The sequence below is a fragment of the Paenibacillus sp. sgz302164 genome (assembly GCF_056120505.1).
Genome location: NZ_JBVYOL010000021.1, coordinates 57,672 through 115,342 on the forward strand (window position 1 = coordinate 57,672; position 57,671 = coordinate 115,342).

A 57,671-nucleotide genomic window follows, 5' to 3' on the forward strand; every position below is an offset into this window, starting at 1 on the left:
AGTCTGGAGAAAATGTTCACATCCGGATATTTATGGGGGTTATTTTAATATTGTACACAGGCAGAGTACTCAAATTTTCACTATTTTTATGCATGTTGATCCTAATTGCCGCCTGTTCGGACACTTCAAACTCCGCAGGCAAACAAACCGGTTCGCAAGTGAAGCAATTGACATTCCTCTTCAACTTTTCAAGCCAGACCATCGATCCGCACCTCGATTACACGCCGCTGCGGGCAGGAGTCGCCGAAACGCTCGTCAAGCTGGGCGAAGACTTGAACATTCAGCCTTGGCTGGCCAAAGAGTGGAGCAGTCCTGACGGGCAGCATTGGACATTCGCGATCAGGGACGGCGTTACGTTCCAAAACGGCAGCAAATTGGATGCCGAAGCAGTCAAAAAATCGATTCAACGGGCGATGGAGCTTAATCCCGGAGTCAAACAAGTTTTGAAAATCCAATCCATGGAAGCCAAAGGGCAAACTTTGCAAGTCATTACCGAAAAGCCGTTTCCGCAATTTCCGTCCGAGCTCGTTCATCCCAACACGGCGATTGTTGACGTATCCGCGCAAGAGCCGGATAAAAAGCCTATAGGTACGGGGCCTTTTCAAGCGGCTTCGTTCGTTGCCGGAAGCTCGCTCCAATTGGAGCGATACGACGGATACTGGGATGGGGCGGCCAAGCTCGACCGCGCCAGTTTTAATTTTAATGAAGACGCGAACGCCCGATTGTCTGCGTTGATGACCGGGGATGCCGATATTGTATATCGTCCGCCGGTAGAAAGCATGGACAAGATGAAGCAGAACCCGGCGCTCCATATGGATTCCGTCGAAAGCTTGCGAACGCATGAGCTTATTTTCAATACGAACCGCACCGATTTTCAAAACAGCAGCGTCCGGAAGGCGTTCGATGCGCTAGTTAATCGGGAGGAGTTGAAGAACGTCATTATGGGCGGGCAAGCGACCGTTGCGCAGGGGCCTTTTTTGCCGCAATTCCCGTTCGTCCCTTCGTATGAGTCGAAGAATACGGGCCTGGATGCAGCCAGAAAATGGTTCAAGGATGCCGGTTATCAGGTCGAACAAGGCAAAGTCAGCGGCAAGGACGGCAAGCCTTTGACCTTGAAGCTTGTAACCTACGCCTCCCGGGCGGAATTTCCGCTGCTTGCCCAAGTGCTCCAATCGCAAGCCAAAGAGCTTGGCATCACGATAACTATCGATCAGGTCGATAAATACGAGAACTATTTGCTGACCGGCAACAACTGGGATTTGGGCACGTATAGCCCCTTGATTGCCCCGCGCGGCGATGCCAGTTACTTTTTAAATGTAGCTTTTAAGCCCGGCGGCTCGCTGAACTTCGGTAAAATCAACGATAAAGAGCTGAACGCCACGATCGAAGAGCTGGATCAAACGGTAGATGCCGCGAAGCGCAACGAGCTGATCAGACAGGCGCTGGCGAGAATCGATAAGGAAACGTACTATTCTTACCTCGTTCATCCGAATACGATCGTTGTTTATAACGATAAGGTGAAAAATTGGGTGACGAGCAAAAGCGAGTACTACATGCTGACGAATCAGCTGGATGTGGAAACGAAATGAAAGTTGTATGGAAAAGAAGCATAGAACTTGTCCTGTTTATTTTTCTGCTCTCGTTAATCAGCTTCGCCTTTATCAAGCTGGCGCCCGGAGACGCGGTCAGGGAAATGCTCAGATCGGACGACGTAGCACTGACGGCTGTGGAAATTGAACGGCAAAAAGAGATGATGGGCTTGGACCGTTCTGTTCTTGTTCAATACGGCAGCTGGCTCTCCCATTTTGTCCGATTGGATTTGGGCGTCTCGTATATGACGAACCGACCGGTAAGTGAAGAGCTGCTGAGCAAAATGCCCGCAACATTGCTGTTGACCTGCACCTCTTTGGCCATCCTGTTGATCATTGCATTGCCGCTCGGAACTTTGTCGGCCTTATATCCCGGCCGGTTTATAGATCGCGCAAGCCGTTTTATCGCCGTGATCGGCACCTCCATCCCTAGCTTTTGGCTAGGGCTTCTTTTTATAGAGGGGCTGTCGGTGCGGGCCAAGCTGCTGCCTTCCATGGGAGCCGGGAGCGCGGCACATCTGGTTTTGCCTTCGCTGACGCTGGGTTTGACCATGGCGGCGGTCTACGTTCGGCTCATTCGTTCGAGCCTTATCGAAAGTCTGGGCCAAGACTTTATCCGGGGAGCGCGGGCCAGAGGCATTGCCAAGGGCAAAATTTTGCTTTATCACGCTTTTCGGTACGCCCTTGCGCCCGTTGTCACGATGTTCGGGGTGAGTGTGAGCAGCTTGCTTGGCGGTACGGTTGTCATTGAAACGCTGTTCGCTTATCCGGGCATGGGCAAATTCATCGTGGATGCGATCCGCAGCAGAGATTACCCGGTTATACAGGGATATATGGTCTGTATGGGCGTGGTCGTGACGTTCATGCACATCCTCGTCGATTTGGCCAACCATTGTCTGAACCCGGAAATTCGCTTGAAAGGGGAGAGACGATGAGAAAATTAGGCGAACATCCCCCTACGCGGGCGGGCAAGCTCGGCTTTGCCGCTTTATTCGCGGCTGCAGCGGTTCTGTTCTGCTCGTATTTCTTCATTCCGCACGATCCGTACTCGGTCAATCTTCCCGCACGGCTGCTGCCGCCGAGTTTGGAGCATTGGCTCGGAACGGACGGTCTTGGCAGGGACGTATTCTCGCGACTGCTCGTCGGAGGGCGGAATACGGTCGGCACAAGCCTGATCGTTCTCGCTGCGGCGCTTGCCGTCGGCATTCCTGCCGGATTGGTGTCCGGGTATGCGGGCGGCCTGACGGACCGTTTATTTATGCGCGTGTCCGATTCGTTTCTAGCGTTTCCCGATTATATGATCGCCATTGTCTTAAGCGGACTGCTGGGTCCGGGTATTCTGAAGCTTATGTTCGCCATCGCCGCAGTCAAATGGATTGCCTACGCCCGAATCGTTCGAAACAGCGTTATTTCCGAAAAGCATAAGGATTATGTCGCCGCCGCCCGGTTAAACGGCTTGAGCCCGTTTCGGATTGCTGTGAAGCATTTGCTTCCCCATGCGGTCATTCATGTCATTGTCATTGCATCGCTGGATATCGGCAAAATCATTCTCATGATCGCATCGCTTTCCTATATCGGGCTCGGCGTTCAGCCGCCTGCACCGGAATGGGGGGCGATGCTGAACGAAGGACGCGCGTATTTTCATAACGCTCCGCACTTGATGCTCGTGCCGGGGCTGGCTATCATGCTGTTTGTTCTGCTCTCCAATGCTGGCGGGGACTGGATTCGCGGCAGGTTCGATATCAGACGCAGAGGGGAATGAAGGCGAATGACGGTTTTGAACATAAGCGGCTTGAATTTGCGCGCGGGGCGGAGGCCAATTGTCCGCGATCTGGACCTGTCTGTCGGAGCACAGGAGTGGGTTGCTTTAATCGGTGAAAGCGGCAGCGGTAAAACGTTGACCGGTTTATGCGCGGGGGGCCTGCTTCCGGACGCCGTCACGGTGGAATCCGGCAGCATTTGGATCGGCGGACAAGCTTTGGCGGAGCTTTCGGAGAAGCAGGCAAGCCGACTGCGCGGGAAGGAAATCGCGTATATTTTTCAGGACTATACGGGCATGTTCAGCCCTTTTATCCCATTAGGCAAACAGCTGGATGAAACGCTGCAAACACACTTTTCGCTGGGGCGCAAGGAGCGCAGGGAACGAATTTTGCGCATCCTGGACGAAGTTCATTTGCCTGCAAAACAAGTATACGACAGCTATCCGTTCCAATTAAGCGGCGGCCAACTGCAGCGGGTATCTATTTCGGCGGCGATGATGCTTCAGCCCAAACTGCTTATAGCCGATGAACCGACCACTGCGCTGGATAGAGTCACCGGAGAGGAAATACTCGGCTTGATGGCCGGATTAAAAGAGAGGACAGGCTGCTCCATTCTGTTCATTACCCATGATCTGAGGCATGTTAGGCGTTATGCGGATAAAATAGTCGTGGTGAAAAGCGGCTGCATGGTGGAGTCGGGCGATGCCGCGGCTGTGCTGCAGGAACCTTCGCATCCATACACGAAACAGCTTTTTGCCGCTGCACCCGTCTTGCAGCAAACGGCCTGTTCGGCTGTGGAGCGGGAAAGCGGCGCTGTTGCTGTTGCGGACACCGGCGATCTTCTTGCCGTGCGCGACATTACCAAAACGTATCCCAAAGGAGTTAGGGCGCTGCAGGGAGTGTCGCTTACGGTCAGACCCGGCGAGTGCTTGGGGCTTGTGGGGGAAAGCGGCAGCGGCAAAACTACGTTAGCCCGGTGTTTATTGCTGATGGAAAAACCGGATGCCGGGGAAATATGGTTTCAGCATATGCGGCTTGACAAGCGGAGCGGCGGCGGGCATAAAGCTATCGGCGGCCGTGTTCAAGCCGTGTTTCAAAATCCTTCCTCCGCTTTGAACCCGCGGCTGACCGTGCTGGATTCGCTTATGGAGCCGCTGGATGTATTCAAGGACAAAATGCCCGCGTTTCTTGGGGATTTAAGAAACAACCGCAGCCAAGCGGCAAAATTGCTGCTGGAACTGGTGGGGCTTCCGGCCGATGCGCTGCACCGGTATCCTCATGAGCTGAGCGGCGGCCAGAAGCAGCGGGTTTCCATCGCCAGAGCAATCAGCATCGAGCCCTCTTTCATTATTCTCGATGAGCCGACGTCTAGCCTGGATACGCTCGCTCAAGCGCAGATTCTCAAGCTGTTAAAGGGGCTGCAGGAGCAGCTAGGTTTTTCCTGTTTGTTCATCTCGCACGATTTGGCCGCCGTACATTTCATGTCCAGTCGGATCATGGTCATGCAAAACGGACGGGTGATCGATGAGTGCGGCAGAGACAGCTTAGTTGCTCCGGATCGACATGAATATACGAAACGTCTGTTAAGACTGTGAGATTTCGTAGATGTCTAAGCGGACGAGGGAATTAGCGGCACGGGAACCAAACATCGGACTGATTTTAACCGAATGATTCAAGATGCGAGGGATGGCAAGATCGACCTCATATTGGTCAAATCGATATCGAGATTTTCGAGAAACACATTAGATTTGCTCAAGTATGTTCGCGAACTGAAGAGTTTAGGCGTAGCTGTCCTATTTGAAAAAGAGAATATTAACACTCGAATCCTCTGGAGAAGTATTCCTGACGATCTTCAGTTCCATTGCACAGGACGAAAGTAGGAACATTTCAGAAAATTCACGTTGGGGCATTCTGAAGGGATTCCAGAACGGCAAAGTAATATGTAACACCACTCGCTTCCTTGGCTACGATAAGGATGAACACGGCGAACTGGTCATTAACGAAAAAGAAGCCGAAATTGTACGCCGGATATACGAGGAGTATTTGGAAGGCAAAAGTTATGAAGCTATCGCCAAAGGCTTGATGCGAGACAAAATCAAAACAGTCACCGGCGGCGATAAATGGTGGGATTCTTTAATCACGATTATCCTGACCAATGAAAAATATTACGGAGCCTTGCTTCAGCAGAAAACAGTCACAGTTGATTTTCTCACCCATAAGCGCATCAAAAATCACGGACAAGAACAGCAATATCTCATTGAAGATAACCATGAGCCAATTATCTCCAAGGAAATGTTCGAAGCGGTGCGGAAAGAAAAAGAGCGCCGCGCTATGCTGAAGGGCAATACAATGAGCAAACGTAAAAAATACTCCAGCAAATATGCACTGAGCAGCAAAGTGTTCTGCGGATGCTGCGGAGCCAACTTTAAACGCCGAACATGGAACAGCAACAACGCATACAAAAAAGTCGTATGGCAATGCAGAACTTATGTCAATGAAGGTAAAGAAGCATGTGCTGCAGGATGCATTTGTGCGACTGTTTAACCGAATGCATGAAAATAAAGATGGATTTATCCGAACGCTTAAGGCGAATATTGAAACAATTTTGTCTAAGCGATTAGGCCATGAACCGATAAACGAGATTGATAAGCAAATGGAGCAATTGAAAACCGACCTCAAGGGATTGGTAAATTTGAAGCTTCGGGATCAGATTGACGAGACGGTGTACAATGAAGAAAACGCTCGGATATCCCAAGAGTTGGATACACTTCGTCAGAAGAAAGCTCTCCTTGAGAAAGACAACGATCAAAAAGCCCAAGTTACACAACGTGTTCATGAAATCATACAAGTAATGAATGCGCGGCAGGATTTATTAGAACAATTTGACGATGACCTATTCCATACGCTGGTTGAGAAGATCACCCTTCTCTCGCCAGCGCATTTTGTTTTCACCCTAAAAAGTGGATTAGAGATTGAGGAAATCATCGAGTAACCTAAAGTCTCAAGTAACCAACAGCGTCAGATGGCATGGGTCGATTCCATGCTGTTTGCTCGTTAAAATTCCAAACGATTCTTGCTCAGATACAGATTTATTTCCTTCATCATCCCCATGCCATCCTTAACCCCTCTCAAATAAAGCCATTCCTTTTCAGCCGATTGCTGATATTGAATAACCTCCTCCCACTCAAGCACAATCACCAAAGCAGATTCATCCACTTGGCTTTTCAAACTCGTTAGCAATTTTGAAGACTTTTCGATTAATGGGACAATGTGCTCCTGCTGCTCCACCATGAGCGATACATCATCAAACCTCTGACGTAACCCCTTAACAACCCATTCCGGCCAATCTTCCATGTGCCTCTCCCCTTCCCTTCTTCGAGTGTGTGTATGTTAACTCTGATGGGACGGGATGGCAAGTTCATTTTAATTCGATACTAAAGCATTTTTTTCGTTGGATTTGATGGTATAATGTACCAAATGGGTGCTATAGGGTTGTTATAATTTAGGTCATTTATTATTTCTGATTAGAGATATGTAACAGTAACAATCAATATTTCAAAGAGAGTGATCCATAATGAATTTGATTCGCTTTTTAATTATTTCTATAATATTCTGGCTATTTGGATATTGGGCTATTTCATGGATTGCCTATACTCTGAAACTTGAATTGCTAAGAACCATCCTAGAAGTACTAGTCCTGCCTGTGATCATGGCAGTAACCTGTTATAACTTCTCTCTTGAGAAAAGACTTTATAATTACGCTCCCTACTTTATTATGTTCATACTAGTGGCTTATTTAGGTCAGTTTAAAAGTTATAAATTTTTTGATCAATTATTGCTTGGTAATAATATCAATGACCCTGAAGATATTCTCTGGGCAAGTTCTATTTTTCAGTATAATTTAGTTTTTTTTATTTTATTAGCTAGTATCGCTCAGATCTCTTTATTTAGAGAATACCGAAATTCAAAAATTTAATGAAAGCACGAATTTATCGACAGGGGGATGATAAATGAAGATTAGGGTCAACAACAAGGAACGCCAAGTAATAATTGATAACTACTTTCAAATTGGTGGGGCTATTGTTCCGAAACAGGTTTGTGAAGAGTGTGGAAGTGCAATTATTTACTACGATAAGTACGATAATGAATTTTGTGCTAATTGTAATAAATGGCTGAAAGCCCCATGCGGTGATGCAACTTGTTATTACTGTAGCAATCGCCCTTTTAAGCCATTGCAAGTAAGAACATTAGCAGATAAGGAAAATGAGGATAAATAAAAGAGCAATTTTATGCGAGGTGAGTATAATGCAGAAAGCCTTAATTCTTTACGCTTCCACTGAAAAAAAGAATAACTTAAATGAACTTAACCAATTATTAAATGAGGGATGGAAAGTAATTAGTCAGAGTGCAATGGGTGGCGGTGGTGGAAACAGCTTTGTATTTTCTTTGGTGATTTTAGAAAAAGTGTAAATAACATAAAATATGGATTTTAAAACAGACCAATTCATAATTCATTACTCTAAAGTATAATCTTAATGTCGCCCATTATTTGTGAACTGCGAAAGGTGGAATGGTAGTGAGCAATTACTCTCTTAATATCAATTTCGATTCAGCAACCCTAAACAAAATCCAACAAGAAGGACTACAAATTATCATTGCCAAGCAAGCTACTAATAATGATCATTCTGTCTCATGGATTGCGTTTAACCCATTTGAGAAAAACACAGTTTCTTGGGAAGATAGTTATTCGATGCACACCTCAAACGTTTATAATCCTATTATCGAAAATCAACCTGATAATAACTTACCAGTTAACTTTCTGTCTAAAGATGTTGTTATAAATGGTCAATTGATATCTGGCAGTCCCTTCACAACTACAATGTTGACTACTTCCTTAGATGAGACAAATAATCACGATTTCTCGAAACTCGCCGTCTATTTAGGAAATATTAATGATTCAGGCACAGAAATGACTGAGCAATCTCATGTGTTAGATTTTAATGGTGATGCCAAAGAATACACTTTAGAATACGATCCAAAAAACAATGTTTTCATAACCAAGGATTAATTTGCTGTGTCCGATGAAGTCTGATCCATTGATACAAGGTTAAACGAAAATTCATGACTAACGAAGCAGAACACATGATTGAAGTTACTCAATCAACAGAAAAGGTAAACCACATAATTGTGGTTGTTTTTATAGTAAGATATGACTTGCTTTAGACCTTGCATTCGGAAGATTGCAATATGCTTAATAAAAGAGAAGTTTCATGTGATTTGTTTTGATTGAAAATAAATTGACACTTTCGATCTGTTCAAAAAGACTACGAAAAGTGATTTAAATAAAGGGTTTACATGGGGGAATATCATAGAGTGGTTAAATAAATGGTTTCCCTTAATCTTTATTTTAATCGTTTTTTATTGTGTGATGAGATTTTTGATTTACTATAAATTCAAAGATATGACAACGGCCACAGCTAATATGATTATTGTAATTGGCGTTCTTCTCATAGTGTACTTTTTTTCTTGTTATATCTGCTATTGTTGATGATGACGTTAGGAATTCAAAATGAGATTTAATATCGACTGAAGTTGACCGAAGTTGATAAAATTCGTCCTTCATGTGATGTGATGTATTTACATATCGAAATGGTATGAAAAGATAATTTCAACTGATTTAAGGAAGGATTAAAAGAATGAAACTTTATGTCGTTAGTGGTAGTTTTAGAGGATATGAATACTCTGAATCTTTGACAATACTTAGTGACGCAGAAGAGAGCTCGCAGTCATATGTAGCACGCGGTACTAAAATAGATAAATCAAGTTTAAATCAAATTTCATATGAAAAATCTGATGGCTCATACTATATGTATTTATCGAACGAAAGTGAAATTCAGTCAGCTAGAAGAAGAATAAAGCTCCAGTTTGAAAAGGATTTTAATGCAAAAATTAAGAATATTAATGAATACTCTTTAGACTCAGAAATTATAAATAGTAGGTTCTATTAATAAAACAACAATTTCAACAGAAATAATCGGAAATCATTTGAAGATAAAAATCATGTAATTGATAAGTATTTTGAGCTAGAATCAAAATGAGGAGTACGACTATGAATGACTTTTATAAGGCATTAACATATGTAAATGAAACTTTTTACGCACCTAATGGCATAACGATAAATTCCATTCGAGAAGAAACCCAAAATTCAGATTATGGAGCTGGGGTATTTCAGCTAAATTCTAAATCGGTTAGATTTAGAGTTGCAAAAATAACACCTACCAAGATAGGACAGTTTGTTGCTTTTTGGGAAAAAGATTTAGATAATAAAAACCAAGCATTTTCATACGAAACTGCTACTGATTTGTTGGTTATTAATTCCTTTGCGAATAATAATTTTGGACAATTCGTTTTTCCAAAAGAAGTAATTGTAAAACGAAAAATCCTTAAAACGGCTACTGTAAAAGGAAAAATGGCAATTAGAGTTTACCCTAGTTGGGAAACTCCCACTAGCAAGGAAGCAATTGCGACCCAAAAATGGCAACTACCCTATTTTGTAGCTGTAGATAATAAGAATAGCTTACAAATACAACAACTTTTAAAACTATATTCCAGCTAATTGGTTAACCATGCATTTTTAGAAGAGTTAAACGAAGTATGTGACATGTTAGACAATAAATCAAATATTTCATTTGGAAAGCTGCGGTGGTTTATTATCTGGTTTGTAGGAGTTCAGCGAATTTTTGATAGTAGAGTCTACTTATTTGAGACAGAAGCTGAAGCAAAAGAAGAATACGAAAAATTGTTTGTGGAAAGTTGTGAAAATGATGGAGATATTGAAACAAAGATTATGCATGGAATAATATCTGAAATAGCTTACATAAACAAAATCGATGAAATAATGCTATTATTGTAAACAGCTTGTTACTAGTCCTTCATTGGAAAGGAGATTTTAATGCCAGCGTATTTCTCAATTGAGGCAGTATTTCCATTCAAATCATTTAACGACAGTTTCGTCAAGGATATCTATTCGATATTATTTACAAAATTTCCTTATCTGTCTGGGTACTGGAATAGTCAGGATAATAGTTTAATTGAGATTACTGAATGGAATCAAAAATTACTTGGTGAGAAATTTATTTTAGGATACGAAGACCATGTTAGTAATAACTATAAACAAATATTAATGTATGATGACCGTTTTAGTGAGATTAGGTCATATTGGACATACGGCTATGAGGAAATTAAACTTTCAATAATTATTCCTGAATATGACATGTTAGACAATGAAGATTGCTCATCAAAGTTTAGGGAAGAGCAGTTGGAGCCTATGAAAGATTTATGCTCTTTTATTTGGGCGAGAAGTCCAGTTATGCATATACAATCTTGCTTAGAATTAGATTATGGTTCAATAAGTACAAAGGAAATGCAAAGTGGTGAACTTCCCTCGATACGCCCCATAAGCATTGTAGAGAATCATATGTATAGTAATTTTAAAGATAAGTTGCAACCAAGTATTGAATCAAATCAGATACAAAGGAATGGAATATTAATGATAAATAAGAAGTCTTTAATAAATATTTTGTAGTCCGACCCGAATGTTGGAGAAAACTCCTAGGAATCATTTCCTAGGATAATTCCAAGAATTTATATGAATTGCGGGAAAACATAGAGAGTTCAACAAAATAGATTGAAAGCTCATTATATCCCTTTCGCCGTCTCGGCGCATGTGGAGTGCTGTGTGTCGCTTGTGAGAACGCAGTGATTTAGAGCCACATTTTCCTATTATGATAAACTCAAGTGTATTGCCGCTTGAGTTTTTTCAATTTTTATGCCGGCCAAATATCGCCGAGCGCATTTTGCGGGAGTATTTGGACAGCCTGCCGATGCCGATTGGGCAATGCGACTAGCTTTGCTCCGCAGGCCGCCGGTCCGGATTCTGGCCGTTTTCTACGGCTGACGGCCAAAGCAGGTGGCCAACCGGTCCGGCTCTAGTGGCTCGAAGTGAAAGGAGTCTGAGCTTTCATCCGGCTCTTTTCGCATAAAATGAAGGAATATGTCGAATCGAGGAGAATTTAACGATGTGATGTTCAATTATTAACTGTAGGATACTTGGTGCGAATATGAAAATGGGACAGGAAACGGGAACGATGAGAAAACAATTGACGGTATTGATCTGCATGATCGGTGTGTTTACCGTTGTTACATTGCTATTCATCCATGAATGGCTAAATCCTGCTTTTCAGTATCCGGAAGCGCGAGGAGGGGAGTTGGACGCAAGACAATGGAATTTTGCAAAGCAAGGGATTATACCGTTGCGGGGAGAATGGGAGTTTTATGAGAACAAGCTGCTAACTCCCCAAGATTTTCATGCCCATGGAGAAACGCTGCAAGCGGAGCGCCGAATCGTTCGCGTTCCCGGAGGCTGGAAGGGTCTAGTTTCCTCCGGCAGCGGGTACGGCGCGGGTACATATCGTCTGCACATTAAGGTTGGCAATCCGGATTTTTATAGCCTTAGAGCCAAAAAGATTCGCATGTCCAGCCACGTATATATGGGGGGATCGGACCTCGGCGGCACCGGAATACCGGATTTGTCAGCAGATCGATTTGTACCTAGCAATCTGCCGTTTTTCGGTACGATCAAAGCGGATACCGCTACTATTGACATCATCATCCAAGTGGTTAGCTTCCGCTATCTGGAAGGCGGACTGGTGCAGGCGCCGGAATTTGGTTTAACAGCAGACGTAATGGGCAGACGCGACAATGCCCGTCTGGCGGACATGATTGTCATCACTACGATGCTTGTATTCGGGATTTATTTCGCAGGTATGTTCAAGCAATGGCGGGAGGAGCCCTATCTCGCATTTTTCAGTTTGTTCTGCTTGTCGTTAGGGTTATTTTTCAGCATCGACAACGAAATCGTCATGGCGACCTTGTTCCCAACGATTTCCTTTCTATTTTTGCAGAAAATGCTGTTTATCCTGCCCTACTTTTCGATCTTCACATTTGCCCTCTATGTCTACCTGTACCTGGACCATATAGAACGATTGGGATTTAAGTGGCTGTGCCGGATTTCTTATGGATATTTGGCCATATTGGTCGCGATTCCTAACGAATATTTGGTCGATATTCTTTGGTCGGGGATCGTCCTGCAAATCACCGCTTTCGCTTTCATTCTTTTCTGGATTTTCCGCTATCGGGATCGCGGGGTTCAAGTTTACTATATTTTGTTGGGCGTATTTTTCCTCATCATTAGTTGGATTTATGCCCAAACACGCTATCAGTTGGCGTTGGACAACCCGTATTATATGATCGTAACGCCGTTGCTTCTCGTTCTATCGCAATCGTTCCTCATGTCGGACCGGGTTCGTGAGGCGTTCATGCGGAACGAGCGATTGGCCGAGCAACTGATCGTGTACGATCGCCAAAAAGATGAATTTCTCCTCCATACGTCCCACGAGTTCAAGACGCCGCTGCACGGCATTATCAATCTGGCGCAGGTGGTCATCGACCAGAGTGGCGTAGAATTAGCGCAGCGGCAGCGTGAGAATCTGGATTTCATCATTGCCCAGGCGACCGGCTTGTCTACGCTGGTCAACGATATTATCGATTTTCAGAGTTTGCAGCGCCGAAGCCTGACATTCCATAACCGGATTTTCGATGTCAGCGGCACAGTTCAGGCTACTCTGGAAGCGTTGAACTATTTGCGCAGGAACGAACAGGTGAGGCTGGTCAATCAGGTGCAGCCGGGAACCTATTATCTGTTTACAGACGAAAACCGCCTGAACCAAATACTCGTGAATCTGGTCGGCAATGCGCTGAAATTTACGGAACGGGGAAGCGTGGCGGTGGCCGCAGAATCGCGAGAAGGCTGGCTTCGTCTGACTTTTGCGGATACCGGTGCCGGGATGAACGCGGAGCGGCGGCAGCGGCTTTTTACAGACGATCTGATGGGCGGCGGTGGGGAACCAACGGATTCGGCGTATCACTCTTCCGGTCTGGGTTTGAAAATATCAAAGGCGCTTGCGGTGCAAATGGGTGGCGATCTGGAGCTGCAATGGTCGGAGCCGGAGCGGGGTTCGGTGTTCGAGCTGCGGCTGCCGGAGGCAACGGCTGCGCAGAAGGAACGGGAGCCCGGCCAGGGAGAGGCCGCGGCCGATCTGGAGCTGCAACCGCTACCCGGAGCGGGCACGCCGACGGTGGAAGACCCCTCGCTGCGTGCGGCGGAGCGGTCCGGCGAGGTGAAGATTCTGCTCGTCGATGACGATGCCTCCAACATTAAGGTGCTGCGGGAGCTGCTTGCACCAAGCCGTTATGAAGTTCTCGCGGCCTACAACGGAGCGGACGCGCTCAGGCTGATTGAGCAGCGCCAAGGCGATTTGTCGCTTGTCCTTCTCGACGTGATGATGCCTGAGATGTCAGGGTATGAAGTGTGCAGACGCATTCGGGACGAGCATCCGATCTACAAGCTGCCGGTTCTTCTCTTGACGGTGCGCAATTCGCCTGCCGATATTGCCGCGGGCTTTGAAGCGGGAGCCAATGACTTTCTGGTGAAGCCGTTCGACGGCAGAGAGTTAATGACGCGGGTGAAGACGTTGCTTCAGCTCAAGGAAGCGGTTCAGCATGCCGTTCAAGTGGAAACCCTCTTCTTGCAATCGCAGATCAAACCGCATTTTATTTATAATGCTTTAAGCGGCATTATATCATTGTGTTACAGCGACGGAGCGCGGGCGGGCAAGCTGTTGGGCGAATTCAGCAATTATTTGCGGCTCAGCTTCGATCTTGACCCTCATCATGCCAAAGTCAGCCTGAATCGAGAGCTTTCCCTAGTGAAATCTTATGTCGAACTGGAACAGGCGCGTTTCGGCGAACGGTTGAAGGTGGATTGGGACACGGACGCTTCCAGGGAGACGCTGATTCCCGCGCTGATCATTCAGCCGCTCGTCGAAAACGCGATCCGCCACGGTTTGATGAAGCGCATATCGGGAGGTACGGTCCTCATTCAAACGATTGCGGAGCAGCAGGGATTGCGAATTGTGGTTCAAGACGATGGAGTCGGCATGTCCGCGGAACAACGGGAAACGATCCTGTCGCCGGATCGATCGGGCGGCGGAGGCATTGGTCTTATCAACGTGCATAAACGGCTCATGAACGAATACGGACAAGGCCTGCAATTCGAGAGTGTTCAAGGGAAAGGCACGAAAGTGACGATCTCGATTCCTTCTCGTAAGCAACCAGACCGACCAAGCGGGTGAATGGGGAAATGAGAGCTATCGTCGTAGACGACGAACGATTAATTGCAGAGCATATTGACAGGCTTCTTACTGACGCGGGGATCGAAGTTTTGGGCTGCTTCACGAATCCTTATGAAGCGTTGGAGATGACGAAGGCGTTGCGGCCTGATGTGCTGTTCCTAGATATCGAAATGCCGGAGATGAGCGGACTGGATATCGCGGAGAAAGTATATTCGGACAACCTTGATTCGGAAGTCGTCTTTATTACCGCCTACAACCAATATGCCATCGATGCTTTTCGGGTGAACGCGCTCGATTATTTGCTGAAGCCGGTTATGGAGGAAGATTTGAACCGCTCGCTGGAGCGGATCAGGAAGAGACGAAAAGTGCGCGTGGAGACTCAGGGAAAGACCGGTAGCCCGCAAGTGGCAGTCTCTCTTTTTGGCAAGTTTTCCGTCTATCTCGGCGATAATCCGGAACCGGTTCGCTGGGTGACGTCCAAATGCGCGGAGCTATTCGCTTACATGCTCCTGCAGCAAGGTGATAAGGAAGTAAGCAAATGGCAGTTGTTCGAGGCGCTCTGGAACGAGAAAAACATGGAAAAGGCGGACATTAATCTGCGAAGTACCGTCAGCAGGGTCAACAAGACGCTGAGGGAGCTCCATGCAGGCATGGCGCTCGTCTCCGTCAGAAACGGGTATCGGCTGACAATGTCCGATGATGCGCTCATTGTCGATGCCGATTCATTGGAGCGCTTCGTGCTCGATTCCGTCGAGATCGGCCCGGAAAACCTGAATCGCGTCGAGCAGCTCGTCTATCGCTGCAATCCTCCGGTTCTGCAAGAGTTCAGCGGCGATTGGTGCGAGTCTTACCGGAACCGATATCGTCAGTATTTCCTTCATCTTGGAGTAAAGTTGCTCTCTTATTATGAGAGCGTGGAGACGGAACCTCTCAAAACGTTGCGCCTGGCGGAGATGTTGGTTGGCCATGATCCTTATAACGATTCGCTTAGGGCAGCGGCGATGAAACTCCATTATCAACTAGGAGGTCAGAAGCGGGCGGCTGCTTATTATGAAGCGTATGCCAAGCTTTTGAAGACGGAGTTGGGTGCGAAGCCGGGCGATGCGCTTGCCGCTTTGTTTTGTAAATTGACCGATTGAAATACATAAATGGAATAGACGCGCTAAAAGGAACCTGTGGTCCATACGGATCGGGTTCCTTTTCTTTTTGCAACAATTTTGCAACATCGCACGAGCTATGATGTCGTATGCGATAATATTTTGTCGAAGAATTCAAAGAAGGGTGGATCTCGAAAATGATTCAAAGAACGATGAAACGTTGGATAGCTATTGTCATGGTATTATTATTAATTGCGGCCAATCTTCCTCAGAATGCTTATGCAGATTCTCTTGACGAGTGGAATATCCGGAATCCGTTGCCCACGGGTAATGTTCTATATGGCGTCACCTACGGAAACGGTACGTATGTGGCGGTAGGGGCCGATGGAACGATTGTAGCCTCCAGCGACGGAGCGGACTGGACGAGCCGAACGAGCGGCACTTCGAGTCATCTATTGGGCGTCACCTACGGAAACGGGACGTATGTGGCGGTGGGGACCAGTGGAACGATTGTGACCTCCGGCGATGGAGCGAACTGGACGAGCCGAACAAGCGGCACTACTTATGCTCTAAATGGCGTTACCTTCGTAAACGGCAAGTATGTGGCAGTGGGGGAAAGTGGAACGATTGTAATTTCCATTGACGGAGTGAGCTGGACGAGCCTAACGAACGACCATCGGGATAATCTATTTGGCGTTACCTACGGAAACGGAACGTATGTGGCGGTGGGTGCACTTGGAGTGACTGTAACCTCCAGCGACGAAGCGAGCTGGACGAGCCAATCGGGCGACACTACGGATTATCTATTTGGCGTCACTTACTCAAATGGGACGTATGTGGCGGTGGGGAACAATGGAATGATTAAGACCTCCATCGACGCAGCGAGCTGGACGAGACTACCGAGCGGCACTACGGATAGTCTGAAGGGCGTCACTTACGGAAACGGCATGCATTTGGCGGTGGGGGGCAATGGAACGATTGTGACCTCCGGCGACGGAGCGAACTGGACGAGCCGAACGAGCGGCACTACGAATGAACTATTTGGCGTTACCTACGGAAACGGAACGTATGTGGCGGTGGGGTACAATGGAACGATCGTAACCTCCAGCGACGGAGTGAGCTGGACGAGCCGAACGAGAGGCACTACGAATGATCTAAATGGTATTACCTACGGAAACGACACATATGTGGCGGTGGGGGCCAATGGAACGATTGTAACTTCAAGCGACGGAGCGAGCTGGACGAGCCGAACGAGCGGCAACCTGAATAATGTATATGGTGTCACCTACGGAAACGGGACTTATGTGGCGGTGGGGTACAGTGGAACGATTGTGACCTCCGGCGATGGAGCGAACTGGATGAACCGAACAAGCGGCACTCCTAAAGCTCTATATGGCGTCACCTACGGAAACGGCAAGTATATGGCAGTGGGGGCCAATGGAACGATTGTGGCCTCCAGCGATGGAGCGAATTGGACGAGCCAAACGAGCAGCACTACGAATTATCTATTTAGCGTCACCTACTCAAACGGCACATATGTGGCAGTGGGGGATGCTGGAACGATTGTGACCTCCAGCGATGGAACGAACTGGATGAGCCAAACAAGCGGTACTCCTAAAGCTCTATATGGCGTCACCTACGAAAACGGCATATATGTGGCGGTGGGTGCCGATGGAACGATTGTAACCTCCAGCAATGGAGCGAGTTGGACGGGCGGAACGAGCGGCACTACGAATCCTCTGAGGGGCGTCACCTACTCAAACGGCATGTACGTGGCGGTGGGGGAAAGTGGAACGATTGTGACCTCCAGCGACGGTGCGAGTTGGACGAGCCGAATGAGCGGCACCACGAATCCTCTGAGGGGCGTCACCTACGGCTACGGAACGTATATGGCGGTGGGTATGACTGGAAAGATTATACAATCCGCCCCAGCGCCGGCAGTCAACAGCGTGAGCGTCAGCCCGAGCAGCGCAAGCGTGGTGCAAGGAGGAAGCAAAAAGCTCACGGCCGTGGTAGATGCGGTGGGAGGCGCGGCAGAGACGGTCACATGGACGAGCAGCGACGCAAGCAACAAAGTGGCGGTGGACGGCACGGGGAACGTGACGGTCGCGGCGAATGCCTTTCCGGGGAATTATACGATCACGGCAACGTCAACAGTGGATGGCAGCAAAAAAGGGACAGCGACGATTACCGTTACTGCGGCAGGTTCAACCATTTTTAATCAAGATGGCATTGGTTATAGCGGCACAATTGCACCCGCGCCAATTGGATCCACTGTGAGGATGTCCGTGTACAATAATTGGCCTAGCAATCTCTCAAGAGGAAGCTTTGCTTTTTCCGGCGGGGTATTCGATGGACAACACATCTGGATGATTCCATATTCCGCCGATAGCCTGCTTAAGGTGGACAAAGATACGGGTGCGATGACCGCTTACAACAATTGGCCTAGCGGATTTACCAAAACCCCGAGCGATCCTTTTCAGTCTATTCAGGCTTTCCAGGGGGGAGTATACGATGGGAATTCCATTTGGCTCATTCCCTATAGCGCTGACAGGGTTATAAAGGTAGATAAAAACACTGGGGAAATGACGGGTTACAGTGACTGGCCCGAAGGGACGACTTCCATTGGCGCGACCGCTTTTATGGGAGGGGTTTTTGACGGGCGGAATATTTGGTTCGTCCCTTATAAAGTGAACAAAGTAATTAAGCTTGACACCGTTACCGGGGTAATGACAGGGTACGAGGACTGGCCCGCCGGATTCAATCATGGCACTTATGCATTTGGCGGCGGTCTTTTCGACGGACAGAATGTCTGGTTAATTCCCTCTGAAGCCAATCAAGTGATCAAAATCAATCCAGAAACCGGAACTATGACAGCTTATAGTAACTGGCCCGCCGATTTTTCGAAAAATACAGCAAGGTTCACGGGAGGAATTTTCGACGGCCAAAATGTGTGGATGATCCCTTCTAATGCAGATCGGGTTATCAAAATGAATACAACCGACGGTACCATGACGAGTTACAATGCTTGGCCGGATGGATTAACGGAAAAATATTTTTTTGGCGGTTCATTCGATGGGCAAAATATCTGGATGGTCTCTGCCTCGGCAAATTCTTCTGTCGTCAAGATTAATACAGTTACGGGTGAGATGACCGGATACAGTAATTGGCCCGATGGGATCAATAGAGGCCCCATGCCTTTCCGGGGCGGGGTATTCGACGGCGATAGCGTTTGGATGATTCCCTTTACCGCGGACGGCTTGGTTAAGCTGGGCAATCCCGCCTACACCCTGACCTACACGGCTGGTGCGAACGGCACGATCACAGGCAATGTGACGCAGACGGTGAGCAGTGGCGGTTCCGGCACAGCCGTGACGGCAGTGGCGAATCCCGGCTATCACTTCGCCAGTTGGAGCGATGGCAACACGCAAGCGACGCGAACGGACACGAACATTACGGCAAACTTGAGCGTAACGGCGACATTCGCGCAGGATCGTATCTCATCTGGTTCCGGCGTTTCCACGACACCGGAGACAACCAATAACGGTGTAGAGATATTTGTTAACGGGAAAGTAGAAACTGCGGGAACAGCCTCCACAAGTAAGCGAAACGACCAGACCGTGACTACGATTGTCGTCGATCAGAAGAAACTGGAGGACAAGCTCGCGGCGGAAGAAAAAGGCGCTGTTATCACCATTCCGATTGCCGCCAAGTCCGATGTCTTCATCGGCGAACTGAATGGCCTAATGGTGAAGAACCTGGAAGACAAGCAGGCGGTTGTAGCGATTAAAACGGACAAAACGACATACACACTTCCTGCTCAGCAGATCAATATCGACGCTGTATCCGACAAGATCGGCAAGTCAGTTGCCTTGCAGGATATTAAGGTACAAATCGAGGTTGCGGCGCCAACAGCGGATAAGGTGAAAGTAGTAGAAGATGCGGCAGAGAAGGGCGCGTTCACGCTTGTCGTTCCGCCGGTAGAATTTACGGTTAGAGCCTCATACGGAGAGAAGACCATCGAAGTATCCACATTCAACGCCTATGTGCGTAGAACGATTGCGATCCCGGATGGCGTTGACCCGAGCAAGATTACGACGGGCGTTGTGGTCGAATCTGATGGAACGGTCCGCCACGTTCCGACTAAGATTGATGTGATCGATGGCAAGTATTACGCAACAATCAACAGCTTGACCAACAGCACCTACTCCGTCGTCTGGCATCCGCTTGAATTCAGCGATGTTGCGAAACATTGGGCGAAAGACGCCATCAATGATATGGGAACTCGGATGGTCATTCAGGGCACTGGGGGCGGCCAGTTCAGTCCTGACCGGGATATTACGCGCGCCGAGTTCGCGGCTATCGTCGTTCGAGGTTTGGGGCTCAAACCGGATAATGGAGCGACGCCATTCTCGGATGTGAAGGCAACGGATTGGTACAGCGGCGCGGTCAATACTGCTTATACGTACAATCTGATCACGGGCTTCGAGGATGGAACATTCCGACCGAATGACAAAATTACGCGCGAACAGGCGATGGTAGTGCTCTCCAAAGCGATGAAGGTCACCGGATTGAAAGACAAGCTTTCCGTTCAATCGGCAGATACGGCACTTCGTCCGTTTGGAGATGCGACAGCCGTACCCAAGTGGGCGCTAAGCAGCGTTGCGGATAGTGTGCAAGCAGGGATTGTAGAGGGAAGAAACGGTGCTGCACTTGCGCCGAAAGCCAACATGACCAGAGCTGAAGTGGCAATGATTATTCAGAAACTGTTGCAAAAATCGGGTCTGATTTAATTAGAAATCAGTAGTCAACCCAAAGAGATCCCATATTCCCTTCCCTGGTGGACACATTCCGCATGGGGGAGGGATTGCTTTTTTCGATTACATCATGAAATTGAGAGCACTCAACCTTTTCAAGACGGCAACGGTCGTGTCGGCAGCGGCGGACAACGGACGGCTGTCGCCGCGCTGTTCGGCAAGTTCGCACATTATTTGTATGTTGGTCTGGAGCCGGTTCGCTGGGTAACATCCAAGTGCGCGGAGCTGCTCGCTTATATGCTGCTGCAGCCCTGGGAGAAGGAGGTCAGCAAGTGGGAACTGTTCGAGGCGCTCTGGCCGGCCCAGAATACGGAGAAAGCAGGCATCAACCTGCGAAGCACGGTTAGCAAAATCAACAAGATGTTACGGGATTGCCGTTCGGGGATGGCGCTGGCTTCTGTCAGGAATGGCTACAGGCTGGTCTTGTCCGATGAAGCGCCGGCTGTGGACGCGGTGGAATTGGAGCTTTTCGAGCTGGACGCCGTCGAGCCGGACCCGGATAATCTGGCCCATGTCGAGTAGCTCGTCCACCGCTGTAGCCGACCGTTCCTGCAAGAGTTCGACAGTGCCTGGTGTGAGCCTTACCGCAAGCAGTATCGCCATTATTTCCTGCATCTTGGGAAAAAGCTGCTCCAGTATTACGAGAAAGCCGAGACGGAGCCGTTTAAGGCGCTGCGGCTGGCCGATCTGCTAGTCGAACACGACCCTTACGACGAATTACTGCGGGAAGCGGCGCTGAAGCTGCACCATCGCATCGGCGGTTCCCAACGCGCGGCCGCCTACTATGAAGCGTAGCCGAGCTGATCAAGACCGAGCTGGGGGCCTTGCCGGGCGATACGCTTACCGCGTTGCTTCGCGCCTAAACGGATTGACCCATATCGCATGAAGGAACCTGTAATCCGACCGGAGCGGGTTCCTTTTTGTTTTGCAACAATTTTGCAACATCGCTCCCGTTATAATGCCTTGGTAGTGAAATCAGCATGGGAGTGATCCACCGAATGAAACGAATGTATTCGGGTCGCTAGTAGACGGCGGCGGTACGAACGGGTTGAACGCGGATGCTTTAAAACCCGGCAGTCAAGCCTCAAATAGCTGTATTCAACAACGCTTTAAATATTTGGATGACGAGGTGGAAAACAGCAAAAGCGAAACGAAAACGACGACAAAGATGCTGCAGAAGGCGACGTTGACAGGCAAGGATGTGTTTCCCGAGTATAACATGATTTATGTTGAAAAGTTTGAGAATACGATCAAAGGAATGCAGGGAAAGGCGAGTGGAAGAAAACAATGATCAAACGTTGGATTTCGATAGTCATGGTATTATTTTTAATTGCAGCCAATATTCCTCAGTATGCTTTTGCAGATTCTCTTGACGAGTGGAATATCCGGAGTCCGTTGCCCACAGCTAATAATCTAGCTGGCGTCACCTACGGAAACGGCACGTATGTGGCGGTGGGAGTAGGTGGAACGATTATAACCTCCAGCGACGGAGCGAGCTGGACGAGCCGAACGAGCGGCACTACAAATGCTCTATATGGCGTCGCCTACGGAAACGGCACGTATGTGGCGGTGGGATTAGGTGGAACGATGGTAACCTCCAGCGACGGAGCGAGCTGGACGAGCCGAACGAGCGGCGCTACGAGTAATCTAAATGGCGTCACCTACGGAAACGGGACGTTTGTAGCGGTGGGGAACAGTGGAACGATTGTAACCTCCAGCGACGGAGTGAGCTGGACGAGCGGCACGAACGGCACGAATCATCTATTTGGCGTCACCTACGGAAACGGGTCGTATGTGGCAGTGGGTGCAAGAGGAACGATTGCAACCTCCAGCGACGGAGCGAGCTGGACGAGCCGAACGAGCGGCGCTACGAATCAACTATTTGGCGTCACCTACGGAAACGGCACGTATGTGGCGGTGGGAGTAGGTGGAACGATTATAACTTCCAGCGACGGAGCGAGTTGGACGAGCCGAACGAGCGGTACTACGAATAATCTTCAAGGTGTGGCCTACTTATACGGTACGTATGTGGCGGTGGGAGCAGGTGGAACGATTGTAACCTCCAGCGACGGAGCGAGCTGGACGAGCCGAATGAACGGCACTACGAATAATCTACAAGGCGTCACCTACGGAAACGGCACGTATGTGGCGGTGGGATTAGGTGGAACGATTGTAACCTCCAGCGACGGAGCGAGCTGGACGAGCCAAACGAGCGGCGCTATGAGTAATCTAAATGGTGTCACCTACGGAAACGGCATGTATGTGGTGGTGGGCGCAGGTGGAACGATGGTAACCTCTGGCGACGGAGCGAGCTGGACGCGCCGAACGAGCGGCACTATGAATAATCTATATGGCGTCACCTACGGAAACGAGGCGTATGTGGCGGTGGGATTAGGTGGAACGATTGTAACCTCCAGCGACGGAGCGAGCTGGACGAGCCGAACGAGCGGCACTCCGAATCAGCTAAATGGCGTCACCTACGAAAATGGCACGTATGTGGCGGTGGGGAACAGTGGAACGATTGTGACCTCCAGCGACGGGGCGAACTGGACGAGCCGAATGAGCGGCATTATGTATCATCTATATAGCGTCATCTGTGGAAACGGCACGTATGTGGCGGTGGGATTAGGTGGAAGGATAGTGAAGTCCGGCCCAATCACCGCAATGCCGCAAGCGGCGATGCCGGCAGCGAGTCCGTCCGGCGGCGCGGTAGCGTCGGGCACGACCGTAGCGTTGTCAACGTCCACGACGGGAGCGACGATCTACTATACGACCGACGGCAGCACGCCGACCGCCAGCAGTACGGCTTACAGCACGCCGATCAGCGTGACAAGCGCAGTGACGATCAAGGCGATTGCGGTGAAATCGGGCATGACCAATAGTGCCGAGATGAGCGAGAGCTACACGATCATGCTGCAAGCGGCGAAGCCGACAGCGAATCCGTCCGGCGGCGCGGTAGCGTCGGGCACGACCGTAGCGTTGTCCACAGCTACTTCTGGAGCGACGATCTACTACACGACCGACGGCAGCACGCCGACCGCCAGCAGTACGGTTTACAGCACGCCGATCAGCGTGACGAGCGCGATGACGATCAAGGCGATTGCGGTAAAATCGGGCATGACCAATAGTGCCGAGATGAGCGAGAGCTACACGATCATGCCGCAAGCGGCGAAGCCGACAGCGAATCCGTCCGGCGGCGCGGTAGCGTCGGGCACGACCGTAGCGTTGTCGACGTCCACTTCTGGAGCGACGATCTACTATACGACCGACGGCAGCACGCCAACCGCCAGCAGTACGGCTTACAGCACGCCGATCAGCGTGACGAGCGCGATGACGATCAAGGCGATTGCGGTAAAATCGGGCATGACCAATAGTGCCGAGATGAGCGAAAGCTACACGATGTATGTACCTGGTGCGCCTATGATCGTATCGGCAGCAGCGGGGAACGGACAGATTACCATCAGTTGGAATCCCGTATCCGGAGCGACCGGATACAATGTATACACATCTACTGCCTCCGCTTCCTACGGAATGGCGGCTGTTACGGTCGGAGGTTCCGTATATAGTACGGATCTAACGGGACTTACAAATGGAACCATCTATTACATTGTTGTCAGAGCAGTTAACGGAAGCAGTGAAAGTGCGAACTCCAATGAAATGAGCGCGACTCCGCAAGTTCCATCACTCGGAGTACCGGTATTGCTGCCCGCGATTGCAGGAAATGCGCAAGTCAGCCTTGCGTGGAATCCGGTATCTGGTTCAACAGGATATAAGGTTTACCAAAGCGTGACTTCCGGCACCTATGGAGCGGCAGTAGCTACAGTAAGCGGTTCAGTATATAGCTATAATGTAACGGGCTTGACCAACGGTACAACGTACTATTTTGTCGTGAAGGCGACCAACTCCGGGGCGGACAGCGCGGCTTCCCTTACGGTAAGTGCAACTCCGGCAACCGTTCCGGCAGCGCCGGAGAATGTGACGGCGGTTGCCGGAAACGGTCAAGCAACCGTCAGCTTTACGGCCCCGACTGATGACGGGGGAAGCGCGATTACGGAGTATGAGGTAACGGCGTCACCAGGAAACATCAAAGCAACTGGAACGGCAAGCCCGATTACCATTACTGGCTTGACCAACGGAACGAGCTATACGTTCACCGTAAAGACGATCAATGGCGTCGGTAGCAGTACATCCTCTGCCGAATCGACCGCGGTCATCCCGAGCCCGCCACCCAGCGGCAGCAGTAGTGGCAGTGATGCGCCATCGACTACACCGGCGACAACCAATACAGGGGTAGATGTTCTGGTCAACGGCAAGGCGGAGAATGCAGGAACGGCAACGAAAACCAAGCGGAATGACCAAACCGTAACTACCGTAGCCGTCGACCAAAAGAAGCTGGATGACAAGCTCGCAGTGGAAGGTCAGCATGCGGTGGTGACGATTCTGGTCAACACGAAGTCCGATGTAGTTGTTGGCGAATTGAATGGTCAAATGGTTAAAAACATGGAGGATAAACAGGCAGTTTTAGAGATCAAAACGGATCAGGCAACGTATACTCTGCCGGCGCAGCAAATCAATATCAGCGCCATCTCCGATCAGTTCGGGAAGTCCGTTGCTTTGCTGGACATCAAGGTACAGGTCGAAATTGCCGCGTCGCCAGCCGATACGGTAAAAGTCGTGGAGAATGCGGCAGCCAAAGGAACGTTTACGATTGTCGCACCGCCGATGGAATTTAAAGTTAGAGGCACCTACGGATATAGGACTATCGAAGTATCGAAATTCAACGCCTATGTGGAACGCACGATTGCCGTTCCGGACGGTGTGGACCCGAACAAGATTACCACGGGAGTAGTCGTCGAGCCGGACGGAACGGTACGTCATGTGCCGACCAAGGTCGTTGTGATCGATGGCAAGTATTACATCAAACTCAACAGCCTGACCAACAGTACGTACTCTGTCGTCTGGCATCCGCTCGAATTCCTTGATGTCGCGAACCACTGGGCGAAAGACGCTGTCAACGATATGGGATCACGGATGGTCATTGATGGTACGGGCGACGGCAGATTCAGTCCCGATCAAGATATCACTCGTGCCGAGTTTGCAGCCATTCTTGTACGCGGATTGGGACTGAAACCGGAAAATGGGGCAACGGCGTTCGCTGACGTGAAGACGTCAGATTGGTACAGCAGCGCGGTCAACACGGCTTATGCGTATCAACTGATTAGCGGGTTCGAGGACGGCACGTTCCGGCCGAACGACAAGATTACTCGAGAACAGGCAATGATGATTCTCTCCAGAGCGATGACGATTACCGGACTGAAAGCAAAGCTTTCCGCTCAAGCGGAAGATGCACCACTTCGTCCGTTTGGAGATGCGGCAGACGTGTCCGGCTGGGCGCAAAGCAGTGTTGCGGACAGCGTGCAGGCTGGCCTTGTATCTGGACGAGGTGCCGCCGGGCTTGCGCCGAAGGCGTCCGTCACCAGGGCTGAGGTTGCGAGCATTATTCAAAGACTTTTGCAAAAATCAGGCCTGATATAGGCGAAGATGTCCAGAGGCAATTGAAGATCGTCCCTTCCCAGCAACATCTTTCGATGTTGGGAAGGGATTTTTATTGTTGAGTCGGTAAATCTTCAGCGCAGTGGCGTACGGACACAATTGCCTATCTACCGGCAAACAATTGCGCAACGCTCGGCAGTCCATACATGTGGAGTGCGTGGTAAGGATATATGGAGAGGATTAAAAAATAATAGCCGCCGTATTTACTCAGCCCTCCTGATGACAGAGAGGGCTATTCGTTTTTTCAATATTGCAGATGAGAAGAGAGTTCCTACGGTGGAGTAGATGCATGAACAAATTGATTGATTTATAGAGATGTGGAGCGCCGCGGCTACGGATGAAGAGAAGAATAAGGCTTTAAAGAAACTTGTGGAGCGTATTGTGCATAATCGGGAAGATAATCGGATAGAACTGACAGTGTGCTATAAATAAATGCTCAGGTAAGAACATTGTAAAGGGGTTGTGCTTGCTTTGTGTTCGCATAACTTTGATTTTCTCAGCCAAGATATACGAACCGGGCGCTAATGGGTTATATGCAGAAAAAGATATACGCACTGATTTTTAAGTGATATATGAAGCTGATAGTATGATCATACTGTGAAGTTATCAGTCGGTCAATTCTGGATGCTGCCGTGAGCAAAGAAAACAATGCGATGCTGATTTGCAAATTACACCAGATCGACACATCTCCATGATGACAGGGAACGGACTGGGATCATCGTTTTTGAAGGATATTGTTAAAATATATGGGGAAATAGATTGATCTGAATTCATGAATTGGCGACAATAGTTGTAGGAGTTGTTAAACGTAATAAATATGAAATGAAATGTGGTGCAGAACTTTTATGAGCGTACCTATATTAACCACAAAGCTGCACATACCGCCAGTGCGATCGAAAGTGGTTCTCCGTTCACATTTGTTCAAACGCTTGGACGAGGGCCAGAAAAGAAAATTGACATTAATCTCCGCTTCTGCGGGCTATGGAAAAACAACGCTGGTAAGCGAGTGGCTGGCTGATTGTAAACGTCCGACCGCTTGGTTATCGCTGGATGAAGGAGACAACGATCCGACGCGCTTTCTCCTTCATCTTATCGAGGCTATAAAGAGAATTGTGAACGTTAGCGACCTAGGGGTTTGGAAAGCCTTGCAATCTCCGCAACCGCTGCCGATTACATATATCCTTACTACTTTAGTCAATGAACTATCATCCGCTACAGATCCTTTCATTCTCGTTCTTGACGACTATCATGTCATTGAATCTCAAGTTGTGCATAACGCGCTTTCTTTTCTGATCGATCATCAGCCATTACATATGCACTCGATCATCATGACACGTGAAGAGCCGCAACTGCCCATTGCCAGATTACGAGCAAAAAACGAGCTGACGGAACTACGTGGAAATGACCTGCGGTTCACCCGGAGTGAAACGACATTATTTTTCAATCAAATCATGGGACTTCATCTTTCATCTGCAGAGGTGTCTTCCCTGGAAGCGCGCACTGAAGGGTGGATTGCCGGGTTGCAACTAGCGGCTATTTCTATACAGGGCTATTCGGATACGGCCCAATTTATTTCGTCCTTCACCGGCAGCCACCGTTTCGTGCTGGACTATTTGATGGAGGAAGTGCTGAAGCAGCAGTCCGATAAGGTTCACACCTTTTTGCTTCAAACATCCATTCTTGATCGCTTTTGCGCTTCCCTTTGTGATGCGGTGCTGCAGAGCGATAAGGGAGGGCAGGACATCCTGGAGCATCTCGAGCGTTCCAATCTTTTCATCATTCCGTTGGATAGCGAGCGGCATTGGTACCGTTATCATCATCTTTTTGCCGATTTGTTGCGACAGCGTTTGTACCATGTCAACAAGGACAAGGCCGATGAGAGGGCAGCTCTGCACATGAGGGCGAGCCATTGGTTTGAGGAGAATGAACTGGAGATCGAAGCGTTTCAGCACGCTGCAGCGGCTCAAGATGTGAATCGTGCCGCAAAATTAATCGAAGGGAAAGGAATGCCTCTACATTTTCGCGGCGCTGCCAGGACTGTATTAAACTGGTTAAAGCACCAGGATGAGCCTACGCTCAACGAGCGGCCATCGCTCTGGGTCATTTATGCTTCCGCACTGTTGATGATCAGTCAACTGGACGGAATCGAACAGAAACTGTCCGCTGCAGAAGCCGCCATGTCACATATCAATCCCCATGAGGTGGATCAAGGTCTAATCGGACATATCGCATCGATCAGGGCCACGCTCGGAGTTACTCGGCACGATGCGGATACCATTATGACTCAATCCCTCATCGCTCTGGAGCATTTGCATCCACATAATCTGCCTGTACGTGCTGCAACAACCTGGACGCTAGGCGTTGCCTACCAGTTGAAGGCTGATCGCGCGGCCGCCAGGCGGGCTTATACAGAAGCGTTATCAATCAGCAAGCGCATTGGACATATCATGATTACGCTAATGGCATCTTTAGGTATAGGCGAAATTCAGGAGTCGGACAATCAATTGAGCCTGGCCGCGCAAACCTATCAACAAGTCATTCAACTCGCTGGCGATCCACCCTTGCTGGTTGCTTGTGATGCCTACTTGGGTATGGCTCGAATAGGGTATGAACGGAACAACCTAGATGCCGCCGAACAGCATATACAACAAAGTATGCGGTTAGCCAAGCAGATCGAGAATACGGACAGGCTAGTGGAAAGCGAATTATTTGCGGCAAAATTGAAGCTCGCAAGACAAGAGATTTCAGCGGCGGAAGCTTTGCTAACCAAAGCTCGCCATGAAGTGCAAGATCAACATTACAACCGTCTGCGGGGCGAAATGAAACACTTGGAGCTTCTTATTTCTCTTCATCACGGTAACTTTGCGGAAACGGTTAAGCTCCTGGAAACGAACGAATTCCCTGTACTGCAGGCAAGAATCTATATGCTCCAAGGAAATGCAAAAGCGTCTCTTGCCATTCTGGGCACCTTGTATGATCAAGCGAAATCGAAGCAATGGAAGAATGACGAGCTTAAGCTACTGATCCTCCAAGCTCTGGCTTTTCAAGTCCAGGGCAATATGGAGAGGGCGCTGCAAAGATTAAATGATGCTTTGATACGGGCGAAAAATGAAGGCTTCGTCCGTCTTTTTATTGAGGAAGGAAAGTCCATGCTTGATTTATTAACCGCAGCGGCTGCCCGTCGCATTCAGCCCGAATATACCGAATTTTTGCTGGCAAACATGCATCATGAACAAAAGCTCTATGATTTCGCTGTACATAGCTCCCCCATCCGTTTCGAGCCTTTCGTCGAGGCCTTAAGTGAGCGTGAGCTGGAAGTTCTGCAATTGATCACCCAAGGCTACTCCAATCAAGAAATAAGTGATCGGCTTTTCCTTGCTTTAAGTACAGTGAAGGGGTATAATCGCAACATTTTTGATAAATTGCAGGTGAAAAGGCGAACCGAAGCGATCGCCCGTGCCAGAGAACTCGGGCTGATTTAAAGCTTGATCTGCAACCTGTTTCGGTCTCAAGCAATGCCTAAAGGCGATGCTTGAGATCTTTTTTTATTTCAAAGCATACTTTAGTATCTACACGGTCATCCTTTGCAGCTAATATACTATACTCATCATAGTAATCATGAAAGAAATCTTGTCATGCCAAATTCAAACCTATCAAATTAAAGTAAAGGGTCATCTGGAACAGCAATGGAAAAATTGGTTTGATGGGCTGGACATCACTCCTGATCCGAATGGAGAAACATGGATATCCGGTCCTGTGGCAGACCAAGCCCTTCTTCTCGGAATACTTAAAAAGTACGTGACCTTGGGTTGCCCTTAATCTCAGTGCAGCAAGTTGATCAAACAAGTCATCGCTGGCGGCAATGTCTTGCTTCAGACCAAAGACATAGTTACCCCCGTTTTGACGATTGTTTTTATCATCGGGGCTATGTTGCTATACACCCTCTTCTATCTCACCAGATTCATCCCTCGCTGGTTGTCCGGCTGGGGCTTGATGGGAGGAGTTATATACGTCGCTGTTGACTTATTCCTGTTTTTCAGACCCGACCTTCACCTGAGCATTTTATATGTACCATTGGCTGTGCAGGAGATGACCATGACGCTTTGGCTGATCATCAAAGGATTCAATCAGGCGTCCCTTAGGAAGCTTCTGGCGGAAAAGAGAGAATCATCATAAAATCAAACAGAAAAACAGCGATCTTGCTTGGAAATGTCACAGCCTTCTTTCCTACCCTACTTTAGTAGCTACCGCGTTATTGCCGGGAACCGATATGATGTAATAAGTACATTTCATTATATCGGGGAGTGAACGGTTATTAAAACAAATAGACGAACGACGATCCAGTTAGGACTGCTTCTTATAAGCAGCATGATATTCGGTGTCTTAAGCTCTGTGCCTGCATTAGAACGTTCCGATTATTTGGAACAGTTGCCTGATCTAGAAAAGCATGTGTTGACAGCGACTTTCTTTCAAGCGGCAATGGCTGTAGCATATGTTGGTATAACCGTATTGTTTTATTCCCTTCTAAAGACTTACAGCGAGCGATTCGTAACAGGATTTGTCGCTTTCAAATTGATTGGTGCAGGTTTTCTTTTCATCGGAATCGGTTTTCTACCCCTTTTATTGGAAGTCAGCCAAAGTGCAGCATCGGCCACTCCTGTAAACGCAGTTATCTTTGAATGGAATGCAGAATGGCTTCGGCAGGGTCGGGATTTTGTTAATCATATTGGCATGATTTTGCCATGGAGTATCGGCAGCTTAATTCTGTATTATTGCTTCTTCACAACTGGACGAATTCCAAGATGGTTGGCCATATGGGGGATGATAGGTTCCATCTGTACAATTGTCGCTACGTTGATTCTGTTATTGGACAGGATTTCGATCACAAGTCCGGCCTATATGCTCTTAAATGCGCCGACGGCTTTTGGCGAATTGATTCTGGCTGTATTTCTGATTGTAAAAGGGAGGAACGTTGACGAAAATGAGCGGAGAGGAGCGAATAACGCATGAAAATCGTTGTGCTAGGAGCAAATGGAGCCACTGGTCGGCAAGTGGTCAGGGAATTGATTAGCTGCAGCATTCCAACAAGGATACTTATCCGAAAAACAGCTATTCTTGATCCTGACATTGAGAAAAGTTCATACGTTGAGATCGTGAAGGGAAACATTAGCGAGCTTGGTCGAACCGAACTGACTCATCTGCTGAGCGATTGTACCGTGGTGATTTCTTGTCTCGGTCACACCCCTACTCTCAGGGGGATGTTCGGAAAACCTCGTAAGTTGGTTACAGATGCAATTCAGAAAGTAAGCGAAACTGTGAAGACGTCCGAGCGCAAAATAAAACTAATCCTTATGAGTACAACGGGCTATACGAATCGCTCAATAGGAGAGTCTCATTCCTGGGGGGAGAGGATGATCTTCTCTGCATTGAGCGTGCTTCTGCCCCCGCATCGTGACAATGTAATGGCAGCCGATTACTTGGTTGACGTTTTGGGAAAAGAAAATAAGTATGTCAGTTGGGTTGCCGTAAGACCGGACACGTTAGTCAATTACGATGAAGTAAGCCTTTATGAATTAACTAGCTCCCCCGTCAGAAGCCCATTATTTAATCCTGGAAAAACAAGCAGAAGGAACGTGGGTCGTTTCATAACGGAACTGGCCACAGATCCTTTGCTTTGGGAGCGTTGGGAATGTAAAACACCAGTCATTTATAATAAATGAATTTAAGCAAGCGAACCTGAAGAACACGTGGCCCGCTTGCTTTTTCCGCTCGTCACCACCATTTATAGCTGTTACGCTTTGTACGAAAAACCGGGTTATTTGAAGGATATTTGCGTTTCTCAAAAATCGCCGGAATCCCTTGATACATGTAGGTTTTCAAGCGTTTTGAAGGTCAGAGGTTTTCGCAGAATGGCTCGTATAACACCGTATTCACGCTGCAGGACTTATGTCCCTTGGTCTGCTCGAGGCATTCAGGGGGAGCGGAATCAGGCAGATTCACCTTTAAACCTAATATATTTAAAATGTGGGAGTGGTTTTTATGAGAGAAGAGTTTGGGGAATACCTGATTAGTGATGATAAGTCATTATTGAATCTGAATGTCATAGTGGATTATTTATCAAAGAGTTACTGGGCAAACAAGAGACCCGTAACAAGAATAAGAAAATCAATTGAAAACTCAATTTGTTATGGAGTATATCACGGAAGTAAGCAAATTGGATTTGCCCGAGTAGTAACAGACGGTGCAACAATGTATTGGTTATGCGATGTATATATTGATGAAGAGTACAGAGGAAAAAACATTGGGAAGAAATTAATCGAATCACTAACAACATCAGAAGAACTAAAGGAGCTGACGGGGATTTTAGGAACACGAGATGCACATGGATTATATGAACAATATGGTTTCGAACGTGACCAAAATCGATTCATGAGAAAGATACCAGAAAGTCGAAGAAGTTAACCAACATCTTATAGTCCTGTTTTCCTACCTGTGAAGTTACAAAGCATTGCTCAAAACCATTATATCCCTTTCACCGTCTCAACACATGTGGAGTGCGTGGTAAGGAGATATCGAGAGGATTAAAAAATAATAGCCGCCATATTCACTCAGCCCTCCCGATTGCAGAGAGGGTTATTTTCTATTCACAAGCTTTTATTAAATTCTTGCTCATTTGGACTTTATTCTTAAAAATATGGGGATAAATCTTTAATTTCTTAAATGTAATGTATGCGCTTACCTTTTATAATTTTCTTAGAAAGGAGGTGAGAGTCGAGAAGGTCGCGGAATATGGCACTAGGTAAGCAGTAACAAGTAAAAAATTTTAGGAGGTAGATTATGTTTAAGTTTAATAAGAAAATCTTGACTGTATGTATTGCAGCTTCAATGAGTTTTAGCTTGTTTGCGGCAACCTCAAATGCAGCGACGGACTATTGGCAAAATTGGACCGACGGTGGCGGGACAGTAAATGCTGTCAATGGATCTGGCGGCAATTACAGTGTTACATGGTCAAATAGCGGGAACTTTGTTGTCGGCAAAGGGTGGAATACCGGATCGCCATCTAGGACAATAAATTATAACGCCGGCGTCTGGGCGCCGTCCGGCAATGGGTATTTGACTCTCTACGGATGGACGAGAAACTCACTCATAGAATATTACGTCGTTGATAGCTGGGGCACTTATAGACCTACCGGAACGTACAAAGGCACCGTGACCAGTGATGGGGGCACCTATGACATATATACGACTATGCGATACAACGCACCTTCCATTGACGGCACGCAAACGTTCGCCCAGTTCTGGAGTGTCCGACAGTCGAAGAAAGCGACCGGGGTCAACGCCGCTATCACTTTTAGCAACCACGTTAACGCATGGGCGAGCAAAGGAATGAATCTGGGGAGCAGTTGGTCTTACCAGGTGTTAGCGACAGAAGGATATCAAAGCAGTGGGAGCTCTAACGTAACGGTATGGTAACAGGTTAACTGTTGCTGGCAACTGACAGGCGCCAGACTGTTTCCAGCAAATTGAGAATAAGGCCTGCCGGTCTCACAACTGGCGGCCTTATAATATTTCAACAAACCTTTCGAAAGAGTGAAGGTCGCAGCCGGAATCGCCTGCGCGGATAAGCGGGTTTTGGGCTTATTTGAATGGTGACATGCCGAAGGCGAGTCGCAGGCCGCCATGGGCCTATCATTTTTCCTATCAGCTATACGAGGAGACATATCCATGAGAAAGTTACCAATTTTCCTTTTAATAGCAATAATAGTTGTTGTCAGCGCTTGTTCGCAAGAAAAGCCTGAAAAGAATGATAGCCTTGTATTAGTTAAAGGCGGGACTTTTATAAACACAAAGTCCAATTACTATGGAAAAAGTGTAACAATATCGAACTTTTATATCGGCAAATATGAGGTAACTCAAAAAGAGTGGATTGAGGTAATGGGAAGTAATCCCTCGGGATTCAAGGGCGATAATTTGCCGGTAGAAATGGTAAGCTGGTATGACGTTGTTGAGTACTGTAATAAAAGGAGTATAAAAGAGGGCCTCAAACCGTATTACAATATAGACAAGAATAAAAAAGACCCGAATAATAAGAGCGATAACGATAATATAAAATGGACAGTAACGATCAATGCAGGAGCTAACGGTTACCGATTACCGACAGAAGCGGAGTGGGAATATGCTGCAAGTGGGGGGCAGATGAGCAAGAGTTACACATACAGCGGAAGCAATAATGCAGATGAAATAGCATGGTATTGGAGAAACGCCGGGGACCAATTCTTATCAGGAGATTGGAATTGGCCTGTCATAGAAAACAACAATAACAAAACAAAAGCTATCGGTCTCAAGAAACCCAACGAGTTAGGACTTTACGATATGTCAGGTAATGTGAGGGAATGGTGCTGGAACTGGTTCGGAGACTTGGATAGCAATAGCGGTTCTTTCCGGGTTGTGAAGGGCGGCGGTTGGATCGGCGACGTCAGCAACAACGAGTTATCTTTTCGGGGCAAGTTCGAGGCGAATGGGTTTGGCCCCGATCAAGGTTTTCGTGTAAGTCGCGGCGAGTAAACGGGAACAAGACTAAAGCTCTTTCGATAATGTCATTCTTACAGGAATTCAATAAAAATTAGCGACAGATGGCATGGATCAATTCCATGCTGTTTGCTCGTTAAAATTCCAAAATCCCCATGCTATCCTTAACCCCTCTCATCCCCTTCCCTTCTTCGAGTGTGTGAATGTTAACTCTGATGTGAGGGGATGGCAAGTTGATTCGTAAACTTAGGTTTCCGTTCAGGAATTTAATGGATAATTTGAAGCTGGGAATATATACTGAGGATGTGGGTCAAGTTGGGATTTTAACTGAAATTTCGGATGAACAAGCTAAAGAACTCAAAGGCAAAATCATGATTAAGGATAAATGAAAGCACGATTATATATAAAAAATGGTAGGGATACATAATGGGCTTTGAAACAAACATTTGCGGTATTCCATGTTTACAAATAAATCCTTCAATGAAACCAATCGGTGTTGTTCTTTTATATCACGGGTGGGTATCAAACGTTAATGATTATTTTTTCTTTGTTAATAGCAAGTTGGGGATACAAGGTCATTGTTCCTGAACTGCCTTACCATGGTGAAAGAGGAAACCTTGACTATTTTAATCCGTTAGTATTGCAGGAATATTTTTGGAATGTGGTTCTACAAGGTGTTATGGAAGCAGATACAATAGTGTCTGATTTATCTAAAACGGATAGTAATATTGGGATTATAGGCCACTCAACAGGCGGTTTTATAGCCGCAGGTATTTTTTCGGAAAATTCTCGTCTGAAAGCCTCGATAGTTATAAATGGCTCATGCGCATGGGTAAAATGTGAGGAATTATTTCGCGAAAAGGATGGCAGAAATCCCATGAGTTTTAACGAAAAGATTTCTCTACAACAGCATGACCCAGCGTCTCATATAAATTTGGATGGAAAAAGAGCACTGCTCTTGTTACATGGCAAAGCGGATAATACGATTCCTATCGAAAGCCAAAGATATTTTATGGATGTCATGTCGCCACATAATATTCCTTCAGATGATCTACAATTAGTTGAGTATCCAAATGTGAACCATCACATTACACTTGGAATGCTTGAAAAGTCAATGGAGTGGCTTAATAAACATTTAGATAAACACCAGTTTGATTGAATAAAAGAGCAATTTTATTATGAACCATTTTTCAGCTAATGGGGGTAGGCACTTGTGATTATCAGGGAGATTGACGAAGAACTCAAAAAGCATGTTGTTAATTTTAGGGGTCAAATAGTTGTGTCAAGAGGACGGGTGCATACCTTAGAAAAACTATCAGGATTCGTATATTCGATTGATGGGGAAATCATGGGTCTTATCACATACAATATCGAAAATGATGAATGTGAAATTGTATCTTTGGATAGTAAAATCGAGAACCAAGGAATAGGAAGCAATTTAATCAATAAGGTTGTTCAAAAGGCAAAAGAACAATTTTGCAAAAGAGTATGGCTTATAACATCAAATGATAACATAAGGGCGATTAAGTATTATCAGAAAAGAGGACTTGATCTGAAAGCAATCCATCACAATGCAATCATGGAAGCCAGAAAGATTAAACCTACGATTCCATTGAATGGATATGAAGATATTCCAGTACGCCATGAAATTGAGTTTGAATATGGCATAAAATAAAACATGGATTTTAAAACAGACCAATTCATAATTCATTACTCTAAAGTATAATCTTAATGTCGCCCAATATTTGTGAACTGCGAAAGGTGGAATGGTAGTGAGCAATTACTCTCTTAATATCAATTTCGATTCGGCAACCCTAAACAAAATCCAACAAGAAGGACTACAAATTATCATTGCCAAGCAAGCTACTAATAATGAACATTCTGTCTCATGGATTGCGTTTAACCCATTTGAGAAAAACACAGTTTCTTGGGAAGATAATTATTCGATGTACACCTCAAACGTTTATAATCCTAATATCGAAAATCAACCTGATAATAACTTACCAGTTAACTTTCTGTCTAAAGATGTTGTTATAAATGGTCAATTGATATCTGGTAGTCCCTTCACAACTACAATGTTGACTACTTCCTTAGATGAGACAAATAATCACGATTTCTCGAAACTCGCCGTCTATTTAGGAAATATTAATGATTCAGGCACAGAAATGAAGGGGAAATCTCATGTATTAGTTTTTAATAGTAATGCCAAAGAATACTCTTTAGAATACGATCCCAAAAACAATGTTTTCATAACCAAGGATTAATTTGCCGTGTCCGATGGAGTCTGATCCATTGATACAAGGTGAAATGAAAATTCATGACTAACGAAGCAGAACACATGATTGAAGTTACTCAATCAACAGAAAAGGTAAACCACATAATTGAAGGTGTTCGTAGAGTAAGATACGACTTGCTTTAGACCTTGCATTCAGAAGTTTGTAATATGTTTGATAAAAGAGAAGTTTTATTTAAGGTAAAGGGGCTATTTATGAGTGTCAGAGAAAGCCAGAGCAATTTAACCATATGTGTATACGGTTTTGTGGAGGTTGTTTAATCTTACAATGATAACCATAAAGAGAAATATTTCACAAGCACTTCTTTGTCAGTATATACGTAAGCATATTGGGAACGAAAGATTATTACTTGGAGAATGGTCTTGTTCCAGCTTGGGATGGAAGGCTTCTAATGCTGTAACAGGTGGGCTCTACCGGGTTCACGGAATTGCTATTGAGAAGGATCACATAATTCCTTGGACGGTAATTTTAAAAGTAGTTATTCCTTCTGCTGCAGCTAATGAACCAAGTCATTATAACTATTGGAGAAGGGAAGCCTTAGTCTACCAATCAGGATTGTTAGACAAGCTTCCTTCTATGCTGAAAGCGCCGCGATGCTTAGGTGTTGAAGATAAAGATGATGGTTCAATATGGATTTGGCTGGAAGAAGTAACAAATTACATCGATGGAAGCTGGTCGCCAAATCACTATAAAGAAGCCGTATACATACTGGGGAAATTTAATGGTTCGTACCTGGTAAATGAAAAACTGCCATCTGAATCATTTCTGTGTAAAAGTTGGTTATCGTCTTGGGTACAAGAATGCGATAAATATGATAATGGGGCAGCTTTCGATGAAAACACATGGCAGCATTCATACATTCGAGAGTTATTCCCTGATGAAATTTTTAAAAGATATGCGAAATTTCATAAACAGCGACAGCAATTACTGAAAGCTTTAGAGGGTCTGCCAAAGGTATTTACACATAACGATGCATGGGAACCAAATCTCTTTTTACAGCAAGATGGAACAATGATCGCAATTGATTGGGCCTTTGCTGGAGTGGCTGGGCTAGGAGAGGAATTAGGAAGGTTGTACGGTTTATTTCTACATTCTGGTGTAGGATCATCGGTTGATATAAAGAAATTTGCGGACGAATTATTCGATCACTACTATCATGGACTATTAGATGCGGGATGGGATGGTAATGATCGGCTTGCTCGTTTTGGTTTTTTGGCATCCGCTGGATTACGTTGCAGTATGCTAATTTCAAAAATAATTGATCAATGTTCAGAAGCAGATACGGATGAGAAACTGGCGGAGAAGGCCAGAGTATCAATTCAATTACTCGAAATGGCGGAAGAAGCCATTACTCTTTTGCCTGACCTTTAACACTTACAACGCTAAAAGACGGATCACGTATCTTAAAAATGTCTATCGCAGAAAAAAGATGCTGAAGCGGTATCCTAAACGGAGTGATACTATGATCGAAATGAATAGTTTTATTAGAAGTATCGAATTGCTTCGCGAATTAGTGCCTTCATTTGAGCGCTATCCATTTCATTTAAAAGTAATTAGTGAATTAAAAAAAATGGATTTTCATCCAAAAGTAACTTACATAGTTGGGGAAAACGGGATGGGAAAATCAACATTGTTGGAAGCAATAGCCGTGGCCATTGGATTTAACCCAGAAGGAGGGACAATTAACTTTACATTTTCCACGCAGTCAACGCACTCTGATTTATATAACTACATTAAAGTAATTCGTGGTGTAAAAAAACCTCGCGACGGTTTCTTTTTTAGAGCAGAAAGTTATTATAACTTTGCAACGAGTGTGGATGAACTGGATCGTGAACCATCACCGGGACGCCGTATTATTGATTCATATGGAGGTAAATCGCTGCATCAGATGTCTCATGGCGAATCTTTCTTTGCTACATTCTTACATCGCTTCGGTGGTAATGGGCTGTACATTCTCGACGAACCTGAGGCAGCACTGTCTCCCTATCGCCAAATGGCTATGCTATCACGAATTCATTCGTTAGTTAAAGCAAACGCCCAATTTATAATATCAACGCACTCCCCAATATTAATGGCATATCCAGATTCAATAGTATATAATTTAACGTCTAAAGGTATCGAAAAAACCGTACTTGAGGCTACAGATCATTTTACAATAATGAAGCATTTTCTGAACAATAAAGATAAAATTTTAAATGAACTATTTCTTGATGATGATGACGTATAGTTGTTGTTATTATAATCATCTATCCCTTTCGTGGTCTCGATACATGTCGTATTCAGGTCTCGCCTCGCCGCCTCGCTCACAACAACCGCTGTAATCCGGTGAACCAGACCTCGACGTACTGCCGGGTAATTTCGCCGATCGCATCCCGGCCGGCATGAAGCCGGATAATTTCAAAGTAGCCTTCGAGAAAAGCGACGGCGAGCGGTCTGGCAACGTCCGGGCTCAGCGCCGGAGACGCTTTTTCCCGGCTGAGGCCGGCCAGATGCGCCTGCACATGTTCGGTCAAGGTGCGAAAAAACTCCTCTTTGGCACCCTCGTGCCGCGTCCCCGTACTGCCGTACAGCAAAATCAGCAGACCTTCCCGATGCTCAAGCACAAGCCCGGAAAAAATATGCCCGATCTGCTCCAGCATGGCGAGAACTGTGAGCGGCTCAGGCTCGTTTTCGCGGACGAGCTTCAGCAGCCCGTCATAGGCGGGCGTGACTACGGCATCGAACAAAGCTTCCTTATGAGGGAAGTAGCGGTACAGGTTCCCGACGGCGACGCCGGCCTCCCGCGCAATATCTTTCATGGAAGTTTTGGCAAACCCCGACTCCAGAAACGTTTCTCCGGCAACCCGCAAAATCGAGCGGCGGACTTCGTCTTTCAGCACTTGCATACCGTGAACCTCCATTCATTTTTCTTAATATATGAAAAGCGCTGCGGCTTGTCAAGCAATGGGAGGTTGCGGGATTCAGCCTCGCCCGGCAGGGTCAGTCCGTTGCTGCGGCCGCCTTTTTTTGTTCCCGATTACGAATTCAACGGCGATTTGCAGCGCGATAACGACCGCCAGACCGTAATAGGCCTGGACATAGCTGCCCGCCGCATCATGGATGCTGCCGAACAGCAGCGGGCCGAGCGCGCCCAATATGTAGCCGCCGGATTGCGTTAAGGCCGACCAGGCGCTCGCTTCCGGCGCACTCCGCGTTTCGTCGATCGGCAGCATCAGCGCGAGCGGGAACAGACCGCCGGCGCCGATGCCAAGCGGGACGGCGGCAAGCCACGGGCTGAGCTGCAAATTCAGCAGCACTATGCCGATCAGTTCGAGCAGCGAGCATCCGACCAGCCACAGCAGCCGATTGTGATAACGATGGACGGCCATCGGAATGAGCAGGGTGAACGGCAGGGAGATCAGGGTGAACAGCGTTTGGATGCCGCCGGCCGTTTCGGCGCTGTAGCCCATGCTGCGGATGGACGGCGCAAGCCAGGCGGTCAAGGAATAGAACGCAGCCGCCATCAATCCGAAAAACAAGGTCAGAACCCAGGCACGCGCATTGGTCAGGGGCAAGCGTTCGCTGGCTGCTGCCGACAGCTGCCCGGCAGGGCTTGCATGGCCCCCCTTGCGGGCAAGTCCCCACCAGAAGGGCAGGGCGATGACGGCGAGCAAGCCCCACACGGCAAGCGGGCCGCGCCATGAGCCGTTCATCGAGTTCTGCAAAGGAATCGCAAGCCCGACGCTTAAAGCTGCGCCAAGCACCATGGCAAAGGAATAAATGCCGACCATGCCGGAAGCGCGATGGGCGAAATGCCGTTTAATAAAGCCGGACAGCAGCGGGCCTACGATCGCGATGCCCACCCCTGCGAGCAAGGAGGTGAGCAATAAGAACAGGCTCGATGCCGCCCATGCACGAAGCGCGGTGGCGATGCCGATCAGCAGCAGAGCGAGGGCGACAGTCCCCTCGAGCCCCCATTTTTTGCTTAATTTGACGGCTGACGGAGCAAAAATACCCATGCACAGCACCGGAAGGGAAGTGAGCAAACCGGCAATGACCCCGTTCATGCCCAATTCGCCCCGGATCGTGTCTACAAGCGGAGAAACGGAAGTGATCGGGGGACGTAAATTCAGTGAAGCAAGGAAAAGCGCCAAGATGAGATACACGTTTCGCATGTTGTTTCGCCTCCAAAAGTGATATCGTTTGCTATCGATGCAAATGTAAGTATATAAGCGGCAAAATAATTGATCAATACAATTGTTTTTATTATAATGATTGAAAAAACCAATGATTAAAGGAGGGGACCGCGTGGAAATACGCCAGTTGGAACATTTTTTGATCGTCTGCGAAGAGCTGCATGTGACCCGGGCCGCCGATCGGATCGGCATATCGCAGCCGACGCTCAGCCAGCAAATCCGGGCGCTGGAGGAGGAGCTTGACGTGCCTTTATTCGACCGGATCGGCAAAAAAATCAGGCTGACCCAGGCCGGAGCCCTGCTGCTGGAGCACGGCACGCGGATGGTCCGCAATATGCAAAATGCGAAAGACGCCATTGCGGAGCTGCGCCGCGGACACCAGGGCTTGTTGACGGTCGGCGTCCTGCCGTCCGATCTGGACTACCGGATGACGAAGCTGCTGGTCGACTTTCATGCCGAGTTTCCGGGCGTGAAGCTGAAGGTCGTTTCGTCCATCGACGTGTTCAATCTGGTGCTGGACAACGAAGTCGACCTGGGCATCTGGCTGGCTTCTCCGCCGGATGACCGGCTTATCCGCGTTCCTTTGTGCAGGGAAGAATATGTGCTGGTCGTATCCGAAAATCACGAATGGGCGAACCGGGACTCGGTCTCGATCGAGGATTTGCGCGGCATCCGGACGGTTATGTACCCCCAAGGCTACACAGGGCGGGAGCTGGTGGACGACTGCTGCCGGAAGCGCGGGTTTGTTTTGGACACTATTATGGAGACAGGCTCGGCCACATCGATTATGAGTCTGGTCAAAGCGAATATCGGGGGCACGGTGCAGCCGCTTCCGCTTATGGAAGCGATCAACGATCCGACGCTGCGGTGCATCCCGTTTCACGACGAGGCCCCTTATCGGGACTTCGATATTTTGCGCCGCTCCGACCGCTTTTTGGGAAAATCGGCTCAGGCGTTCATTCAAAAAACGGCCGATTACTTCAAAGAACGATGCGAGGTATAGGTAATAACTATAAAATATATTTGAATTATGTATTAGACCTATAAGTGTGCCTCCGATAAAATGGCAGAAAGGAGCAAAATCGAGGGAAAAGACGGAGGGATCTGACGATGGAAGCGAATATTGCAAGCAAGCGAGCCGAATTATCCGGAAAATTAACCGGAATACTGGATGCCCGAACGCTGGCATCTTCCCATGGAAGGCTTGCCGAGCTGCTCGCCGAAGGCATGAGCGTTCTGGACATCGGCTGCGGAACGGGAGCGATTACACGCGGAATCGCGGAAGCTGTGGGGCCTGGCGGCCGCGTAGTGGGGATTGACAGCAATCCGAAGCTGATCGAAAAAGCCCGCCAGACGCATGTCGATGTGCCTGGGTTAACCTTTGAAACCGGCGATATGTATCGGCTTGCTTATCAAGAACAATTCGACATCGTGACTTGTGCGCGCGTTTTCGTCTGGCTGAACGATCCGCTGAAAGCGCTCGAAATGATGAAAGCGGCGGCGGCAATCGGCGGACGCATCGTAATCACCGACTACAATCACGAAAAGATTGCGTGGCAGCCCGAGCCGCCGGCCAGCATGCTTGCCTTTTATTCGGCCTATTTGAAATGGCGCTCCGATGCCGGATTCGACAACGCGATTGCCGACCGGCTTCCCGATCTGTTTCGGCAAGCCGGTTTGGAAGAGATCGCGGTCACCCCTCAGCATGAGGTCGCGGTGCGGACCGATTCCGATTTTGAGCGGCGCATTGGCATTTGGGCGGATACGGCTTCAAGCCGCGGACCACAAATGGAGAGGGACGGATTTATTACCGGGCGTGAATATGCCGACGCCGAACGGGAATACCGCGAATGGGCGGCAGCGGAGGCCCGGTCGCTCACGATGTATATGCTGGCAGTCGAGGGCAGGAAAATACGCTGAAACGGACAGAGTGACATTTCTCACAGTCATTGCAGCCTGAAACAGCTACAATGAGGTTAATAAATCAGTGAGGTGAGTGCGCATGCTGTACGCTAAAATTGTTGTCGCCTTCGACGGTTCCGAAGCTTCGGAAAAAGCGCTGGATACCGCTTTGAAGATGGCCAAGCTGAACCATTTTTCCAAACTGGAAATTATCCATGTTTTTAATCTTCCGACCTACGTGCTTGGAACTTCCGTCGTTATACCGTCCATTACGATTGAAAACAATTACCTGGATTATTCCGAACAAGTGATTAATAAAATTAAGGACAAAATCGCCGATTTTGCAAATACGCACATCGAAGTGCGGCAGGGTCCGATTGCCAGAACGATTCTCGACTATGCCGTTGAAACCGGCGCCGACCTCATCATCATCGGCAGCAGAGGGCTGAGCGGGATCGGCGAGTTCGTGCTCGGCAGCGTCAGCCATAACGTCGTCATGCATGCGGCTGCACCGGTTTTGGTCGTAAAATGACCGGAAATTGAAGAACGAGATTGACGCTAAAAATTGGTATTCAAGCCGACCGGGGGTTGAATGCCAATTTTTTCTTTTTCATTGCCGGTTTTCATGCCAAAATTGTTATGATATGGATTGCGGTCATGTCCCGCCACAAATAACGTTCATTAGCGGGGCGTATGCCGAGATTGAAGCAGGAGACGGCAAAGGCTCCGTAAAGCAATTTTTCAAATCATAACGCTACAGAGCGCTGCAGGTTGTGGAACTGCACAACTGAGCGTGAGGTAGCACAACAAAGAGAAAACCTGCGAATATGCAGGTTTTTCTCGAGAAATTCGTTTATTTTGGTGAAATACATGCAAAAGTGCAGGGATATTTGCTGAAAGTGAACCTGAGCCCATGAATTCGGTAAAAAGCCTGCACAATTGCAGTAATTCTTCGGAGCCGCGTATCAAGGGCGTAAATTCATGTACTTTTGCAGGTTTTGTTCGTGCAGCCAGGCAGATGGGGACTATCGCCTGACGCGGGGAGGGCGGCAGGGGGTTCAGCAGCCTGAGCCGTTACAGAGCGTCGATGACGGATTTAAGCTCCTTGACGAACTGTTTGCCGGGCAGCGCGAGATGGCGGGTTTTCAAACGCATCAGGCGAAACGACACATCGACGTCGTCGCCTGTAATCGGCAGAGGAACGATGTTTCCGGTGCGGACATACGGGTCGAACTTCAGGCCGTTTTCCGTGTAAAATCCGACGGCGATGCCTTCGGAGATAATGCGCTTGGCGGCTTCCGAATTGCCCAATTTAAACAAAATATTCGGGGTTCCGTATTTTTGCAATGTTTGAATAAGGAAGCTCGAATTGACCAGCACGGGATGGTGGATCAGTTCAGCGAAAGTAATGCTCGCGCGCCCAGCCAGGGGGGAGTTTTTGCCTACGCAAGCCATCACTCTGCTTTCCAGCAAATTTTCGCAGATCAACTGTTTGTTAGGTTCTTCATATGGCTTGAAAACGGCGACGAGACCTATGTCCACCTTCCCGTTCTGCACTTCCTGCTTGATTTGCGGATAATCCAGCTCGATCATTTCAAGCTCGACTGCGGGATATTTGCTTTTGAAAATGGCCAGTGTGGAAGGGAGCACGCTCAAGCACAAGCTCGGCACGGAGGCGATGGATAGAAACCCTGAAAGCTCGGAGGAATGAAAACATGCCGCCTCTTTAAGCTCCTCCACCTTGCCCAAAATTTCCTGCGCTTTGCCGATGATCGCTTTGCCGTCTTCCGTCGGAATCGCTCCGAATCGGGAACGTTTGAAAATTTTAACTCCCAGCTCTTCTTCCAGACTGACGATGGCTTGGCTGATGTTGGGCTGCGAAACATGCAGCCGCTCGGCCGCTAACGAGATGGAGCCGGTGTGATGAATTTCTACAATATAAAGCAGTTGTTCAATCCGCACTGCCGCACCTTCTTTCGGACCGTTTCAGTGTCAAATACAGGGCCGGTTTTATTCTCCGTCAATGGCCGGGAGCTTGTCCGCGCTTGCTTGAGCGTTATGGACCCAACGGGACAGCAGCACGCTGATTTCGTATAAAACGAACAGCGGCACGGCAACCATCAGATGGGAGACGATGTCCGGTGGGGAAATAAGGCTTGCCGTAACGACCAGAACGAGATAGGCGTATCTGCGGAAAGCGTGCAGCCGCTTCGGGTTCAGAATGCGAAGCTTGGTCAGGAACATCACGATGACCGGGAGCTCGAAAGCAACGGATAAAGGGAGCACGATGTTAATCATAAACCCGAAATATTGGGCGATCCCGTAGGTTTGTGTCAACTCCAAGCGTTCAATGAGGCCGGTGGTAAAGGAAATGCACATCGGAAATACGATGAAATATGAAAAGGCCAGTCCCGCCGCAAAACACAAAATCGTGTAGGGGATGCAGCGAAGCGCCGCGGACCGCTCTTCCGCCGTCAAACCTTGTTTCACGAAAGCCCAAATCTGATACAAAATAAACGGCAGCGTCAACGCCAGGGAAATGGCGAAAGCGATCATCATATAGATGCGAATGCCGTCCATCGGGGAGAATACGTTCCAGGTCATTTCCGATGCGGGCGGCGTATTTTTGAGCCAGAGGACGACTTTTTGGGCGATCAAAAAGCCGGCGGCCATCGAGACGACGAGCGCGATCAGGACGCGGATGATCCGGGTGCGCAGCTCCGTCAAATGTTCGGTCAATGTCATTCGGTTCCATGTATTCATCAGTTAGCGCCTCCGGCCGATTCGATATGATGCTGCGATGTTAAGAATTGGCAATGATCCGTTTGAGTTCCATCGTATGAAAACCGTTCATCAATTTGGCATGTATATCCATTATTTTCTGAATATCCTCGAACGAATACTTGCGGATTCTTCCTTTGGTGCGTTCCGGAAAAATAAGCTGCCGGTCCTCGTAATAGCGAATTTGCCTCTCGGTCAATCCTGTTAATTCACTGACGATTCCGATTTGGATCACTTTTTTGCTCATAATTGACATCAATATACCTCCTATAATGTCAGAATATTTAACGTAATTATGACATTCTTGTTATTGAATTTAACATTTTCTTGAAAAATCTTCAAATAACCTATTTTTATTGCGGTATAAGTAATATTTATGTAATACAATCTTACATATAATCTGGACGAATGATTGTCCCGTTGATACGTTAAAAGGGCGGATTATCAAACTTTAACAAGGAGATGGGGATATGGAGACTACATCGTTCAGAGAAGAGCAAATAACCCGTAGGCAATTTTTGACGACTGTCGGCAAAATTGGGGGATCAGCCGCACTTTTCAGTGTTATGGGCACGTTAGGTTTGCTTACGCCGGAGACGATGAAAGCGGCTGATTATACGCCTCCTTCAAGCGGCGATTTGAATTCGACCAACCGCAACGGGAAAAAAATTATTATTCTCGGCGCCGGAATCGGAGGCATGACGGCCGCATACGAGCTCGGGGAAGCCGGCTACGATTGCACGCTGCTGGAGGCAAGGGCGCGTTCGGGCGGACGGGTCTGGTCCGTGCGCAGAGGAACCGCGGTTGCGGAGGTCGGGGGAGTCAAGCAGGTGGCGCGGTTTGACGATGGCATGTATTTTAACGCGGGACCGATGCGGATTCCCCAATTCCACGTAACTTTGGAATACTGCCGCAAATTCGGGGTGGCGATCGAGCCTTTCAACAATGTCAACGAAAGCGGCTATTACTACAACGAAAACGCAGGGGAGCTGTCCGGCCGGAAAATTCCGAAGCGGGCCGCCAAAGCGGACGTAAGAGGCTACGTCTCCGAAATGCTCGCCAAGGCGGTGAATCAGAATGCGCTCGACCTGCCGCTGACTTCGGAAGAGAAGCAGAAATTGGTCGCCTATCTCAAAAAAGAGGGCGATTTGAACGAGGATTTATTTTATAAAGGCTCGGAAAGGGGCGGATACGTCGAAGAACCCGGCGGCAAATTCGATGCCGGCGTCCTGAGAGATCCGTTCAGCTTAAAGGCGATCATTAATTCCGGCTTCGGTCCGTTTTTCAGCAACGAGTACAGCTACGATCAGCAGATGATGATGTTTCACCCGGTCGGCGGCATGGATCAGATTACGAAAGCTTTTGAAAAGCGGCTCGGAAACCGCATCAAGTTCCATTCCGAAGTTGTGCAAATCAAGCAATCCGCCGACGGCGTAACGGTTGTGTATAAAGATTTGAACACAGGGTCCACGCAGGAAATATCCGGCGATTACTGCATTTGCACGATTCCGCTGTCCGTTCTGAAAGATATACCGGCCGATTTTTCGGCAGAGATGTCGACGGCGATCTCCAAAATCAATTACGCGTCCGCAGGCAAAATCGGTCTCCAGTTCAAGCGCCGGTTCTGGGAGGAAGACGAGCATCTGTTCGGCGGAAGCTCGCTGACCAATATGGATATTGCGAATATTTATTATCCGCCAACCGACTATTTCGCGAAAAAAGGCATCCTTCTGGGCTACTACACGTTCGGCGCAAATGCGGATAAGCTCGGCAAAATGCCGATTGCGGAGCGGGAAAAGTATGCGCTCGCACAGGGCGCGAAAATTCATCCCCAGTACTACAAAGAATTTGAAGCTTCTTTTTCCGTGAACTGGAAAGGGATTAAGTACAATCTCGGGGGATGGGCGGCTTATACGGCCGATGACCGCAAAGCGTACTATCCGACGCTCTGCAAGCCGGACGGCCGGATTTATTTGGCCGGGGAGCATATGAGCTACATCACCGCCTGGCAGGCGGGCGCGATCGAATCGGCCCGCAAAGTCGTAACGGAGATTCACCAGCGCGTCATGCAAGAGTAGACCGAGAGGAGAGATGAACGATGAGAGCGAACAAAATGAAGCTGCTGCTGTCAGCCGCCGTATTGTCCGGCCTGATTACGGTTACCGCCTATGCGGACGGGACGGAAACGACAAGTAAATACCCGGAGGAACCGATCAACGAAGTCGAGTTTTACGGCAACCCCGCTTCTTCCATATCCGGAGGCGTGTCCGTGCCGGCAGGCTCCTCCTATTTGTTCACGAGCGGAACCGTCCCGCCTTTGCTGAACAAAGACGGCAAAACGGTGTACGAACGTTACGGAGACACGAAGACGCAGGGGACCGGCATTTTGAAGGCGATCGAGAAACAGTTGAAAGATAAAGGGCTGACGCTTGCCGACGTCATTTATTTGCGCGTGTACGTTACGGCGGACCCGGGCAAAGACAATAAATTCGATTACCAGGGATGGTTTGACGCATACGCGCAATTTTTCGGCAATGACACCAACCCCGTCAAACCGGCGCGGTCCACGGTCGGCGTAGCCGGTCTGGTCAATTCCGACTGGCTGATCGAAATCGAAGCGGTGGCGGTATTTCCGAAAAAGCACAATCAAGATTAAGGCCAAATCTAATTCAAAGATCGGAGTGATGTCGTATGCTGCAAAATATCGGGTTTCCCGGACTCATGTTGATTCTGGTCGTCATATTGGTATTGTTCGGTCCATCCAAATTGCCCGAGCTCGGGCGGGCTGTCGGACGCACCCTGCACGAATTTAAAAATTCGGCAAGAGATCTGGTCGCCGAGCCGAAGCAAGACGAGCCGGCGGAGCCCAAACGAAGCGCGGAAGCTTGATCCGGCCGCGTGCGGTGGAGCGGGGCGGGGCGCGGGAGCCGGCGCCCGGCGGCTGCGGGGGCCCGCGCCAGCCGGCGCGTTGCTGCGGCGACGGCGGAGCCACGCCGCTTGCGGTCGCGCAAGTGCAGCAGCTGCTGCGGTCGGAGCCACGCCGCTTGCGGGCGTGCAAGTGCAGCAGCTGCGGTCGGAGCCATGTCGCACGCGGTCGCGCAAGGCCAGCAGCTGCCGCCAGCGCCACGCCACTTGCGGGCGCGCAAGTTAAGGGGCAGCTGCGGAGCCACGCCGCTTGCGGGCGCGCAAGTGCAGTAGCAGCTGCGGAGCCATGCCGCTTGCGGGCGCGCAAGTGCAGTAGCTGCGGTCGGAGCCATGCCGCACGCGGTCGCGCAAGGCCAGCAGCTGCCGCCAGCGCTCGGAAAGCCTGCAAAAGTGCATCTTTTTGCGCCCGGAAGCTCTTTCATCGCATAATTCCTGCAAATATGCAGTTTTTTTCACTCAAACGCAGAGCCAGCCCCGCTATGGGCGATAATTCCTGCACAATTGCAGGCTTTTCCTAAAAACGAGCCGCTTTCACCGAAAAAACCTGCACTTTTGCAGGTTTTCCCGCTTCTGGGGCAGAAAGAGATGAAGCTGCTGGAGGAATAGCACATAAATGGTGAGTATGCGGATAGATGGTGACGACGAGGCGGTTGCAACTTGGGTGAAGCGTATGGGGACGGCAGTTTGAATAGGCAGGGGGAGGATATGCGCCTAACGGGCAGCGAAAATGTGCTCAAAAAAATGCCTTGTGATCATAACTGCAATCACAAGGCATTTTTACGTCAAAAACATGTAAATGAACTGATTCGGCGCAAATCAATACCGAAGAACATCCAAAACCTGCCGTTCCATCTAAACCCGGAAACCGATGTTCGTCCTACAAAGGTAGGGAAAAACCAGAATTGCTCTCCATTGTTGAGCCAGACGTACGTATTGCGAAACAGGCAACCGGAGATAGCTCCCGGGTCGACTGCAAAAGGCATAACCTGCGGCTCGAATGACGGGGGAGGGGCTGTCGGAGCCTGCACTCCCTGTGGGCTTTGCGGTCCTTGCGGTCCGAAAGGTCCGAATTGGCCCGGCGGTCCTGGAGGCGGCATAAATCCCATCGATATTCACTCCTTTTCATGTTTCTCCCACATAGTATGCTGAATTAGCGGAGAAGTGCCTGTTAAAGCGCAATTAGCTACTGTCAAATACCTACAGCGGGACAATTTTCGCCAATGCCGTTGAATCGATGTCTGCATCGCCCCGAGCAGGCCGTAACGATGATTGCGACATCCGAACACGCATCCGGCCGACAAAGGCCGTCAAAGATGTACGGAATGATGAATTTCATCGTTCCAGTCAGCAGCGCCATCCGGCGGCCCGTCGCCGGCGCGATGTTTTAGCTTGGTGCCCGGAACCGATACGGATAGCGCTGCGGACACAAAGGACTGGCCTTTCCAGGACAAAAGATTTTCGACGTAGCCCAGCGTGTCCGCGTTCGTCGTGCCAATGATGCGCTGGAAGGCGAGCAGGTCGTAGCTCAAGCTTTTTTCGTTGGTCACGATCGGCTGTAAGGCGCCTATTGCCAACACTTCGCCTTGGACAGGCATTTTCAATTTGCCGTGCTCGTCGTACATTTGCGACAAATAATCGGCGCTTTTGGTGCTGATGTCGATCATAAACTGCGCGCCAAGGCGCGGGCTGGCCACGCTCACTTTGTACCCATCCTCGTAATTCACGCGGAACGCGTACTCCTCGTTGTAGCTTTCAAAATCGAACAGCTGGCGCAGCAGGCTGTGCCTGAACGAGTACACATAGAAGATACCGTACCCGCCGCTTCCTCCCGAATCGATGCCGATCCATATATCGGCGATCCGGTCCTGGTCAAAATCCCCGAGAAACAGCCTGGCGTTATAGCCGGCGCCGCTCGGAAGTTTCACTGCCGTCCGGTAATTGGTATACCCGTCCTCGATAACGAGCGTGATGTGGTCGGCAAAAAGCTCCGACGACCCTTCTGGCCTATGGCCGAGCAAGTACACGGTATCGAGAATTCCGTCTCCGGTTACGTCGCTCTGCATCGAATCCAGCACAACCATGGCGGCATGGAAAGGTCCGTGCAAAATAAACCCCTCCTGTTCTAAAGTCAATCCTGCTTTGGTCTATCTTATGTGGGCAAGAATCCATTTGCCTGTGCAGCGGCCCAGCCTACTCGGCCCAAATGGAGGGCTTTTTGCGCTAGGGTCAGCGGGGTGAAAATAAAATTTGACGCAGCAAAGATTTGCTGATATGATGGCTTATATAATTCCGATAGGAAAAGTAAGATATGTTGATCGGTTCACCGAAAACACAGCTCCTTTTTTTGAGTTGTGTTTTTTTGCATTCATTTTATTTTAGGAGGTCATGCTTGATGACAGAAAGACAATTATCTCCGGAAACTTTGGCTATCCATGCGGGGCAGCAAATCGATCCCGCCACGCAATCGCGCGCCGTGCCGATTTACCAAACGACTTCGTACGGATTCCGGGATACGGAGCATGCGGCCAATTTGTTCGCTCTCAAGGAATTCGGCAACATCTACTCGCGAATTATGAATCCGACGACGGACGTGTTCGAACAAAGGATTGCCGCCCTGGAAAACGGGGCCGGAGCGCTCGGCGTAGCTTCAGGCCAAGCCGCCATCACCTATTCGATTTTGAATATCGCGGGAGCGGGAGACGAGATCGTATCGGCAACGAGCCTGTACGGGGGCACTTTTAATTTGTTCGCCACCACTCTGCCAAAGCTTGGGATTACGGTGAAATTCGTCGATCCGGGCGATCCGGAAAATTTCCGCAAAGCGATTACGAACAAAACGAAAGCTCTTTACGCCGAAACGATCGGCAATCCGAAAGGGGACGTCCTCGACATTGAAGCGGTCGCCGCCATCGCCCACGAGAACGGCATTCCGCTTATTGTGGACAATACGTTTCCGAGTCCGTTCCTGCTGCGTCCCATCGATTTTGGCGCGGATATCGTCGTCCATTCGGCCACGAAATTTATCGGCGGGCATGGCACGTCGATCGGTGGCGTCATCGTGGACGGCGGCAAATTCGACTGGAAAGCGAGCGGCAAATTTCCCGGCTTGACGGAACCGGACCCGAGCTATAACGGCGTCGTATATACCGAAGCGGTCGGGCCTGTCGCCTACATCATTAAAGCACGGGTGCAGCTGCTGAGGGATCTGGGCGCTTCTTTGTCCCCATTCAATTCATTCCTGCTGCTGCAAGGGCTGGAGACGCTGCACCTGCGGTTGGAACGCCACAGCGAGAATGCGCTGAAAACGGCGCAGTATCTGGAAAAGCACCCTTTGGTCGAGTGGGTGAACTACCCCGGTTTGGAGAGCCACGCTTCGTATGCACTGGCGCAAAAGTATTTGCCCAAAGGTCAGGGAGCCATTTTGACTTTCGGCATTAAAGGCGGCATAGAGGCAGGCAAAAAATTGATTCACGCCGTCCGCTTGTTTTCTCACCTGGCGAATGTCGGAGATTCCAAATCGCTCATCATTCATCCTGCGAGCACGACGCACCAGCAGTTGAGCGAAGCCGACCAGGCCAAAGCGGGCGTCACGCCCGGATTGATCCGTCTATCGATCGGGACGGAGGCAATCGGCGATATTTTATACGATCTTGAGCAGGCTTTGGCGGCGAGTCAGGCCATTCATGCGGAATGAAGGGAGTTTGGCAAACATGATAAAAGTGAAAGCACCGGCTCAATATTGGAACCAGCCCGGCATTGTATCGCAAGCCGGACGGCATATAGCGGAAATCGGCAAGCGCGCCTTTATTATCGGCGGCGGCAAGGCGCTGGAGACAGTCAAACCTGCGTTTTACGGCAGCCTGGACGAATCGGGGATCGACTATTCCACGCATCTCTTCTCTGGAACTTGCACGACCTATGAAATCGATGCGTACGCCCGCGAGGCAGCGGCAGACAGCAGCGACGTCATTATCGGCGTTGGCGGCGGCAAGGCGCTGGATTTGTCCAAAGCGGTCGGCGACAAGCTCGACCTGCCTGTCGTGACGGTCCCTACCATTGCGGCCACCTGTGCCGCTTGGTCGGCGCTTACGGTGCTGTACGACGCGGAGGGCCGCTCCACTGGCTATTTACCGCTCAGGCACTCGCCGGCGCTGGTGCTGGCCGACACGCGCGTTTTGGCGCTAGCGCCCAAGCGCTATCTTGCATCGGGCATAGGCGACACGATCGTCAAGTGGTACGAAGTCGGCGTCAACGTGAAGGATGCGCCCGAAGCGCTGGACGTCCGGATCGGGACGCAGACGGCCAAACTGGCGCTCGATTTGCTGCTGCAGCACGCGCCTCGGGCTTACGAAACGGCGGGCAGCGGAGAGGTGACTCCCGCATTCGTCGAAACGACGAACGCCGTGCTGCTGCTGGCCGGTCTGGTCGGCAGCCTGAGCGGGGGAGCGGCCCGGGCCGGAATCGCCCACGCGATCCACTCCAGCCTGACCTATTTGCCGGAAACGCGCGGTACGCTGCACGGGGAGAAAGTCGCCTACGGACTGCTCGCGCAAGTTATTCTCGAAGGGAAGCCCCGGGAAGAAATCGAGCGGTTGGGGGCATTGCTGCACGGCTTCGGACTGCCGATTACGCTGAAAGCGCTCGGCATCGGCAAGGACGCGGCTGAGGTGGCGGCCGAAGTAGCGGAAGGCGTGCTGCTTCCGGAGGCGGCGGTCAGCGGGCTGCCGTTCCGGGTTAACGAAGAAACGTTGGCTCAGGCCGTTTATCGAACGAATGAAGTAGGACAACAAATTGAACTGGCATACGAAAGGGCGAATCCGAACTATGAAACGATCCAAACATAAATTGTTTTCCGGCACCGCATTTTTGCTTGTTCTCGCTCTGCTGGAGGGCTGCGCGAGCAGCGCTTCGACGGGAGGAAGCGCGTCCCGAAGCTCCGCGTCGCCGGAAGCGTCTTCCGCATCCCCGAATGCGGCCGTGTCAGCGTCGGGAGCCAAAGTCGATTTGAGCAAAGTGGCTTTGCGGATCGGCCAGACGGGATGGGCGAACCTGGATATCGGTTTTAAAGCCGCCGGGCTGCGCGATACCCCGTACAAAATCGAATTCAGCGTGTTCCAGGGCGGCAACCTGCAGCTGGAGGCGATGGCGGCCAGCCATCTGGACGTGGCGCTGACGAGCGAAATTCCGCCGATTTTTGCTTCGCAGGCTGCGGGCGGCGGCAATTTTAAAATTGTTGCGGTGCAGGAGGCGAACACCTTAAATCAGGAACTGGTTGTGCCCAAGGGCTCGCCGATCAAAAGCGTCGCCGATCTGAAAGGCAAGCAGGTGGCCTATGTCGGCAGCACGACCGCACATTATTTTTTGCTCAAAATGCTGCAGCAAAACGGCCTGAAATGGGAGGATATCAAGCCCGTTCAACTGTCGACTTCCGACGGATTGGGCGCGCTCGTCGGCGGCAAAGTCGATGCGCTGGCCAGCTACGGGAATGCGATTATTTCGGCCCGCCAGAACGGGGCAACGACTTTGGCCAGTGCAAAAGATATTTTATCCGGCAACTTCCTGATCGAAGCGCTCCCTGAGGCGATTGACGATCCTGGCCGGCATGCGGCGATTGTGGATTTTTTGCAGCGCCTGAACAAATTTTACGAGTGGACACGCAATAACCAGACGAAGTGGGCCGAAATTACGGCGGACAATACGAAGCAGGCCGTGGACCAGGCACTCGCTACTCTGAAAGAGGGCGAAGCGCAGCGCCCGTCGCGCATCGTCGCGATTTCCGACAAGGCGATCGCTTCCGAACAAGACGTAGCCGACGTGCTTCAAAGCGTGAATCTGCTCAAACAAAAAGTGAATGTCAACACAACCTGGAGTCATGCGTTTGACGAGGAGCTAAAGAAACCATGAAGCGAAACGGCTTGTTTGACAAAATCGCCCCGTGGATCGTTCCCGTCGTGATTTTGCTGGCGTGGCACGTGCTGACGACCGGCGGGGCGCTGGCGACGAATATTTTGCCGCAGCCGCTAAAGGTATTGAGCACCTTCTGTGAGCTGGTCCAGAGCGGCGACCTGCTGAAGCATATCGGCGTCAGCTCCAAAAGAGCGCTCAGCGGCTTTGTGATCGGCGGCGGGATCGGGTTCCTGCTGGGGCTCGTTAACGCCGTTTTTTATACGGCGGACAAATTGGTCGATTCGTCGATCCAGATGGTCCGCAACATTCCTCACCTGGCGCTTATTCCGCTGGTCATCATCTGGTTCGGCATCGGTGAGGAAGTCAAGCTGGTGCTTGTGTCTCTGGGCGTATTTTTTCCGGTCTACTTGAATACGTTCCACGGCATCCGCTCCATTGACCCCGGGCTGATCGAAATGGGCAAAGTGTACGGGTTAAAACGGTTTTCGCTGTACGCGCACGTCATTTTGCCCGGCGCACTGCCGTCCATTCTCGTCGGCGTCCGTTATTCGCTGGGCATCACCTGGCTGACCCTGATCGTCGCCGAGACGGTCGCTGCGGATTCCGGCATCGGGTATATGGCGATGCAGGCGAGAGAGCATTTGCAGATGGACATCATCGTGCTCAGCATTTTGATCTATGCGCTCCTCGGAAAGCTGTCGGATTCGATCGCCAAGCTGCTGGAGCGGAGGTTTTTACGGTGGAGCCCGAATTTCCAAAAAGCATCCTCATGAAGATGGAAGGAGAAGCAGCATGAGCAAAATATCGACCGGAACACGCATCCAGATCCAAAAGCTGCGCAAACAGTTCGGGAGCAAGCCGATTTTAAGCGATCTCGACATCACGATCGGGCATGGCGAATTTATCGCGATCGTCGGCCGCAGCGGATGCGGCAAAAGCACGCTGCTGCGCCTGATCGCCGGGCTGGACCAACCGACGGGGGGCACGATTCTGCTGGGCAATGACAGAGGCGATGCGGCGCATTCCGCTACGCGGTTCCTGTTCCAGGAAGCCCGGCTGCTGCCGTGGAAAACCGTGCTCGACAACGTACGCGTCGGCGCTCCGCGCAAGGACAAGGCGCTGGCCGCTCAGGCGCTCGGGCAAGTCGGCCTGGCGGAACGCGCTGGCGAGTGGCCGAGCGTACTCTCCGGCGGGCAAAAGCAGCGCGTCGCGTTGGCGCGCGCGCTCGCCAGTCATCCGCGCCTGCTGCTGCTGGATGAACCGCTCGGCGCGTTGGACGCCTTGACGCGCATCGAGATGCAGAGCCTGATCGAGCGGCTCTGGCTGGAGCAGGGCTTCACTGTCATCCTCGTTACACACGATGTCAGCGAAGCGGTGGCGCTGGCCGATCGGGTGCTCCTGATCGATCAGGGCAAAATCTCCCTCGACACGCGCATCACGCTAGCCCGGCCGAGGGAGCGGGACAGCGGTTTCGCTTATTTCGAAAACCTGATCCTCAACCGGGTCATGGACAGAGAAGAACATTCGGCGGCCGCCCCCGTCCCCGAGGAGAAAAAGCTGGCTTATTCCATATAAGCCGAAACGGGCCGGCGAGTGCCGTGAAATAAATAAGCAATAGAATTAAATCATAATAGGCTCGGTTCTATTGAAATAGAATCAGGCCTATTTTTGTGGAAGATTTTACGATGGGTATTACGGATTTGGAAAAGTACATCTGCATGCTTCCGGAGTTCTTCACGAAGTGCATTTGCCCATTTCGGAATGTTGCCATGAATCACAATCCGGTCATAGCAAGTACCCCGGCAAAATCCTATTGCTTGGGCAATGTTGAGTGGAGTTTCTTCGGAGGGAGCAGAGTCATAAATCCTTGCGGGGAATATTATCGTTGGATAATCGAACTGCGGATTGGGAATAAAATAGAAGTAAACGTGTGGATTAGATAACCAATCGAGGAAAGGGATGGGTGCATGACATTTCAAATTTCACGTCTTCTTAGACGTCCAAAACCGAAACGTACGCCCGACATCTCGTGGTTGGATGATCAATCGCTGTACGATCAGGGTCCGCTTCCCGTAAGCTTTGACGAAGCCTGCAGCTTGTTCCGGTCGATATGGGCAAACTGCGGCGATGTTGAATACCGCGAAATCCGCGTCGGCGAAACAAGAGTAACCGTCATTTGGATTGGCACGTTGATCGATAAGCAATTAGTGCAGTCAGGCATTGTGGAGCCGCTTGTCCATTGTCGGGAGCCTAGGCTCGACATGTCTACACTCGAGCAGCTATTGCCCGCACCCTCGTACCAGAGAGTGGGGACGATTCAGGAGGTCAATCAAGCCATCGGGAACGGCATGGCAGCGGTTATCGCTGAAGGCATCGGGCAAGGATTGGTTATCGATGCCGCTGGATTTAATGAGCGTTCTCTCGGGAAGTCAGATCTGGAACCGGCTGTGATTGGACCTCAAGTGGCTTTTGCAGAACATTTGACAAAGAATATTGGGCTGATTCGCCGCAGGCTGAACAGTCCACGCGTCAAAATAGAGTTTATGACGATCGGAAAAGTTTCGCACACGCAAATTGCTATTCTTTACGTTGACGGTATTACGAAACCGGGCTTTGTAGAAGAAACGCGGAAGCGGCTAAAGCACATCCAGGTCGACGGCATTTTGGATGCAAATTATTTGGACGAGCTGATCAGGGACGCCCCTTTCTCCCTTTTCCCGACCGCACAGTCGACAGAGCGGCCTGACCGTATGGCAGCCGCTCTTTTGGAAGGGCGCGTCTCGATCATGACGGACGGAAGCCCGCTTGTCATGCTCGCACCGACAACATTTTTCAGCTTGCTACAGGCGGATGAAGATTATTACCAAAACTACATTACCGCATCGGCTATCAGAATGCTGCGGCATTGCGCGTTTTGGCTGTCCTTATTAACGCCGTCATTATACGTGGCATTGGTTACTTATCATCAGGAAATGGTTCCGACTGTCTTGCTCATTACGCTGGTCAAAAGTCGGGAGGGAGTTCCTTTTCCCGCTTTTGTCGAAATGCTGATTATGGAATTCTCGTTCGAAATTTTGCGCGAAGCCGGAA

55 protein-coding genes and 1 pseudogene (1 of these 56 only partly in view) are annotated in these 57,671 nt (G+C 49.2%); 48 read left to right on the forward strand and 8 right to left on the reverse strand.

The features are described 5' to 3' along the window. Positions 1-92: 92 nt before the first annotated feature. From nikA to AC0LWT_RS28610, 7 genes are all read left to right on the forward strand, one after another. Positions 93-1,589 carry a nickel ABC transporter substrate-binding protein gene (gene nikA, locus AC0LWT_RS28580; RefSeq protein ID WP_474684762.1) on the forward strand — a complete coding sequence of 499 codons (1,497 nt, stop codon included), beginning with the start codon at positions 93-95 and terminating at the stop codon, positions 1,587-1,589. Beyond that, on the forward strand, positions 1,586-2,524 hold the full coding sequence (nikB, locus tag AC0LWT_RS28585) for a nickel ABC transporter permease (RefSeq protein WP_474684691.1): 939 nt from the start codon (positions 1,586-1,588) through the stop codon (positions 2,522-2,524). Before nikA ends, nikB begins: the two co-directional genes overlap by 4 nt. Beyond that, the gene (nikC, locus tag AC0LWT_RS28590) at positions 2,521-3,351 is read left to right on the forward strand and encodes a nickel transporter permease (protein WP_474684692.1); all 831 of its coding nucleotides are present in this window, start codon (positions 2,521-2,523) and stop codon (positions 3,349-3,351) included. The genes nikB and nikC overlap by 4 nt, the downstream gene beginning before the upstream one ends. A gap of 6 nt (positions 3,352-3,357) precedes the next feature. Next, positions 3,358-4,944 (forward strand): nickel ABC transporter ATP-binding protein NikE, encoded by a 1,587-nt coding sequence (gene nikE, locus AC0LWT_RS28595; protein ID WP_474684693.1) that lies wholly within the window; start codon positions 3,358-3,360, stop codon positions 4,942-4,944. 72 nt (positions 4,945-5,016) lie between these two features. After that, positions 5,017-5,229, forward strand: coding sequence for a recombinase family protein (locus AC0LWT_RS28600; protein ID WP_474684694.1), 213 nt, complete (start codon positions 5,017-5,019; stop codon positions 5,227-5,229). Continuing rightward, positions 5,147-5,893, forward strand: coding sequence for a recombinase family protein (locus tag AC0LWT_RS28605; protein ID WP_474684695.1), 747 nt, complete (start codon positions 5,147-5,149; stop codon positions 5,891-5,893). Before AC0LWT_RS28600 ends, AC0LWT_RS28605 begins: the two co-directional genes overlap by 83 nt. Beyond that, on the forward strand, positions 5,880-6,341 hold the full coding sequence (locus AC0LWT_RS28610; RefSeq protein ID WP_474684696.1) for a hypothetical protein: 462 nt from the start codon (positions 5,880-5,882) through the stop codon (positions 6,339-6,341). Before AC0LWT_RS28605 ends, AC0LWT_RS28610 begins: the two co-directional genes overlap by 14 nt. 62 nt (positions 6,342-6,403) lie before the next feature. Here the strand turns inward: AC0LWT_RS28610 and AC0LWT_RS28615 are convergent, their stop codons facing one another. Continuing rightward, complete coding sequence (locus AC0LWT_RS28615; protein ID WP_474684697.1) at positions 6,404-6,703, reverse strand: hypothetical protein; 300 nt, start codon at positions 6,701-6,703, stop codon at positions 6,404-6,406. Positions 6,704-6,923: 220 nt separating this feature from the next. Here AC0LWT_RS28615 and AC0LWT_RS28620 point away from each other — a divergent pair, with 220 nt between their 5' ends. The 28 genes from AC0LWT_RS28620 (at position 6,924) to AC0LWT_RS28750 (ending at position 39,118) form a co-directional block, all read left to right on the forward strand. After that, positions 6,924-7,325, forward strand: coding sequence for a hypothetical protein (locus AC0LWT_RS28620; protein WP_474684698.1), 402 nt, complete (start codon positions 6,924-6,926; stop codon positions 7,323-7,325). 34 nt (positions 7,326-7,359) lie between these two features. Continuing rightward, positions 7,360-7,626, forward strand: a complete 267-nt coding sequence (locus tag AC0LWT_RS28625) for a hypothetical protein (RefSeq protein WP_474684699.1) — start codon at positions 7,360-7,362, stop codon at positions 7,624-7,626. Between the two features lie 28 nt (positions 7,627-7,654). Further along, on the forward strand, positions 7,655-7,819 hold the full coding sequence (locus AC0LWT_RS28630) for a hypothetical protein (RefSeq protein WP_474684700.1): 165 nt from the start codon (positions 7,655-7,657) through the stop codon (positions 7,817-7,819). A gap of 106 nt (positions 7,820-7,925) precedes the next feature. Beyond that, a complete protein-coding gene (locus AC0LWT_RS28635; protein WP_474684701.1) occupies positions 7,926-8,417 on the forward strand; it encodes a hypothetical protein in 492 nt (163 codons plus the stop codon). A 628-nt stretch (positions 8,418-9,045) separates the two neighbouring features. After that, complete coding sequence (locus tag AC0LWT_RS28640; protein ID WP_474684702.1) at positions 9,046-9,357, forward strand: hypothetical protein; 312 nt, start codon at positions 9,046-9,048, stop codon at positions 9,355-9,357. Between the two features lie 101 nt (positions 9,358-9,458). Then, positions 9,459-9,965 (forward strand): MepB family protein, encoded by a 507-nt coding sequence (locus AC0LWT_RS28645; RefSeq protein ID WP_474684703.1) that lies wholly within the window; start codon positions 9,459-9,461, stop codon positions 9,963-9,965. A gap of 45 nt (positions 9,966-10,010) precedes the next feature. After that, positions 10,011-10,262, forward strand: a complete 252-nt coding sequence (locus tag AC0LWT_RS28650) for a hypothetical protein (RefSeq protein ID WP_474684704.1) — start codon at positions 10,011-10,013, stop codon at positions 10,260-10,262. 39 nt (positions 10,263-10,301) lie between these two features. Further along, positions 10,302-10,934, forward strand: a complete 633-nt coding sequence (locus AC0LWT_RS28655) for a hypothetical protein (protein ID WP_474684705.1) — start codon at positions 10,302-10,304, stop codon at positions 10,932-10,934. Positions 10,935-11,496: 562 nt separating this feature from the next. Next, positions 11,497-14,601 carry a hybrid sensor histidine kinase/response regulator gene (locus tag AC0LWT_RS28660; RefSeq protein WP_474684706.1) on the forward strand — a complete coding sequence of 1,035 codons (3,105 nt, stop codon included), beginning with the start codon at positions 11,497-11,499 and terminating at the stop codon, positions 14,599-14,601. Between the two features lie 8 nt (positions 14,602-14,609). Further along, positions 14,610-15,740: a response regulator gene (locus tag AC0LWT_RS28665; RefSeq protein ID WP_474684707.1), complete on the forward strand. Its 1,131-nt coding sequence runs from the start codon at positions 14,610-14,612 to the stop codon at positions 15,738-15,740. A gap of 155 nt (positions 15,741-15,895) precedes the next feature. Then, positions 15,896-20,491, forward strand: a complete 4,596-nt coding sequence (locus AC0LWT_RS28670; RefSeq protein ID WP_474684708.1) for an S-layer homology domain-containing protein — start codon at positions 15,896-15,898, stop codon at positions 20,489-20,491. Between the two features lie 198 nt (positions 20,492-20,689). Then, entirely contained in the window at positions 20,690-21,037 is a 348-nt protein-coding gene (locus AC0LWT_RS28675) for an AfsR/SARP family transcriptional regulator (protein ID WP_474684709.1), read from the forward strand. Between the two features lie 607 nt (positions 21,038-21,644). After that, positions 21,645-21,806, forward strand: a complete 162-nt coding sequence (locus AC0LWT_RS28680) for a hypothetical protein (protein ID WP_474684710.1) — start codon at positions 21,645-21,647, stop codon at positions 21,804-21,806. Continuing rightward, on the forward strand, positions 21,803-26,050 hold the full coding sequence (locus AC0LWT_RS28685) for a chitobiase/beta-hexosaminidase C-terminal domain-containing protein (RefSeq protein WP_474684711.1): 4,248 nt from the start codon (positions 21,803-21,805) through the stop codon (positions 26,048-26,050). Before AC0LWT_RS28680 ends, AC0LWT_RS28685 begins: the two co-directional genes overlap by 4 nt. Positions 26,051-26,985: 935 nt before the next feature. Next, a complete protein-coding gene (locus AC0LWT_RS28690) occupies positions 26,986-29,550 on the forward strand; it encodes a winged helix-turn-helix domain-containing protein (protein ID WP_474684712.1) in 2,565 nt (854 codons plus the stop codon). Positions 29,551-29,686: 136 nt separating this feature from the next. Continuing rightward, complete coding sequence (locus AC0LWT_RS38980; RefSeq protein ID WP_488199539.1) at positions 29,687-29,887, forward strand: hypothetical protein; 201 nt, start codon at positions 29,687-29,689, stop codon at positions 29,885-29,887. A 15-nt stretch (positions 29,888-29,902) separates the two neighbouring features. After that, positions 29,903-30,244 (forward strand): DUF4386 domain-containing protein, encoded by a 342-nt coding sequence (locus AC0LWT_RS28695; protein ID WP_474684713.1) that lies wholly within the window; start codon positions 29,903-29,905, stop codon positions 30,242-30,244. A gap of 183 nt (positions 30,245-30,427) precedes the next feature. Next, positions 30,428-31,078: a DUF4386 domain-containing protein gene (locus AC0LWT_RS28700; protein WP_474684763.1), complete on the forward strand. Its 651-nt coding sequence runs from the start codon at positions 30,428-30,430 to the stop codon at positions 31,076-31,078. Beyond that, positions 31,075-31,788, forward strand: a complete 714-nt coding sequence (locus tag AC0LWT_RS28705; protein WP_474684714.1) for an SDR family oxidoreductase — start codon at positions 31,075-31,077, stop codon at positions 31,786-31,788. Before AC0LWT_RS28700 ends, AC0LWT_RS28705 begins: the two co-directional genes overlap by 4 nt. A 319-nt stretch (positions 31,789-32,107) precedes the next feature. Next, entirely contained in the window at positions 32,108-32,530 is a 423-nt protein-coding gene (locus tag AC0LWT_RS28710) for a GNAT family N-acetyltransferase (RefSeq protein WP_474684715.1), read from the forward strand. A gap of 375 nt (positions 32,531-32,905) precedes the next feature. After that, entirely contained in the window at positions 32,906-33,541 is a 636-nt protein-coding gene (locus AC0LWT_RS28715; protein ID WP_474684716.1) for a glycoside hydrolase family 11 protein, read from the forward strand. 252 nt (positions 33,542-33,793) lie between these two features. After that, entirely contained in the window at positions 33,794-34,633 is an 840-nt protein-coding gene (locus AC0LWT_RS28720; RefSeq protein WP_474684717.1) for a formylglycine-generating enzyme family protein, read from the forward strand. Between the two features lie 197 nt (positions 34,634-34,830). Further along, positions 34,831-34,986, forward strand: coding sequence for a hypothetical protein (locus AC0LWT_RS28725; RefSeq protein ID WP_474684718.1), 156 nt, complete (start codon positions 34,831-34,833; stop codon positions 34,984-34,986). Between the two features lie 143 nt (positions 34,987-35,129). Further along, complete coding sequence (locus tag AC0LWT_RS28730; RefSeq protein WP_474684719.1) at positions 35,130-35,756, forward strand: alpha/beta hydrolase family protein; 627 nt, start codon at positions 35,130-35,132, stop codon at positions 35,754-35,756. Positions 35,757-35,810: 54 nt separating this feature from the next. Beyond that, on the forward strand, positions 35,811-36,272 hold the full coding sequence (locus AC0LWT_RS28735; protein WP_474684720.1) for a GNAT family N-acetyltransferase: 462 nt from the start codon (positions 35,811-35,813) through the stop codon (positions 36,270-36,272). A 97-nt stretch (positions 36,273-36,369) separates the two neighbouring features. Next, positions 36,370-36,861 (forward strand): hypothetical protein, encoded by a 492-nt coding sequence (locus AC0LWT_RS28740; protein ID WP_474684721.1) that lies wholly within the window; start codon positions 36,370-36,372, stop codon positions 36,859-36,861. 282 nt (positions 36,862-37,143) lie between these two features. Beyond that, positions 37,144-38,262, forward strand: coding sequence for a phosphotransferase (locus AC0LWT_RS28745; protein ID WP_474684722.1), 1,119 nt, complete (start codon positions 37,144-37,146; stop codon positions 38,260-38,262). Positions 38,263-38,353: 91 nt separating this feature from the next. Continuing rightward, positions 38,354-39,118: an AAA family ATPase gene (locus AC0LWT_RS28750; protein ID WP_474684723.1), complete on the forward strand. Its 765-nt coding sequence runs from the start codon at positions 38,354-38,356 to the stop codon at positions 39,116-39,118. Between the two features lie 76 nt (positions 39,119-39,194). Here AC0LWT_RS28750 and AC0LWT_RS28755 read toward each other — a convergent pair whose 3' ends face one another. Both AC0LWT_RS28755 and AC0LWT_RS28760 read right to left on the reverse strand, forming a co-directional pair. After that, complete coding sequence (locus tag AC0LWT_RS28755) at positions 39,195-39,776, reverse strand: TetR/AcrR family transcriptional regulator (protein WP_474684724.1); 582 nt, start codon at positions 39,774-39,776, stop codon at positions 39,195-39,197. Positions 39,777-39,851: 75 nt separating this feature from the next. Continuing rightward, positions 39,852-41,045: an MFS transporter gene (locus AC0LWT_RS28760; protein WP_474684725.1), complete on the reverse strand. Its 1,194-nt coding sequence runs from the start codon at positions 41,043-41,045 to the stop codon at positions 39,852-39,854. A gap of 133 nt (positions 41,046-41,178) precedes the next feature. Here AC0LWT_RS28760 and AC0LWT_RS28765 point away from each other — a divergent pair, with 133 nt between their 5' ends. From AC0LWT_RS28765 to AC0LWT_RS28780, 4 genes and pseudogenes are all read left to right on the forward strand, one after another. Then, entirely contained in the window at positions 41,179-42,069 is an 891-nt protein-coding gene (locus AC0LWT_RS28765) for a LysR family transcriptional regulator (protein ID WP_474684726.1), read from the forward strand. Between the two features lie 107 nt (positions 42,070-42,176). After that, a complete protein-coding gene (locus tag AC0LWT_RS28770; protein ID WP_474684727.1) occupies positions 42,177-42,986 on the forward strand; it encodes a class I SAM-dependent methyltransferase in 810 nt (269 codons plus the stop codon). Positions 42,987-43,068: 82 nt separating this feature from the next. Next, a complete protein-coding gene (locus AC0LWT_RS28775) occupies positions 43,069-43,500 on the forward strand; it encodes a universal stress protein (RefSeq protein ID WP_474684728.1) in 432 nt (143 codons plus the stop codon). A gap of 106 nt (positions 43,501-43,606) precedes the next feature. Then, positions 43,607-43,720, forward strand: a pseudogene (locus tag AC0LWT_RS28780) (LD-carboxypeptidase); the annotation flags it as partial. A 322-nt stretch (positions 43,721-44,042) separates the two neighbouring features. Here the strand turns inward: AC0LWT_RS28780 and AC0LWT_RS28785 are convergent. The 3 genes from AC0LWT_RS28785 to AC0LWT_RS28795 are packed head-to-tail and all read right to left on the reverse strand — an operon-like array spanning position 44,043 to position 46,005. Next, entirely contained in the window at positions 44,043-44,930 is an 888-nt protein-coding gene (locus AC0LWT_RS28785; protein ID WP_474684729.1) for a LysR family transcriptional regulator, read from the reverse strand. A gap of 48 nt (positions 44,931-44,978) precedes the next feature. After that, positions 44,979-45,731: a twin-arginine translocase subunit TatC gene (gene tatC / locus AC0LWT_RS28790; RefSeq protein ID WP_474684730.1), complete on the reverse strand. Its 753-nt coding sequence runs from the start codon at positions 45,729-45,731 to the stop codon at positions 44,979-44,981. A 40-nt stretch (positions 45,732-45,771) separates the two neighbouring features. Beyond that, positions 45,772-46,005 carry a MerR family transcriptional regulator gene (locus AC0LWT_RS28795; RefSeq protein ID WP_474684731.1) on the reverse strand — a complete coding sequence of 78 codons (234 nt, stop codon included), beginning with the start codon at positions 46,003-46,005 and terminating at the stop codon, positions 45,772-45,774. Between the two features lie 214 nt (positions 46,006-46,219). On the opposite strand from AC0LWT_RS28795, the gene AC0LWT_RS28800 reads away from it, so the two are divergent. Genes AC0LWT_RS28800 through AC0LWT_RS28810 form a run of 3 tightly spaced genes read left to right on the forward strand, consistent with a single transcriptional unit; the run spans position 46,220 to position 48,638 of the window. Then, on the forward strand, positions 46,220-47,827 hold the full coding sequence (locus tag AC0LWT_RS28800) for a flavin monoamine oxidase family protein (protein WP_474684732.1): 1,608 nt from the start codon (positions 46,220-46,222) through the stop codon (positions 47,825-47,827). 20 nt (positions 47,828-47,847) lie between these two features. After that, positions 47,848-48,405 (forward strand): RidA family protein, encoded by a 558-nt coding sequence (locus tag AC0LWT_RS28805; protein WP_474684733.1) that lies wholly within the window; start codon positions 47,848-47,850, stop codon positions 48,403-48,405. Positions 48,406-48,440: 35 nt separating this feature from the next. Next, on the forward strand, positions 48,441-48,638 hold the full coding sequence (locus tag AC0LWT_RS28810) for a twin-arginine translocase TatA/TatE family subunit (protein ID WP_474684734.1): 198 nt from the start codon (positions 48,441-48,443) through the stop codon (positions 48,636-48,638). Positions 48,639-49,456: 818 nt separating this feature from the next. Here the strand turns inward: AC0LWT_RS28810 and AC0LWT_RS28815 are convergent. Continuing rightward, positions 49,457-49,780, reverse strand: coding sequence for a transporter (locus tag AC0LWT_RS28815; protein ID WP_474684735.1), 324 nt, complete (start codon positions 49,778-49,780; stop codon positions 49,457-49,459). A 201-nt stretch (positions 49,781-49,981) separates the two neighbouring features. Next, positions 49,982-50,779: a VCBS repeat-containing protein gene (locus AC0LWT_RS28820; protein WP_474684736.1), complete on the reverse strand. Its 798-nt coding sequence runs from the start codon at positions 50,777-50,779 to the stop codon at positions 49,982-49,984. 284 nt (positions 50,780-51,063) lie between these two features. Between AC0LWT_RS28820 and AC0LWT_RS28825 the strand changes: the two genes are divergently transcribed. The 6 genes from AC0LWT_RS28825 to AC0LWT_RS28850 form a co-directional block, all read left to right on the forward strand. Then, positions 51,064-52,368 carry a homocysteine synthase gene (locus AC0LWT_RS28825; RefSeq protein WP_474684737.1) on the forward strand — a complete coding sequence of 435 codons (1,305 nt, stop codon included), beginning with the start codon at positions 51,064-51,066 and terminating at the stop codon, positions 52,366-52,368. Between the two features lie 16 nt (positions 52,369-52,384). Continuing rightward, on the forward strand, positions 52,385-53,518 hold the full coding sequence (locus AC0LWT_RS28830; protein WP_474684738.1) for an iron-containing alcohol dehydrogenase family protein: 1,134 nt from the start codon (positions 52,385-52,387) through the stop codon (positions 53,516-53,518). Then, positions 53,499-54,578 (forward strand): ABC transporter substrate-binding protein, encoded by a 1,080-nt coding sequence (locus AC0LWT_RS28835; RefSeq protein ID WP_474684739.1) that lies wholly within the window; start codon positions 53,499-53,501, stop codon positions 54,576-54,578. The genes AC0LWT_RS28830 and AC0LWT_RS28835 overlap by 20 nt, the downstream gene beginning before the upstream one ends. Further along, positions 54,575-55,354, forward strand: coding sequence for an ABC transporter permease subunit (locus tag AC0LWT_RS28840; protein WP_474684740.1), 780 nt, complete (start codon positions 54,575-54,577; stop codon positions 55,352-55,354). The genes AC0LWT_RS28835 and AC0LWT_RS28840 overlap by 4 nt, the downstream gene beginning before the upstream one ends. 19 nt (positions 55,355-55,373) lie before the next feature. Next, the gene (locus AC0LWT_RS28845) at positions 55,374-56,156 is read left to right on the forward strand and encodes an ATP-binding cassette domain-containing protein (RefSeq protein ID WP_474684741.1); all 783 of its coding nucleotides are present in this window, start codon (positions 55,374-55,376) and stop codon (positions 56,154-56,156) included. Between the two features lie 392 nt (positions 56,157-56,548). Further along, positions 56,549-57,671: the 5' portion of a spore germination protein gene (locus AC0LWT_RS28850; RefSeq protein WP_474684742.1), read on the forward strand. Its footprint extends 458 nt past the window's final position; the window shows 1,123 of its 1,581 coding nt (coding positions 1-1,123); the start codon lies at positions 56,549-56,551; the stop codon falls past the right edge of the window.

Bases quoted from the DNA above. Each gene is read 5' to 3' on its own strand.
- nikA (WP_474684762.1), top strand. From the start codon at position 93: ATGTTGATCCTAATTGCCGCCTGTTCGGACACTTCAAACTCCGCAGGC.
- nikB (WP_474684691.1), top strand. From the start codon at position 1,586: ATGAAAGTTGTATGGAAAAGAAGCATAGAACTTGTCCTGTTTATTTTT.
- nikC (WP_474684692.1), top strand. From the start codon at position 2,521: ATGAGAAAATTAGGCGAACATCCCCCTACGCGGGCGGGCAAGCTCGGC.
- nikE (WP_474684693.1), top strand. From the start codon at position 3,358: ATGACGGTTTTGAACATAAGCGGCTTGAATTTGCGCGCGGGGCGGAGG.
- AC0LWT_RS28600 (WP_474684694.1), top strand. From the start codon at position 5,017: ATGATTCAAGATGCGAGGGATGGCAAGATCGACCTCATATTGGTCAAA.
- AC0LWT_RS28615 (WP_474684697.1), bottom strand. From the start codon at position 6,703: ATGGAAGATTGGCCGGAATGGGTTGTTAAGGGGTTACGTCAGAGGTTT.
- AC0LWT_RS28620 (WP_474684698.1), top strand. From the start codon at position 6,924: ATGAATTTGATTCGCTTTTTAATTATTTCTATAATATTCTGGCTATTT.
- AC0LWT_RS28625 (WP_474684699.1), top strand. From the start codon at position 7,360: ATGAAGATTAGGGTCAACAACAAGGAACGCCAAGTAATAATTGATAAC.
- AC0LWT_RS28630 (WP_474684700.1), top strand. From the start codon at position 7,655: ATGCAGAAAGCCTTAATTCTTTACGCTTCCACTGAAAAAAAGAATAAC.
- AC0LWT_RS28640 (WP_474684702.1), top strand. From the start codon at position 9,046: ATGAAACTTTATGTCGTTAGTGGTAGTTTTAGAGGATATGAATACTCT.
- AC0LWT_RS28645 (WP_474684703.1), top strand. From the start codon at position 9,459: ATGAATGACTTTTATAAGGCATTAACATATGTAAATGAAACTTTTTAC.
- AC0LWT_RS28650 (WP_474684704.1), top strand. From the start codon at position 10,011: ATGTTAGACAATAAATCAAATATTTCATTTGGAAAGCTGCGGTGGTTT.
- AC0LWT_RS28655 (WP_474684705.1), top strand. From the start codon at position 10,302: ATGCCAGCGTATTTCTCAATTGAGGCAGTATTTCCATTCAAATCATTT.
- AC0LWT_RS28660 (WP_474684706.1), top strand. From the start codon at position 11,497: ATGAGAAAACAATTGACGGTATTGATCTGCATGATCGGTGTGTTTACC.
- AC0LWT_RS28665 (WP_474684707.1), top strand. From the start codon at position 14,610: ATGAGAGCTATCGTCGTAGACGACGAACGATTAATTGCAGAGCATATT.
- AC0LWT_RS28670 (WP_474684708.1), top strand. From the start codon at position 15,896: ATGATTCAAAGAACGATGAAACGTTGGATAGCTATTGTCATGGTATTA.
- AC0LWT_RS28685 (WP_474684711.1), top strand. From the start codon at position 21,803: ATGATCAAACGTTGGATTTCGATAGTCATGGTATTATTTTTAATTGCA.
- AC0LWT_RS38980 (WP_488199539.1), top strand. From the start codon at position 29,687: ATGAAAGAAATCTTGTCATGCCAAATTCAAACCTATCAAATTAAAGTA.
- AC0LWT_RS28705 (WP_474684714.1), top strand. From the start codon at position 31,075: ATGAAAATCGTTGTGCTAGGAGCAAATGGAGCCACTGGTCGGCAAGTG.
- AC0LWT_RS28710 (WP_474684715.1), top strand. From the start codon at position 32,108: ATGAGAGAAGAGTTTGGGGAATACCTGATTAGTGATGATAAGTCATTA.
- AC0LWT_RS28715 (WP_474684716.1), top strand. From the start codon at position 32,906: ATGTTTAAGTTTAATAAGAAAATCTTGACTGTATGTATTGCAGCTTCA.
- AC0LWT_RS28720 (WP_474684717.1), top strand. From the start codon at position 33,794: ATGAGAAAGTTACCAATTTTCCTTTTAATAGCAATAATAGTTGTTGTC.
- AC0LWT_RS28730 (WP_474684719.1), top strand. From the start codon at position 35,130: ATGATTATTTTTTCTTTGTTAATAGCAAGTTGGGGATACAAGGTCATT.
- AC0LWT_RS28750 (WP_474684723.1), top strand. From the start codon at position 38,354: ATGATCGAAATGAATAGTTTTATTAGAAGTATCGAATTGCTTCGCGAA.
- AC0LWT_RS28755 (WP_474684724.1), bottom strand. From the start codon at position 39,776: ATGCAAGTGCTGAAAGACGAAGTCCGCCGCTCGATTTTGCGGGTTGCC.
- AC0LWT_RS28760 (WP_474684725.1), bottom strand. From the start codon at position 41,045: ATGCGAAACGTGTATCTCATCTTGGCGCTTTTCCTTGCTTCACTGAAT.
- AC0LWT_RS28770 (WP_474684727.1), top strand. From the start codon at position 42,177: ATGGAAGCGAATATTGCAAGCAAGCGAGCCGAATTATCCGGAAAATTA.
- AC0LWT_RS28775 (WP_474684728.1), top strand. From the start codon at position 43,069: ATGCTGTACGCTAAAATTGTTGTCGCCTTCGACGGTTCCGAAGCTTCG.
- tatC (WP_474684730.1), bottom strand. From the start codon at position 45,731: ATGAATACATGGAACCGAATGACATTGACCGAACATTTGACGGAGCTG.
- AC0LWT_RS28795 (WP_474684731.1), bottom strand. From the start codon at position 46,005: ATGTCAATTATGAGCAAAAAAGTGATCCAAATCGGAATCGTCAGTGAA.
- AC0LWT_RS28800 (WP_474684732.1), top strand. From the start codon at position 46,220: ATGGAGACTACATCGTTCAGAGAAGAGCAAATAACCCGTAGGCAATTT.
- AC0LWT_RS28805 (WP_474684733.1), top strand. From the start codon at position 47,848: ATGAGAGCGAACAAAATGAAGCTGCTGCTGTCAGCCGCCGTATTGTCC.
- AC0LWT_RS28810 (WP_474684734.1), top strand. From the start codon at position 48,441: ATGCTGCAAAATATCGGGTTTCCCGGACTCATGTTGATTCTGGTCGTC.
- AC0LWT_RS28815 (WP_474684735.1), bottom strand. From the start codon at position 49,780: ATGGGATTTATGCCGCCTCCAGGACCGCCGGGCCAATTCGGACCTTTC.
- AC0LWT_RS28830 (WP_474684738.1), top strand. From the start codon at position 52,385: ATGATAAAAGTGAAAGCACCGGCTCAATATTGGAACCAGCCCGGCATT.
- AC0LWT_RS28835 (WP_474684739.1), top strand. From the start codon at position 53,499: ATGAAACGATCCAAACATAAATTGTTTTCCGGCACCGCATTTTTGCTT.
- AC0LWT_RS28840 (WP_474684740.1), top strand. From the start codon at position 54,575: ATGAAGCGAAACGGCTTGTTTGACAAAATCGCCCCGTGGATCGTTCCC.
- AC0LWT_RS28845 (WP_474684741.1), top strand. From the start codon at position 55,374: ATGAGCAAAATATCGACCGGAACACGCATCCAGATCCAAAAGCTGCGC.